54 protein-coding genes (1 of these 54 running past the window's edge) are annotated in these 57191 nt (G+C 68.7%); 29 read left to right on the top strand and 25 right to left on the bottom strand.

Translation table 11 applies throughout. The features are described from left to right. Positions 1-1641: 1641 nt before the first annotated feature. The 4 genes from V1457_RS12000 (at position 1642) to V1457_RS11985 (ending at position 4785) form a co-directional block, all read left to right on the top strand. Positions 1642-2403: a hypothetical protein gene (locus tag V1457_RS12000; RefSeq protein ID WP_338603528.1), complete on the top strand. Its 762-nt coding sequence runs from the start codon at positions 1642-1644 to the stop codon at positions 2401-2403. After that, positions 2400-2606: a hypothetical protein gene (locus tag V1457_RS11995; RefSeq protein WP_338603525.1), complete on the top strand. Its 207-nt coding sequence runs from the start codon at positions 2400-2402 to the stop codon at positions 2604-2606. Before V1457_RS12000 ends, V1457_RS11995 begins: the two co-directional genes overlap by 4 nt. Positions 2607-3486: 880 nt before the next feature. Next, a complete protein-coding gene (locus tag V1457_RS11990) occupies positions 3487-4017 on the top strand; it encodes a hypothetical protein (protein WP_338603522.1) in 531 nt (176 codons plus the stop codon). An 18-nt stretch (positions 4018-4035) separates the two neighbouring features. After that, positions 4036-4785, top strand: coding sequence for a hypothetical protein (locus tag V1457_RS11985; RefSeq protein ID WP_338603519.1), 750 nt, complete (start codon positions 4036-4038; stop codon positions 4783-4785). On the opposite strand, the gene V1457_RS11980 is transcribed toward V1457_RS11985, so the two are convergent. The 3 genes from V1457_RS11980 to V1457_RS11970 are packed head-to-tail and all read right to left on the bottom strand — an operon-like array spanning position 4756 to position 7109. Then, entirely contained in the window at positions 4756-5100 is a 345-nt protein-coding gene (locus tag V1457_RS11980) for a hypothetical protein (protein WP_243789893.1), read from the bottom strand. The two genes, V1457_RS11985 and V1457_RS11980, sit on opposite strands and share 30 nt — an antisense overlap. Continuing rightward, positions 5100-6812, bottom strand: a complete 1713-nt coding sequence (locus tag V1457_RS11975) for an alpha/beta hydrolase (protein ID WP_338603516.1) — start codon at positions 6810-6812, stop codon at positions 5100-5102. The genes V1457_RS11980 and V1457_RS11975 overlap by 1 nt, the downstream gene beginning before the upstream one ends. A 21-nt stretch (positions 6813-6833) precedes the next feature. Then, a complete protein-coding gene (locus V1457_RS11970) occupies positions 6834-7109 on the bottom strand; it encodes a hypothetical protein (protein WP_243789895.1) in 276 nt (91 codons plus the stop codon). A 456-nt stretch (positions 7110-7565) separates the two neighbouring features. Between V1457_RS11970 and V1457_RS11965 the strand changes: the two genes are divergently transcribed. Continuing rightward, on the top strand, positions 7566-7757 hold the full coding sequence (locus V1457_RS11965) for a MerR family transcriptional regulator (protein ID WP_200073257.1): 192 nt from the start codon (positions 7566-7568) through the stop codon (positions 7755-7757). Positions 7758-7969: 212 nt separating this feature from the next. On the opposite strand, the gene ychF is transcribed toward V1457_RS11965, so the two are convergent. After that, on the bottom strand, positions 7970-9049 hold the full coding sequence (gene ychF / locus V1457_RS11960; protein WP_200073256.1) for a redox-regulated ATPase YchF: 1080 nt from the start codon (positions 9047-9049) through the stop codon (positions 7970-7972). 140 nt (positions 9050-9189) lie between these two features. After that, positions 9190-9375 (bottom strand): hypothetical protein, encoded by a 186-nt coding sequence (locus tag V1457_RS11955; RefSeq protein WP_200073255.1) that lies wholly within the window; start codon positions 9373-9375, stop codon positions 9190-9192. A gap of 97 nt (positions 9376-9472) precedes the next feature. On the opposite strand from V1457_RS11955, the gene V1457_RS11950 reads away from it, so the two are divergent. After that, positions 9473-10375, top strand: a complete 903-nt coding sequence (locus V1457_RS11950) for an AlkA N-terminal domain-containing protein (RefSeq protein WP_338603507.1) — start codon at positions 9473-9475, stop codon at positions 10373-10375. Positions 10376-10387: 12 nt separating this feature from the next. On the opposite strand, the gene V1457_RS11945 is transcribed toward V1457_RS11950, so the two are convergent. Together V1457_RS11945 and V1457_RS11940 are read right to left on the bottom strand one after the other, a co-directional pair. Continuing rightward, on the bottom strand, positions 10388-13342 hold the full coding sequence (locus V1457_RS11945; protein WP_338603504.1) for an SMC family ATPase: 2955 nt from the start codon (positions 13340-13342) through the stop codon (positions 10388-10390). Beyond that, positions 13339-14520 carry an exonuclease SbcCD subunit D C-terminal domain-containing protein gene (locus V1457_RS11940; RefSeq protein WP_295149657.1) on the bottom strand — a complete coding sequence of 394 codons (1182 nt, stop codon included), beginning with the start codon at positions 14518-14520 and terminating at the stop codon, positions 13339-13341. Before V1457_RS11940 ends, V1457_RS11945 begins: the two co-directional genes overlap by 4 nt. A gap of 226 nt (positions 14521-14746) precedes the next feature. On the opposite strand from V1457_RS11940, the gene V1457_RS11935 reads away from it, so the two are divergent. From V1457_RS11935 to V1457_RS11925, 3 genes are all read left to right on the top strand, one after another. After that, on the top strand, positions 14747-15685 hold the full coding sequence (locus tag V1457_RS11935; protein WP_200073251.1) for a DNA recombination protein RmuC: 939 nt from the start codon (positions 14747-14749) through the stop codon (positions 15683-15685). Positions 15686-15827: 142 nt separating this feature from the next. Further along, positions 15828-16406 carry a TetR/AcrR family transcriptional regulator gene (locus tag V1457_RS11930; protein WP_338603499.1) on the top strand — a complete coding sequence of 193 codons (579 nt, stop codon included), beginning with the start codon at positions 15828-15830 and terminating at the stop codon, positions 16404-16406. After that, positions 16406-17437 (top strand): SDR family oxidoreductase, encoded by a 1032-nt coding sequence (locus tag V1457_RS11925; protein ID WP_338603496.1) that lies wholly within the window; start codon positions 16406-16408, stop codon positions 17435-17437. Before V1457_RS11930 ends, V1457_RS11925 begins: the two co-directional genes overlap by 1 nt. A 137-nt stretch (positions 17438-17574) precedes the next feature. Here the strand turns inward: V1457_RS11925 and V1457_RS11920 are convergent, their stop codons facing one another. Together V1457_RS11920 and V1457_RS11915 are read right to left on the bottom strand one after the other, a co-directional pair. Further along, entirely contained in the window at positions 17575-19065 is a 1491-nt protein-coding gene (locus V1457_RS11920) for an FGGY-family carbohydrate kinase (RefSeq protein WP_200073335.1), read from the bottom strand. A gap of 139 nt (positions 19066-19204) precedes the next feature. Next, positions 19205-20620: an L-fucose/L-arabinose isomerase family protein gene (locus V1457_RS11915; protein ID WP_200073592.1), complete on the bottom strand. Its 1416-nt coding sequence runs from the start codon at positions 20618-20620 to the stop codon at positions 19205-19207. A 188-nt stretch (positions 20621-20808) separates the two neighbouring features. Between V1457_RS11915 and V1457_RS11910 the strand changes: the two genes are divergently transcribed. Continuing rightward, positions 20809-21807: a LacI family DNA-binding transcriptional regulator gene (locus V1457_RS11910; protein WP_200073591.1), complete on the top strand. Its 999-nt coding sequence runs from the start codon at positions 20809-20811 to the stop codon at positions 21805-21807. Between the two features lie 120 nt (positions 21808-21927). On the opposite strand, the gene V1457_RS11905 is transcribed toward V1457_RS11910, so the two are convergent. From V1457_RS11905 to V1457_RS11875, 8 genes are all read right to left on the bottom strand, one after another. Beyond that, a complete protein-coding gene (locus tag V1457_RS11905; protein WP_233628748.1) occupies positions 21928-22734 on the bottom strand; it encodes an ESX secretion-associated protein EspG in 807 nt (268 codons plus the stop codon). Positions 22735-22745: 11 nt separating this feature from the next. Continuing rightward, positions 22746-23969 (bottom strand): hypothetical protein, encoded by a 1224-nt coding sequence (locus V1457_RS11900; RefSeq protein WP_338603489.1) that lies wholly within the window; start codon positions 23967-23969, stop codon positions 22746-22748. Between the two features lie 84 nt (positions 23970-24053). Then, positions 24054-24686: a DUF3558 domain-containing protein gene (locus V1457_RS30600; RefSeq protein WP_407074762.1), complete on the bottom strand. Its 633-nt coding sequence runs from the start codon at positions 24684-24686 to the stop codon at positions 24054-24056. Continuing rightward, the gene (locus V1457_RS11895; RefSeq protein ID WP_295140881.1) at positions 24646-24972 is read right to left on the bottom strand and encodes a hypothetical protein; all 327 of its coding nucleotides are present in this window, start codon (positions 24970-24972) and stop codon (positions 24646-24648) included. The genes V1457_RS30600 and V1457_RS11895 overlap by 41 nt, the downstream gene beginning before the upstream one ends. A gap of 182 nt (positions 24973-25154) precedes the next feature. Beyond that, complete coding sequence (locus tag V1457_RS11890) at positions 25155-25349, bottom strand: DUF397 domain-containing protein (protein ID WP_338603484.1); 195 nt, start codon at positions 25347-25349, stop codon at positions 25155-25157. Then, positions 25349-26191 (bottom strand): helix-turn-helix transcriptional regulator, encoded by an 843-nt coding sequence (locus V1457_RS11885; protein WP_338603481.1) that lies wholly within the window; start codon positions 26189-26191, stop codon positions 25349-25351. Before V1457_RS11885 ends, V1457_RS11890 begins: the two co-directional genes overlap by 1 nt. Before the next feature lie 476 nt (positions 26192-26667). After that, on the bottom strand, positions 26668-29223 hold the full coding sequence (locus tag V1457_RS11880; RefSeq protein WP_338603478.1) for a DUF2961 domain-containing protein: 2556 nt from the start codon (positions 29221-29223) through the stop codon (positions 26668-26670). A gap of 391 nt (positions 29224-29614) precedes the next feature. Next, complete coding sequence (locus tag V1457_RS11875; protein ID WP_338603475.1) at positions 29615-29875, bottom strand: hypothetical protein; 261 nt, start codon at positions 29873-29875, stop codon at positions 29615-29617. Between the two features lie 237 nt (positions 29876-30112). Between V1457_RS11875 and V1457_RS11870 the strand changes: the two genes are divergently transcribed. Continuing rightward, the gene (locus tag V1457_RS11870; protein WP_338603472.1) at positions 30113-31141 is read left to right on the top strand and encodes a DUF6542 domain-containing protein; all 1029 of its coding nucleotides are present in this window, start codon (positions 30113-30115) and stop codon (positions 31139-31141) included. Positions 31142-31339: 198 nt separating this feature from the next. Here V1457_RS11870 and V1457_RS11865 read toward each other — a convergent pair whose 3' ends face one another. Then, positions 31340-32410, bottom strand: a complete 1071-nt coding sequence (locus tag V1457_RS11865; protein ID WP_200069325.1) for a 4-hydroxy-3-methylbut-2-enyl diphosphate reductase — start codon at positions 32408-32410, stop codon at positions 31340-31342. A gap of 253 nt (positions 32411-32663) precedes the next feature. Here V1457_RS11865 and V1457_RS11860 point away from each other — a divergent pair, with 253 nt between their 5' ends. The 6 genes from V1457_RS11860 (at position 32664) to V1457_RS11835 (ending at position 37687) form a co-directional block, all read left to right on the top strand. After that, a complete protein-coding gene (locus V1457_RS11860) occupies positions 32664-33182 on the top strand; it encodes a lipid droplet-associated protein (protein WP_338603468.1) in 519 nt (172 codons plus the stop codon). 243 nt (positions 33183-33425) lie between these two features. Beyond that, a complete protein-coding gene (gene xseA / locus V1457_RS11855) occupies positions 33426-34691 on the top strand; it encodes an exodeoxyribonuclease VII large subunit (RefSeq protein ID WP_295147494.1) in 1266 nt (421 codons plus the stop codon). Between the two features lie 40 nt (positions 34692-34731). Next, positions 34732-35139: a hypothetical protein gene (locus tag V1457_RS11850; RefSeq protein WP_200069322.1), complete on the top strand. Its 408-nt coding sequence runs from the start codon at positions 34732-34734 to the stop codon at positions 35137-35139. Further along, positions 35136-35399 (top strand): exodeoxyribonuclease VII small subunit, encoded by a 264-nt coding sequence (locus V1457_RS11845; protein ID WP_200069321.1) that lies wholly within the window; start codon positions 35136-35138, stop codon positions 35397-35399. Before V1457_RS11850 ends, V1457_RS11845 begins: the two co-directional genes overlap by 4 nt. A gap of 144 nt (positions 35400-35543) precedes the next feature. Beyond that, positions 35544-36581 (top strand): class II fructose-bisphosphatase, encoded by a 1038-nt coding sequence (gene glpX, locus V1457_RS11840; protein WP_200069320.1) that lies wholly within the window; start codon positions 35544-35546, stop codon positions 36579-36581. A gap of 362 nt (positions 36582-36943) precedes the next feature. Further along, positions 36944-37687 carry a trypsin-like serine protease gene (locus V1457_RS11835; protein WP_200069319.1) on the top strand — a complete coding sequence of 248 codons (744 nt, stop codon included), beginning with the start codon at positions 36944-36946 and terminating at the stop codon, positions 37685-37687. An 83-nt stretch (positions 37688-37770) separates the two neighbouring features. Here V1457_RS11835 and V1457_RS11830 read toward each other — a convergent pair whose 3' ends face one another. Further along, entirely contained in the window at positions 37771-38745 is a 975-nt protein-coding gene (locus V1457_RS11830; RefSeq protein ID WP_338603461.1) for an NAD(P)/FAD-dependent oxidoreductase, read from the bottom strand. A 194-nt stretch (positions 38746-38939) separates the two neighbouring features. Here V1457_RS11830 and V1457_RS11825 point away from each other — a divergent pair, with 194 nt between their 5' ends. The 6 genes from V1457_RS11825 (at position 38940) to V1457_RS11800 (ending at position 45698) form a co-directional block, all read left to right on the top strand. Continuing rightward, on the top strand, positions 38940-40334 hold the full coding sequence (locus tag V1457_RS11825) for a class II fumarate hydratase (protein ID WP_338603458.1): 1395 nt from the start codon (positions 38940-38942) through the stop codon (positions 40332-40334). Between the two features lie 170 nt (positions 40335-40504). Continuing rightward, positions 40505-42049, top strand: coding sequence for an ATP-dependent DNA ligase (locus V1457_RS11820; RefSeq protein WP_338603455.1), 1545 nt, complete (start codon positions 40505-40507; stop codon positions 42047-42049). Further along, a complete protein-coding gene (locus tag V1457_RS11815; protein WP_200069315.1) occupies positions 42046-42507 on the top strand; it encodes a DUF4288 domain-containing protein in 462 nt (153 codons plus the stop codon). The genes V1457_RS11820 and V1457_RS11815 overlap by 4 nt, the downstream gene beginning before the upstream one ends. 141 nt (positions 42508-42648) lie before the next feature. Further along, on the top strand, positions 42649-43158 hold the full coding sequence (locus V1457_RS11810) for a hypothetical protein (protein WP_338603451.1): 510 nt from the start codon (positions 42649-42651) through the stop codon (positions 43156-43158). 328 nt (positions 43159-43486) lie between these two features. Then, positions 43487-44044 carry a hypothetical protein gene (locus V1457_RS11805; protein ID WP_338603448.1) on the top strand — a complete coding sequence of 186 codons (558 nt, stop codon included), beginning with the start codon at positions 43487-43489 and terminating at the stop codon, positions 44042-44044. 214 nt (positions 44045-44258) lie between these two features. Then, on the top strand, positions 44259-45698 hold the full coding sequence (locus V1457_RS11800) for a GuaB1 family IMP dehydrogenase-related protein (RefSeq protein ID WP_200069313.1): 1440 nt from the start codon (positions 44259-44261) through the stop codon (positions 45696-45698). Positions 45699-45828: 130 nt separating this feature from the next. Here V1457_RS11800 and V1457_RS11795 read toward each other — a convergent pair whose 3' ends face one another. Next, complete coding sequence (locus V1457_RS11795) at positions 45829-47199, bottom strand: PhoH family protein (RefSeq protein ID WP_200069312.1); 1371 nt, start codon at positions 47197-47199, stop codon at positions 45829-45831. 502 nt (positions 47200-47701) lie between these two features. Further along, positions 47702-48928, bottom strand: a complete 1227-nt coding sequence (locus V1457_RS11790) for a DUF885 domain-containing protein (protein ID WP_200069311.1) — start codon at positions 48926-48928, stop codon at positions 47702-47704. A gap of 271 nt (positions 48929-49199) precedes the next feature. Between V1457_RS11790 and V1457_RS11785 the strand changes: the two genes are divergently transcribed. Next, positions 49200-49448 carry a hypothetical protein gene (locus tag V1457_RS11785; RefSeq protein WP_295148958.1) on the top strand — a complete coding sequence of 83 codons (249 nt, stop codon included), beginning with the start codon at positions 49200-49202 and terminating at the stop codon, positions 49446-49448. A gap of 315 nt (positions 49449-49763) precedes the next feature. Further along, positions 49764-50012 carry a hypothetical protein gene (locus V1457_RS11780; protein ID WP_200069310.1) on the top strand — a complete coding sequence of 83 codons (249 nt, stop codon included), beginning with the start codon at positions 49764-49766 and terminating at the stop codon, positions 50010-50012. A 110-nt stretch (positions 50013-50122) separates the two neighbouring features. Here the strand turns inward: V1457_RS11780 and V1457_RS11775 are convergent, their stop codons facing one another. After that, positions 50123-50899, bottom strand: a complete 777-nt coding sequence (locus tag V1457_RS11775; protein ID WP_295148961.1) for an isoprenyl transferase — start codon at positions 50897-50899, stop codon at positions 50123-50125. Between the two features lie 164 nt (positions 50900-51063). Between V1457_RS11775 and V1457_RS11770 the strand changes: the two genes are divergently transcribed. Next, entirely contained in the window at positions 51064-51729 is a 666-nt protein-coding gene (locus V1457_RS11770) for a hemolysin III family protein (RefSeq protein ID WP_374220926.1), read from the top strand. Between the two features lie 19 nt (positions 51730-51748). Here V1457_RS11770 and V1457_RS11765 read toward each other — a convergent pair whose 3' ends face one another. Then, the gene (locus tag V1457_RS11765) at positions 51749-53767 is read right to left on the bottom strand and encodes a thioredoxin domain-containing protein (RefSeq protein WP_338603439.1); all 2019 of its coding nucleotides are present in this window, start codon (positions 53765-53767) and stop codon (positions 51749-51751) included. 112 nt (positions 53768-53879) lie between these two features. Between V1457_RS11765 and V1457_RS11760 the strand changes: the two genes are divergently transcribed. Then, positions 53880-54914: an NAD(P)-dependent alcohol dehydrogenase gene (locus V1457_RS11760; RefSeq protein WP_338603436.1), complete on the top strand. Its 1035-nt coding sequence runs from the start codon at positions 53880-53882 to the stop codon at positions 54912-54914. Between the two features lie 20 nt (positions 54915-54934). Here the strand turns inward: V1457_RS11760 and V1457_RS11755 are convergent, their stop codons facing one another. Together V1457_RS11755 and mca are read right to left on the bottom strand one after the other, a co-directional pair. Continuing rightward, positions 54935-55327, bottom strand: coding sequence for a hypothetical protein (locus V1457_RS11755; RefSeq protein WP_200069307.1), 393 nt, complete (start codon positions 55325-55327; stop codon positions 54935-54937). Then, a complete protein-coding gene (gene mca / locus V1457_RS11750) occupies positions 55324-56208 on the bottom strand; it encodes a mycothiol conjugate amidase Mca (protein WP_295147783.1) in 885 nt (294 codons plus the stop codon). Before mca ends, V1457_RS11755 begins: the two co-directional genes overlap by 4 nt. A 187-nt stretch (positions 56209-56395) precedes the next feature. Between mca and V1457_RS11745 the strand changes: the two genes are divergently transcribed. Both V1457_RS11745 and greA read left to right on the top strand, forming a co-directional pair. Next, the gene (locus V1457_RS11745; RefSeq protein WP_200069305.1) at positions 56396-56833 is read left to right on the top strand and encodes a DUF4307 domain-containing protein; all 438 of its coding nucleotides are present in this window, start codon (positions 56396-56398) and stop codon (positions 56831-56833) included. A 187-nt stretch (positions 56834-57020) separates the two neighbouring features. Then, positions 57021-57191: the 5' portion of a transcription elongation factor GreA gene (gene greA, locus V1457_RS11740; protein WP_200069304.1), read on the top strand. 318 nt of this gene lie beyond the right edge of the window; only the first 171 of its 489 coding nucleotides appear in the window; it begins with the start codon at positions 57021-57023; its stop codon lies beyond the right edge, outside the window.

Raw genomic sequence — 57191 nt, 5'->3', positions numbered from 1 at the left:
ACACAAAAAGAAGTTGGACAACCTCAATCGCGCTAAGAGTCGTGCAAGAAATCACCAGCAGAGGGAGGGATTCAAGAAAGCAGAAACTCAAGGGCAAGCCTGGCATAACCCACCAGGTGAGGAGTATCCCTGTCGCGTTCGCAGACCGAATGTATCTCGACCGCCACAAACCAAGGAGGGGTATATTGCCCCGAGCGCATACCAACCGATGCCGCTGAAGGAGCAAGTAGAACGAACGAAGGCCACGCAGAGGTGGTCACACGAGTATCGCCATACTCAACGTGGCGACCACCTGCGCGAAGGAGCTAGCTGGATACCGTCAGGGTCAGTCTGGACACTCCCTAATGAGCTAGGAATTGAAGGGCTCCCGCCGTATGATGATCACCGAGATTCAGGCGCCCAACATCGTTTTCCGTTTGCTCGTGATAGGAGTAGGGTTGAAGAATGGTACCGGGAACGTGATGACCATAATCTCCTTGCTCCTCCGCTCGACGTTGGCAGAACAGCCCGTGGCGAACTTCCAGCAGTACAGGGAAGCTTCAGGACGATCTGGGATGACAACCGCAAACGTCGTTACTTCACCTGTACGCGAGATCCTCTGACAGCTCTTGAACCCTTCTGGTGGGACACAACCGCTCCTGAGACTTCTCCAGCTATTCAGCGATGCCTTCCGGAGCCAGGAAGGGAATCCAAGTATGAGACCGATTGGTCCGAGCTACCAGCCTACCTGGATCAGCCTGAGTGGGAAGAGTTGCTGTGCATGAAGGTAGATGCTCAGCGAGCCATGAAGGCTACAGGAGCTGATGATCCTGACGTTCTGAGAACATGGCTGGCGGCACAGATAATTCCAGGTCAGAACCCAAAGTGTCCGAATAATCTATACCTATGGAGGGTGAATACCTCTGGGGACAAGCTCACTGGGCGGTGAGCCTCTGTCACAGCCGTAAGGCTGGGCCTGTTCGAAGTCCAGAGCTAGGAGCTAGCTCGAATGCGGCCACCGGATACCTGCCTGTCATGGTGACACCCTGACACGGATCGGAAGGTGGATTCTCCTACCCCAGCTCTATCTGAGATTTTTTGGGGGTAGGGGGACCTGTCTTCCAATCCGTTGTCCTGTTGTCATACTCAATCTAAGTACTAACTCCTAGTAATGTAGCATCTCCGGCCGTAGGCCGGTTGAAATACTCTGAATCAAATAATCTTGGGTTATGTGAAATATCCGGCCGATGAGAACACGGCCGGATAGAGCGCGAGCAGCCCATGCTGTTGCGCTGCTCCGCAGGAGGCAAAGCCGCGTTTCCTCCTTTAGCGGCCTTGCCCCTGTGTATTCCGGACTTCTGTGCCTGTCCTGACTCCGTAAGGATATCTCACCTTCCTACGGCAGCCCCTTCCGGATCATCGGGCCGGAAGGGGTTTCTCTATTTGTCCAGTGCTGACCATCTACAGGAGCGTGAACATGGATACCTTCCGGTGCGGGTGCTCCCGCACCCCTACAAATACGTATTGGATATATGGAACGGCTCGCTGCCGCCACTGCAAGAACAAGCGGGCGAGGGAGTCACAGGCGCGTAAGCGTGCCCAATGGCTTGCTGAGTACGGCTCAGCTACCGCAGTACCGAACGACCAGGAAAGGAACTCATCATGACCGATATCCAGCAAGCAGCACAGATCCAGACCCTCCAGAAGATCCCGGACATTCTCCGGGAAGCCGATATCGAACCCTCAGCGCGCCTCCTTGAGGCTGTCACCTACGCCAAGGCAGCCGCTGACCGTAGTGCGGTGCCCAGGGCTCAGAAGCGTCTCAGGGAGGCAGCAGCGGAGGAGTTTTCCGAAGCAGCCAATGAGCTTGCCCGTGCCTACGCGGTGGAAGTTCTTGCATGGGACAACTTGAACTTCCAGCAGGACATGCAGACTGCTAAGTTCCGAAATCTCTTTGATGCGCTCTTTGCTGATGAGGGCCGAATCTTTGAGGCGCTTTGCATTAACTTCAATGCTCTGGTGCCGAAGTTCAGTGAGGCCGTAGGCAAGCTGCCCAACATGGAGATCACGTCCACCTGGCAACTGGGTTCGGAGGACTTCGAGAACCTCAACCAGGCAACTACCTCCGCCGCTGAAATGCGGCGCTACTGGAGAGCTTATAACAGCGTCTCTCGATCGTTGGGGTACTTGACTGCCAACAAGCAAGACGGATTTGGGATCGCTGTCTTTCAGCTTGGAGAGCCTGCGTCGCAGCAAGCGTACTTGGACGCAGCTAGGCAGCTCTCCGCGAGTCACCAGGTGGGCATTAACCCCTATAGCCCGCTCGATCCGTTCGTCACGTTGGTTCACAACCACATTCCAGTGAACCTGATTCACCCGGCGGATGCCGCCGAACGTAATCCGGTTGGTAAGGAAGCAGCATGAGTGAGGACCCCAAGGATTTCTTCGCCCGTTTTCTCCGTGACGGCAAGTCGGAGACGACGGCTCCAGAGGAAGAAGAATCTTCCCAAGAAAGTCAGCCCGCACATGATCCAACTCAGGGGTTCGTTGATGATCGGCAGAGGAAGGCATCGGCAGGGCATCTTCTTCGAGTCGAAATAGAGCGCGGACGAGGTGGACGCTGGTAATCACCTCGTCTCTTCGGGGGCCGCTCTAGGTGGGCGGTCCCCTTGCTCTATCAAGCTCTGAGAAGCCCTGAGAGATTCTCTAAACCCCGAAAAACCCACCCAGGCCCACCGCTCCAGTTTAGATCTCGAAGGGATTTAGGGATTCTCTGACCAGGAAGGGAGAACCAGCATTGTGCTAGCTCCACCACTTACCAAGCTTTGCCTCTGCGGACGGGAGATATATACCCACGGAAACCGCCGGTCTCAGTGTGATGATTGCCGAGCGATCCGGAAGTGCCTCCGATGCGGAAAGGAGTACCGCAAACGGAAGCGAGAGCGACTGTGCTCTATGTGTCGGTTCCAACAAGACCCGAAGACATCGCAGTGCCCCTACTGCGCGGAGGTCTACGTCTCTCACTCCGATAAAAAGTCCGACCAAGAAGAACGGCTATGGCACTTCCAAGCCAAATGCTTACGCTAAGAAAGACTCAGTATGCCACTTATCCAGGACCCAACTCAGCGCGTCAATGAGCGTGTGCATCGCTGTCGCATGTGTGCCGTTCGATGGACTGGCGATGACATCAAGCACTGTTCCCGATGTCATGTCTCGTGGTCTAGCTGGGAGCTTTTCAGGGCACATCAACGTAAGTATGGCGGCTGTCTCAAGCCCTCTTGGATGGAGGCTCCTCCAGTGGAGCAGGTTGAAGGAGTGTTTCGAGAGAAGTCGGAGCGTTAAGGGCAGGGGAGGGAGTCCTCCCCGCGTGCTCAGAGATCGGCCTGTATAGCGCCCCCGATCCTGTGTACAGGTCAGAAGGCGATCTGTTGCATATTACGGAACAAGGGTATGCGCCATTTGCAGACTGATCATTCGCTAGAGTTGCCTCTCAACCTGGGAGGCAACTTGGTCGAAGTGGACTATTGCGAAGCCTGGACCTTGTGGGGGTCCGGGGCAAAGCTTGAAGACTTCGCTATGTGGGGACTTCCGTTCCTGTGGTGGGCGCGAATCGGAAAGATTCTCCAATTCGCGGGCGGTGTGGCAGCAGTGCTCGACCTCATCGGCCCGGAACGGATGCTCCGAATCGCGGATAATCTAGAGAGAACCGCTAAGGGGTACAAGAGTTGGGCGCAGAGACTCAAGGGGAAAAACAAGTCAGCCTTAGTTGAGTTTCTTGTAGTTTATGCGATCATGCTTCCTCTTGCGCTCCTTTTTTACTATGAAGTTTCCTCAAGGTCTTCGTTGTTGCTTCTTCTTGCGATTCCTTTAGTTGGGTTCGTCGCAGTTGGCCTCTTAATTGCAATTCCCTACGTCACTAGGCAGTCATTGCGGATACTATCCAAGCTGCTTACAGTCGGACGACATGCAAATACGACTCGATGGCTCGCGTTCTTTGCCGTGGCAATCGGGTTCCACTTCGACCTACTCGGTTCCTAGCGCTGCTACGATCATCACGTGACTGATTGGCTGGGAAACCTACCGTCTTGGGTATCGGCTATCGTCGCGTCCTGCGCTCTGATCTTTACTAGCTGGACGGCATACAACTCGCACTGGAGTGCGAGAGCGGCTAGAACTCAAGCACAGATTGCGCTCGATGCGCAGGAAGAACGTAACGAGAAAGATAAGAGCGAGCAGGCTTCGAAAGTAGCTGCTTGGATCGAGCATCGCGGAGATTCTGTCGCGAGCGAATTATATGTAAATTACTTGAATGCTAGCAATCTTCCAGTGTTCGGCCTATCCTGTCGGTTAACTACTCGAACCAGGCCGGACACCTTGGAAGCTGTTGTGGTGCCCTCCAACGAGGCCAAGGAGGTCAGGTACCGCAGTGCGACCGAGTGGGCAAGAGCCTACTCTTACGATCTTTTCGCTGAAGTTCTGTCATCGCTCGGAATGGACCACCTTGAACACGAAGAAGAATTCGGGCACGAGATCGAACGACTGAAAGGTGCGTGCTTTGAAAGTTTCTGTAGCTTGATTGCCCATCGTGGTATTGAGATTCAGTTCACTGACCTTGCTGGCGTGCAGTGGTGCCGCAATAGTGACGGCGACCTGTGTAACCATGGATTCTTGGTGGAATTACCGTACCCTGATCGCTGGGAGTGGATGGTCGATATGATGAAGAAGCATATAAGGGATGGCTTGCAACCGATAAGGGATGAGTCGCAGCACTCGAATCTAGGCGGTCCCGACCAGATAAGTGACTAGCGAAACAGAGAGCATGACACCTGTCAATCCGAGCAATGCCCAGAGCGTGCGGCGCAGCCATCCAGTGATGGCGACCAGAACAAGCACCAACCCGACCAGCCACGGCACAATCCATAGCGCGAAAAACATGCCGATGAGCTGTTGGTTTGTCACGCCGGGGCCGGAGTCACCAGGATCGAATCCGGTCAGCGACGCACCGAGGTAGGGGAACCAGCCGACCAAGCTGAGCGCCATGATTAGCCCACCGACTACGATGCCCGTGATCCGTAGCGGTTTGTATTTGATGCCTTGATCGGCTTGGTTCTCTGTCGGCATCACGGTGCTGCTGCTCCTCCGCCGTTCGTGCCCGTCATGATCCGCGCCATGCTCTCACGCGAAGGCGCCTTGTCCCAGTAGTCGCCATGCCCGCCGTTCGGATCTGTCGGCATCACCTGTCCACCGAAAGTCGGGTCGGTGGGGTCGACGCCGTAACGTGCATGGTCGGTACCACCGAAAACAGTTGGTCCCCAGTCGAGAGGGTTCGTGGACGGAGTCCAGTCGATGACGTCGCTTTCCGACTTCGCTGCCCATACGTGGTCGCTGGGTACTCCTAGCTCGCTGGCGTCGTCGACACCGACACCGGGACTACCGAGGAACACGACGTCATCTGCGTGCGACCCGCCGTTCGCCGCGGCCTCCCCGGCCACCGTTGAACCGTAGCTGTGGCCAACCAACGTGTTGTGTGAAGGTGTCTCGCCTTCGTGGGTGACTCGAAGGCCCTCTTGGAAATTCGAGAGATCGCCATGCGCATTCTCCGCGTAGCCGCTGAACGCTGCATTGGGCAACAAGTGGTTGGGAGACTCGTAGTCTGCCCAGGTGATCGCAGCGTTCTTGCCACCCGACAGCTCGTTGGCTCGGTCCAACACCTTGTCGTTCTGTTCGACGTAGTCGGTGGCGTCGCCGAGATCGCTGAATGTACCTGGAACAAGGGTCATCGTATTGTCAGCGTGGTCCGGGTTACCGTTGGCGATGATGGCTTGTCCGCGATGTTCGGCTGTCGAGTCGATACCGAGCAAGTAGTAATTGCTTGCATCGGCCGATGTGCCCAGCTTGCCCTGCAAGGAATCGATACCGCTGAGTGCGTCACTCAGCTCGTTGATCTGCTTACCCTTTGCCGTGTCACTGTGCCCATGACGTTCAAAATCTTCACGCATCTCGTTCCGAAGCGCGCTGATCTTTCCAGAGATCGCTTGGCGCTGTGATGCGAGGATGGAGCGGTTGGCAACATCGCGCGTGGCTGAGGGAATGCCGTTGGTGTTGCCGACCATGTGCGGGTATCGGTCCATCAGGTCGGCGCGTTGGGCACTGGTCATCGAACCCCACAAGCCACCAACAGCGGCAGGACCCGTCGCAGCCGCCTTCTCGAACATCCCTTTAGTCGCATTGACCGCGCGATCGTCCATCACTGTTGCCGCCTTGGCTAGAGCCATAGCGGCAGGGCTAGTTGCCGCTGCGGCAGCCTGTGCCCAAGTCCCGGCACTGCTGATGTGTCCGAGTCCGTTAGCATTGGCTTTCAGCGCCGCATTCAGACGTTCGTGGGCTGTCTTCTCCATGCGCCGCGCTTGCTCGATGGTTTCGCGAGCTTCTTTATACGCGGCTTGCTGGCGCTTGTTCTCGTCTGGAGGCAACGGCATCGGACCAGGTTCGAGGATGAGCGTGCTTCCCATCATCTTCAGACCGCCGCCGGTTCCAACCTGTCGCGCTTGGTCCATACGCGCCTTGACGGTCGTCAAATCGTCCGCAAACGCGGTCAGCGCCCGATTGATGCCAAGGAACAACTGATCGAGAGCGTCAGCGTCTCGGGCTGTGGTGCCTGCTTTCGCTCGGAAGCCATCGCCCGCTTGCCCTTCCCAATCGGCTTCTGAGCGACTGCGGGTCTGGTGCCAACCGGTCGCGTTGTCTTCAACCCCGGTTGCGAGCTGACGGACTGCTTCGGCTGTTGCCCGGACCGACCCAGGGTCACCGGACACGAAGATATTCAGCGGCATGTGTACTGCGCTCCCCGGTGCTCAGCGCGGACGGATCTGGTTGATCTGATCTGCGTTGGCCGCGTCAGTGTCGAGGTAGACCGCCTTGCCGGAGTGCAGCGCATCGGCGGTCTTGGCGGTTTCCTCGGCAAGACCTGCGGCGGCGCGCATGAGTTCAGCCAGGGTCTCGTTCACGGCCGGACCGGACGGACCTGCATCGGCTTCTGGCGCGGGCTGTGCGTGGGCAAGCTTGCTGCTGGACTGTTCGAGTTCACCGGCCAGGGCAGCTAGCGTCTCCGGATCGACACGGACGTTCACGCGCTTCCTCCCCTGATCACTGCGCGTTGATCAGGGGAGACTGTATCGAACCTGGTATGTGGCAGGGAGCGTAGAACTACGCATCACCCGGTCAGCCGAGTGATGTGTATCGGTGCGCTATGCGGCTTTAGCTTGCTCGTTCGCTGTTGTGCGCCTCCACGGAATGGGCACTGTCTCGAAGCTGGTTACGGGGACGGGCAGCCACAGAGGCACGCTGCTGTGCCCACCACCATTCGGGGTGCTCTCGCTGCACATGGAGTTCGAGGGCATCCAGGCCCCATGACCCGAAGTCCACGAGGGACCGTCCGCAGTCCGCGCCCTTGGCGGGACACGCCCACCATTCCCGGCCGTCGATCACGACCATGGGAAACTGGGACAACTGAGCCATATGGGCCACCATAGCGCATCTGAGTCAGCAACTGAGACAAGTTGCGCCATTCGTGCCACTTTCGGGCCGTGCCCAGGCCAAAGCTGCTCACGTCCAGCCAACTCGCGGATGAGCTAGGTATCTCGCGCCGCTCCGTGGCGCGGTACGTGCAGGCCGGAATCTTGGAGCCAGAGTTCTACACGCCAGGCGGGCAAGGCCGCTTCGACCTTGAGGACTCGAAGCGGCAGCTACGGGAGCACTCCAAGCGCCAAAGGCCGTAGTCGCCCCGGCCGCCACAGCGTTGGATGCCGGGCTACTGGAACGTCCTTTGAGGACTTGATCTAGCTTGCGAACTCATCACCAAGTCAGCACCATCCCGAGCAAAAACAGGAACCCGCCATGACATACCGGGTACGTCAGAGCGGGCTCCCATTTACTGAACAGCGAGTTTGACTTTGTTCACCAGGAGCGGTATAAGCTCGCCGATATTTCGCTACACGTTGAAGCGGAACTCCACCACGTCGCCGTCGGACATGATGTACTCCTTGCCTTCCATCCGGACCTTGCCCGCCGAGCGGGCCGCCTGCATGGAACCGGCCTCGATCAGGTCCGGGTAGGACACGATCTCGGCCTTGATGAAACCGCGTTCGAAATCGGTGTGGATCACCCCGGCCGCCTGCGGAGCGGTGGCGCCCTGCGGAATCGTCCAGGCGCGGGCCTCCTTCGGCCCGGCGGTCAGATAAGTCTGCAGGCCCAAGGTGTGGAACCCGGCGTGGGCCAGCGCATTCAGGCCCGGCTCCGGCTGCCCGACGGACTCCAGCAGCTCGCGGGCGGATTCCTCGTCCAGTTCGATCAGTTCGGATTCGACCTTGGCGTCCAGGAACACCGCGTCGGCGGGCGCCACCAGGTCGCGCAACTGCTGCTTGCGCTGCTCGTCGGCCAGCACGCCCTCATCGGCGTTGAACACGTACAGGAAGGGCTTGGTGGTGAGCAGGTTCAGCTCGCGCAGCTCGGGCACCTCGGTGCCCTTGTTCGCGGCGAACAGGGTGGTGCCACCGTCGAGGATCTCCTTGGCCTCGTACACCGCATCCAGCGCGGGGCGCTTGTCCTTGCGGGTGCGGGCTTCCTTCTCCAGCCGGGGCAGCGCCTTCTCCAGCGTCTGGATATCGGCGAGGATCAGCTCGGTGTTGATCGTTTCGATGTCATCGGCCGGGTTCACGTCGCCGTCCACGTGCACCACGTCGCTGTCGTCGAAGACGCGGATGACCTGGCAGATCGCGTCCGCCTCGCGGATGTTCGCGAGGAACTTGTTGCCCAGCCCCTGGCCTTCGGACGCGCCCTTGACGATGCCCGCGATGTCCACGAACGAGACGGTGGCGGGCACCACCTTCTCGGAGGAGAACATCCCGGCGAGTTCGCCGAGGCGGCCGTCGGGCAACGGCACCACGCCCACGTTCGGCTCGATGGTCGCGAACGGGTAGTTCGCGGCGAGCGCGTCGTTGCTGGTCAGCGCGTTGAACAGGGTGGACTTGCCGACGTTGGGCAGCCCGACGATTCCGAGGGTGAGACTCACGGGCCGTGAGTCTAGGTGGTACGGGCACGATCTCCGCCCACCCCTCCTGACGTGCGCAGCGATCGGAGTGAACGGACTCTTCGCCCGATTCGTTCGGACCAGCGGTCCGTTCACTCCGTCGCATCGGCTCGCGGGGGGAGTCAGTCGTCCTGCTCCTGCTCGTCACCGTCCTGCTGGTCGTCTTGCTGGTCGCCGTCCTGCTGCTCTTGCTGCTGTTGTGGCGGCGGGGCGGGGTCGTTGCAGCCCGCGGTGACGGTCAGCGCCAGCATCGCCGCCGCCACCCCACCGGCGATCTTGAAACCGCGTGCGGTCGTGGAATTTGCCATGAAGCCGACATTAGGGATCAATCGAGCCGGTGTCACCTACTCCGCGCCGAGCGTTCGCGTGCCACGGCATGTCGGTGGCCTTGCCAGAATCGACGCCGTGCCGACCGAGCCCTGCCCGACCTCGACCGACGACGAGCTGAACGTTCGCCTGCCGTTCCGCCCTCCGCTCGACGCAGCGGCCCTGTTCGGGTTCCTGCGCGCCCGCGCGGTCGGCGGCGTGGAGGACGCCGGGGCCGAGCACTACTCCCGTGCGCTGCGACTTGCGCACGGTGCGGGGACGGTGACGCTGCGGCCTCGGCGAGACCACGTCGCCGCGACACTGCGGCTCGCCGACCAGCGCGACCGGGACAGCGCGATCGCGCACTCGCGCAGGCTGCTCGATCTCGACGCCGATCCGGCCGCGGTGGCCGAAGTCCTCGACGGCGACCCGGCACTCGCTCCGATGCTGCGCAAGCACCCCGGCGTCCGGGTCCCCGGAAGCGTGGACGGCGCGGAGATCGTGGTGCGGGCCGTCCTCGGGCAGCAGGTGTCCGTGGCCGCCGCGCGTACCGCGGCGCAACGGCTCACCGAAGCCCTCGGGGAGCCGTTGACCTGCGCGGACGGCACGATCACGAGGCTGTTCCCCACACCCGCAGCGATCGCGTCCGGAGTCACCGGAGTGCTCACCGGGCCGAAGCGGCGTACCGAGGCGTTGCGGCTCGTGTGCGAGGCGTTGGCGGACGGCTCGCTGCTGGTCGAACCGGGCCGGGACGCCGACGAGCTCAGCGCGCAGCTGCGAACTTTCCCGGGCATCGGCCCGTGGACGGCGAACTACGTGGCGCTGCGCGTGCTCGGGGTCGCGGACGTGCTGCTCGACGGTGATCTCGCGATGCGCCGCGGCGCCGCCGAACTCGGACTGCCCGACCGGCCCGGCGCGCTGCGAGCTCACGCGCAGCGTTGGCGCCCGTGGCGTTCCTACGCCGGGATGCTGTTGTGGCTGGCGAACCAGCGACCCATCTGAGGGCTCCGCGGGTCAAGTGTCGAGTTCGATCGTCGATCCCGCCCGCGACTTGCGGATGCGCAGCCGCATCCCGATCCGTTGCCGCATCTCGTCCACGTGCGAGACCAGGCCGATCACCCGCCCGCCCGCGCGCAGCTCGTCCAGCGTGTCCATCACGAGATCAAGGGTGTTCGCGTCGAGCGTGCCGAAACCTTCGTCGATGAACAGGGTGTCCAGCAGCGCCCCGCCCGACTCACCGGCGACGACGTCGGCCAGGCCCAGCGCCAGCGAAAGCGAAGCCATGAACGACTCACCGCCGGAGAGCGTCTTCGCCGACCGCGTCCGCCCGGAGTAGTCGTCGAGCACGTCGAGCCCGAGCCCGCCGCGCGTGCCGCGCGCTCCGGCCGCGTCGGAGTGCACGAACGAGTAGCGCCCACCGCTCATCCGCTGCAGCCGGCGGGTGCCCGCGATCGCGACCTCCTCCAGCCGCGCGGCCAGCACGTACGAGCGCAGCGACATCTTCCGCGCGTTCTGCCCGCGGCCGTTGACCACGTCGGTGAGCGCGTCCAGCTCGTCGTACTCGGCTTTCGCGGGACCGAGTTCGTCCCATTCCTTCCGCAGCCGTTTCGCCAGGTCGGTGAGGTCGCGGTGGCGCTGGTCCAGGCGTTGCTCGGTCGCCATGGCGCGTTCAGCGGCCTCGCGGGCGGCGGTGGCGGCTTCGGCCGCGGCTTCCAGGCCGACCTCGGTGCCCGCGTCCACGCCGAAGAGCTCTTCGCTGCCCAGCGCCGATTGGGCGGCGGCGCGGCGCCGCTCGGCTTCGGCCAGTCCCTCGGCCAGCTCGGCGCGCCGCGCTTCGTCGCGCCCGGCCGCGAGGGCTTCGTCGACGCCGTCGAAACCAGCCTCGGTGGCGGCTTCGGCCAGCGCTGCGCGTTGCCGCTCGAGGCGGATTTCGGCTTCGTCGCGGGCGATGCGGGCCGTGACCAGCCGCTCGAGACGTCCGGCCTGGTCGAGCAGGTGCTCGCGGTGCTCGGCGATGCCCGCGTGCTCGCCGCGTGCCTCGTCCAGCCTGGCCGCACGTCTGTCCACTGTGTCCTGGAGAGCGGCGAGTTCGGAGCGCGCCGCGGCGATCTTCGCGTCGAGTTCGGAGCGCCGCGCGGTGAGCCGTTCCGCCGAGCCCTCCAGCTCGGCGAGGTCGTCGGCGCGTGCCGCTGCTTGATCGGCGAGTTTGCGCACCGCATCACGGTCTTCGGCCGCTGCGGCGGACTCCGCGGCCAGTTCCGCTTCGGTGCGCTCACCTACCCGTTCCCGCAGCCGGTCGAAGTACTGGCGCGCGTCGGCCTCGGCTTTCGCCGCGGTTTCCCGGCGGGACTGGGCCTGCTGCTCGGCGTGCTGGGCCCGTTCCTCGTCATCGGCGCCGACCGGGTCGGCGACGGCTTCGCGCGGCGCCGGATGTTGCGCTGAACCGCACACCGGGCACGGCTGCCCGGTTTCCAAGCCGTCCGCGAGCTCCGCGGCCATCCCTGCCAGCCGCCGTTCCCGCAGGTCCAGCAGCAGGTCCCGCGCCTGCTGGTGCTCGTCCAAGGCGCGCCGCGCGGATTGCGCCGACTGCTCCTGATTCCGCTGCGCAGCGGGCAATTCGCGGGCCGTGCTCAGAAGTTCGGCCAGTTCCTCGACCTTCGCCTCCGCGGACTCGCGGCGGGCTTCGGCCTGCTTGGCCTCGTCGAGCCGCTGCCGTGCCGCGGTGATCCGTTCCGGCAACGCAGCGCGCTGGTCGGCGAGCTCCTGGGCCGCCTGCTCGTCGGACTCGATGCCGCGGCCGAACTCGCCGATCTTCGCCTGGTCGGTTTCCTGTTGCTGCGCCTCGGGAAGGAGCTCTGCCAGCGCACCGGCCCGTTCCCGCTGCGCGGCCGCCGAAGAGCGCAGTTGGTCCAGCTCCGCGGCGGTGTCCACGCCGCTGCAGCGGTCCGCGGCCGCCTGCACTTCTTCGGCGGACTGCCGCAACTCGGTCTCCGCGCCGGCGACGGCGCGGCGCGCGGTGAGCACCGACAACGCCCGCTCAGCGGCGTCCTTCTCGCGGCGCCACTGATCGTGCTCAGCGCGCTGCTGCTCCAGCGCGTCCAGTTCCGCGCGCGCGTTGCGCACTCGGCGCACTTTGTCGGCCAGTTCCCGACGCGCGGTCAGCGTCTGCTCGGCGGAGTCGCGCTGCCGAGCCAGCTCGGTGCGGTTGCGGCGGGCCTCGTCGAGTTCGGCGGTCAGCTGCTTCTCCCAGCCCTCCAACCAGATCCGCTGGTCGTCGCCGTCCTCCGGGTCCTGTCCTACGACCTGGGCGACCCGCGCCAGCACCTCCCGCGCCTGCTGGTTGTGCGCCTCCAGCACACGGCCCCGTTCGCGCCTGCGTTGCACGAACCACTGCTCCACCGCGGCGAAGCGCTCGGTGCCGAACAGCTTCTCCAGCAGCTGTTCCCGCTCGGCGTTCTCGGCGCGCAGGAAGTTCGCGAACTCGCCCTGCGGCAGCATCACCACCTTCGTGAACTGGTGCACGGTCATCCCGAGCAGGCGCTGCACGGTCTGGTTGACGTCCGGGATGCGGGTGAGCCCTTCGGCCGGCTGCCCGCCGGGAACGTCGCCGAGCCAGGTCAGCGAAGCTTTGGCCTGCCGGGTGGTGTAGCCCTCGCCGCGTTGTTTGCGCTGCTCGTACTGGGGGCTGCGCTGGATCCGCAGCCGATGGCCCTGCACGGTCAGCTCCAGCTCGATCGAGGTCGCCAGGTTGTCCGGGGCGGTGTCGCAGCGCAGCCGCTTGGCTTCGTCGCGCACGCCGGGCACCGAGCCGTAGAGCGCGAACGCGACCGCGTCCAGCAGGCTCGTCTTGCCCGCGCCGGTGTCGCCGTGCAGCAGGAACAGCCCGTCCGCGCCGAGCGCGTCGAAGTCGACCCGTTCGGTGCCGCGGTACGGGCCGAACGCGGAGACCTCCAGCCGGTGCAGCCTCATTCCCGCACCTCCGCGACGTCCACCGCGCGCAGCGCTTCGGCCAGCAGCGAGCGTTCCCCCGTGGAGGGTTCGGCTCCGCGGCAGTCGGCGACGAAGCCGTCCGCCAGTGCCACGTCGTCCCGTCCGCGCACCGCCTCGGAGTAGTGCAGTTCGGCGGTCGCGCGCCCGCCCGCGGGTTTCCATTCCAGGTGAACCGCGTGCGGGAAGCGTTCCTGCAGCCTGCGCATCGCGTCCACCGGCCGGACCTCGTCGGTCAGCGTCACGGACAGGAAGCGATCCGCCAGCTCGGCGTGTTCCGGGTCGGTGAGCAGCTGTTCCAACGTGCCTTCGACGGTGCCCAGCTCGCGCGGCACCGGCAGCTCCCTGCGCTCCACATTGGACAGGCCAGGTGCGTCCAGGTCCACCAGCCACACCGATTTCCGTTGCCGCGCCTCGGAGAACGAGTAGGCCAGCGGGCTGCCGGAATACCGCAGGTGCTCGGCCAGTCGCTGCGGCCCGTGCAGGTGGCCCAGCGCGACGTAGTCGACGCCGTCGAAGACCGAGCCCGGCACCTGTTCGACACCCCCGACGGCGATGGTGCGTTCGGAGTCGCTGGCGTCGCCGCCGGTGACGAAGCCGTGCGCGAGCACCACCGAACGCGTTCCGCCCGCTCTGGTGGCCAGGTCGGCGCGGATGCGGTTCATCGCCTCGGTGAGCACGGCGGTGTGCCCGCGCGCGGCGACCTCGGAGGCGCCCGCGACTCCGGCCGTGGCGTTCAGGGCCTGCTTGGCCGGATCCGGTTCCAGGTAAGGGATTCCGTAGCAGGCGACCGGACCGTGCTCGTCGTCGATCAGCACCGGCTGGTGCAGTTCGGAGATGCGGGTGCGCAGGTGCAGCCCCCCGGCCGCCGCGAACTCGGCGAACGCCCCGACGCGGGCGGCGGAGTCGTGGTTGCCCGGGGTGACCACCAGCTGCGCGCCCGCCGCCCGCAACCGGCCGAGGACCCGCACGCAGGTCTCCACGGCTTCACCGGAGGGCACCGCGCGGTCGTAGAGGTCGCCGGCCACGACCACGACGTCGACGTGCTCGTCCGCGACCAGGTCGGCCAGCCCGGACAGCACCGTTTCCTGCTCGGCGAGCAGGTCGCGGCCGTGGAACGTGCGTCCCACGTGCCAGTCGGAGGTGTGCAGCAGCCGCATGGAGGTCAAGTTAGCGGCGTCCACCGACAGCCGCGTCGACCCCCCAGGGCGCTTCGGCGTGTCGGCCGCAGCGGCGCCCGACACTCCCCGGCGTGTCGGATTCCGTTGCGCCGCAGGTGAAACCGGGTGCGACCGGCCGATCACGGAATGCCGCGGACGATCTCGCCCGGATCGTCGGTGCGGTGCGGAATGATCGGTGGCACCTGCAAGCCGAGAGGAGTTCGAGATGGGCACCGGCGTGCTGATCGCCGTCGTCATCGTGCTGATGCTGCTGTGCGCGGCGGCTCTGCTGCTGATCTGGCGGCTCTACACCGATTCCGCGCGCCGCGCGGACGAGGCGATGCGCATGGTGGAGGCGGAACGCGCCCGCGCGGTCGAGCAGCAGGCGGCGCTGCGGCGCTACGAGGTGGCGTTCGCGTCCATCTCCGGCCGCGGCGAGCTGGGCGAGCAGGTCCTGGTCGAGACGGCGAAGTCGCTGGGACTGCGGGAAGGGATCCACTTCAGCGTGCAGACCGACCTCGCCGGCGGCGGTTCCGCGCGGCCGGACATGGTGCTCACCGTCGGCGGCGGGCGGCAGGTCCCGGTGGACGCGAAGGCCAGCCTCGCGGTGTGGGCCGAGGCGATGGACACCGACGATCCGCAGGAGCGCAGCGATGCGCTGCGGGTGCACGTGCGCAACATCCGGTCCCGCGCCACCGAGTTGTCCGGGAAGGGCTACCAGCGCTGGGCGGACGCGATCTACGGCACGATCATGTTCGTACCGTCGGACGCGGCGGTGGTCACCGCGCTGGACAACGATCCGAGCCTGCTGTCGTGGCTGCTGGACAAGCGGGTCTTCCTGTGCGGGCCGACCGGTTTCGCCGTGCTGGCCTCGGCGGCGCTGTTCGCGGCGACCGAACGCACCATCGCCGAGGACATCGATCAGGTCCGCGCGCAGGCGGTCCGCGCGCAGCGCGCGGCCTCCGGCGCGGTCGAGGCGGTGAACCTCTCCAGCACCCACCTGCAGCGGTTCGTCTCCGCCCGCCGCCGCGAACTCGACGCGCTCGAGTCGTTCCGCGGCGCCGTGCAGCCGCTCGCGGAGAACGCGGGCAACGGCAGCAGCGAGCTCAACACGATCCGCAGGGAGGAGGACGGCCTGGTACCCACCGAACAAACCGACAACTGAACACGGCGAGCCTGGTCCGACACCGAGCTGGACGACCGCTTCACCGGCGCGGCACGATGCCGCGTCCCCGCGGAGCCCGTCGCGATTGGGTCCGTCGCGATCACCATTGGCAATTACTAGACCAGTCTCTATAGTTTTGCCCATGGCGACGCGCGGCGAGACTCGAGCCCGGGTGCTGGTGACGGCACGCGAACTGTTCGGCAGGCAGGGCTTCCACGCGACCGGGGTCAACCAGGTCCTGGCCGAGGCGGGAGCTCCGAAGGGATCGCTCTACTTCCACTTCCCCGGCGGCAAGAACCAGTTGGCGGCCGAGGCGGTCGGGCAGGGCGCGGACGAACTGTGCCGGGTCATCGACGAGATCCTGGCGCGCACGCCGGATCCGGCGCAGGCCGTGCGGGAGTTCGCAGCTCTGCTCGCGGCGCGATTGGCCGATTCGGACTTCCTCGACGGCTGTCCGATCGCAACCGTCGCGCTCGATGCCGACGCGGACAGCGAGTCGGTTCGCACGGCGTGCGGGGCGGGCTACGACCGGTGGCTCGCGTCGATCCGCGATCACCTCGTGCAATCCGGCGAGGACACCGCGGCGGCCGAGGAGCTGGCGGTGCTCGTACTGTCCTCTTTGGAGGGTGCACTGCTGCTGGCGCGGACTCGCCGGGACGTGGCGCCGCTACGGCAGGTCGCGGACCGCATCGCAGCTCTGCTCGCGGCGGAGGGTCGGTGATGAAGCGAATCGACGCCTTCGTCACCGGCGGCACCGGGTTCATCGGCCGCTGGCTGTTGCCCGAGCTGACCGGCGGCGGCCGACGGGTGGCGGTGTTGCTGCGCGACAACCCGGACGGGCGCCACAGGTTGGCGGAACTGCGGGAATGGGTGGAAGCGCGGGGCGGCCGGAGCGACCTGCTGCACGGGCTGGCCGGAGATCTGACCCGTGATGATCTCGGGATGGACCCCGCTGACCTCGCGCTCGCCCGCACTGCGAGCCAGGTTTTCCACCTGGGCGCAGCGATGTCTTTCGGGCTGCCTGCCGAGCAGGCTCGGCAGGTCAACGTGCGCGGCTCCGAACGCGTCGCCGAACTGGCCGCCTCCGGCTCGAGCCTCGATCGGCTGGTGCTGATCAGCGGGTTTCAGCACCGGCGCTCGAGCAAGCTCGCCACCAGCCGGTACCACGACTCCAAACTCACGGCCGATGCGCGCGTCCGCGACATCGCCGAAGCGACGGGCGTCCCGTTGACCAGGGTGCATCCGGCTTCGGTGACCGGGGATTCGCGCACCGGGCAGACCTCCCAGTTCTGGGGCTGGCCGGACCTCGTCCAGGCGCTGCACCGCGGACGGCTCCCGATCGTGCCGGGCGTGCGTGATCACCGGTTGCCGCTGGTCGCGGTGGACCACCTCGCGAAGTTCCTGGCCGGTGCGCCGGAACTCGCGGAGACGGCCGGCGGGCAGTACTGGCTGCTGCACGACACTCCGCCGCTGGCCGATCTGCTGCGGATCGTCGCGGACGAGCTGGGTGTCGCCACGCCGCGGCTGCGCGTGCCGATCCCGCTGGCCGCGATGAGCCTGCAGGCCGGTCTCGACCGCTGGACCGGGATCAGCGCCGAAGCGCTGACCTTCCTCACCGCGCAGGACTTGCCGGTCGCCGAAGCTCGCCGCGTCGAGTCGACGCTCGGATTGACCCAGCCGGACGTGGCGGAGCTGGCACGGGTCACGGCACGCTTCCTCGCCGATCACGGCTTCCGGCCGACCGCGAGCTGAACGATCAGCGGGGAGGCCGCTCGCGCGAACGTGGCCTCGGCGTGCACCCGGGGCGCGGTTCCGCGTGCACGCCGAGTTTCACCGGGCCGGCGGCGAACTCGACGCCGGAGCGAGTCGCCGGTCCGGGCCGGGCGCGCTCAGTCGGCGGCGCGCTGCTGGTCGGCCAGGAAGTGCTGGGTGTCCACAGTGGACTTGTAGAGGTCCAGGTAGTGGCGGTAGAAGGCGTCGTAGCGCTCGGTTGCGGAGGGGTCGGGAAGGACGGTGCGCGCCACTGGGTTCCACTCCCGCTCGTTGACCGCCGTGCCCGTGCCGACCCCGGCCATCAGCGCATCGCCGAACGCCGCGCCCACGGTCTCGCTCGGAATCTGCTGCTCCTGCCCGGAGATGTCGGAGACGATCTGCGTCCACAGCCCGCCCTGCGTACCGCCGCCGACCGCGACCAGTCGCCCGGCGCGGCCACCGGCATCGGCCATCGCCTCGAGGTTGTGCCGCACGCCGTACCCGATTCCTTCCAGCGCCGCCCGGTACACCTCGGCACGCCCGTGGCTGGTGGTGAGCCCCATCAGCACGCCCCGCGCGTCCGGGTCGAAGATCGGCGTCCGCTCACCGGCGAAGTACGGCAACAGCAGCAGCCCCCGGCTCCCCGCGGGCGCGCCGGACGCCTGTTGCACCAGCTCCCCGAAGTCCCCGTCCACGAACCGCCGCAACCAATCGGTCACCGCACCGGAGGTCGCCATGCCCGCCGCCAGCGTGTAGGTGCCCGGGAAAACTCCGCAGGTGCCCCACAACGCCGGGTGCGGCCGCGGGTCGGTGAGCACCTGCACGAAGAACATCGTGGTCCCGTACATCAGCATCACGTCACCGGGCTCGCGCACGCCCGCGCTGGTGGCCTCCGCCCACGCGTCGATGGTTCCGGCGGTGACCGGCAGCCCTTCCGGTAGCCCCGTCTCGGCGGCGGCCGCCGCGCCGACGCGCCCGACGACCTCGGTGGGCCAGGCCAGCTCCGGCAGCGGCAGGTCCGGCGCGACGCGCTGCGCCCACTCCTTCGACCAGGCGCGTTCGCCCAAGTCGTAGAGCGGGTCGCACTGGCTGGCCGAGTGGTGGTCGAGCACGTACCGCCCGGTGAGCCGGTGCACCAGGTAGGAGCTGCACATCAGCAGCTTCTCGGTGCGCGCGTAGACCTCCGGCTCGTTCTTGGCCAGCCACCGGATCTTCGGCCCCACGGCCTGGCTGGTCAGCGCGGACCCGCCCCGGCGCAGGATCTCGTCGGCCCCGAACTCCTCGGTGAGTTCGGCGATCTCGGCGGTCGCCCGGGTGTCCACGCCGTAGAGGATCGCTTGGCGCAGCGGATTCCCGTCCCCGTCGGCGGGCAGCAGCACCGGCCCGATCCCGCTGACGCCGAGTCCTTCGATGCTGCGGCCTTCCGCGGCGGGCACCAGCTCGCCGACGATCGCCCGGAAATCGGCCCACCACACCGATTCCGCGTCGTGCTCGACCCAGCCGGGATGCGGGTAGGAGGTCTCGTGCGGCCTGGTCGCCCGGGCCAGGATCCGCCCGTCGGTGCTGACCAGCACCCCTTTGGAACTCGAGGTCCCGATGTCGATGCCGATCAGCACGCCCTCAGCCATGGCCAGTTCCTCCCGCTCGTCCCGGTCGTCCACGCAAATCGTAGGGATCGCCGCGCGCCGAATTCCTCAGAGCCTGGCGAGAAGGCCGCTGAGGTTCCGCTACCCGAACGCCTACGCAAAACAAGCGCAAAAACAGGCCCTAGCCGCGGGTCCACTCGTCGAGGCGCACCCCGAGCTGCTCGGCCACGGCCCGCATCTCGGCGCGGTAGTCGCCGGGCACCGCGTGGATGTGGTTGGCGCCGAAGTTGGACAGGAACACTTCGCCCGGGGTGTCCAGCCGCGCGAAGGCGTGCGGCCATTCCGGCGTGGACTGGTCGACGAGCTGCTGGTTGGTCGCCGCGTCGTAGTTCTCGAACTCGCCGAGCATCAGCTGCAGCCGGTACTCACCGGATTCGCGGGTGAGCCTGCCCAGCGTCATCTGCCCGGGCGCGGCGATGTGCTGCACGGACGCCCCACCGGCGGGGAAGAAGAACACCTCCGGGTAGAAGTTGACCTTCGAGAGGTTCTCCGCCGGGTCGTCGCTGCGCCCGGCGAACCAGGTGGCGTGCTGCCCGGAGTTGCACAGGTCCCAGATGTCCCGGTCGCCGTGGTAGTGCCGCACGTCGGCGAACAGCACCGGAGTCCGCGCGACCTGCTTGAACAGCTGCATCGTCAGCGCGCCGTCCATGTCGGCCTCGGTCGCGCACACGTGCGTGTCCTTCGGCCCGTTCCAGTCGTACGGGTCGTTGAGGAACGCTTCGGTGACGTCCATCGTCGCGAAGTTCTCGGTCAGCTCGGGCTGCGCCTTGATCCCGGAGAAGTCGAGGTTGCGCTCGGCGATGATGTCCCGCACCGCCTGGTAGGACCGGATCTGGCGCTCCAGCAGCTCGGGGGTGAGCTTCTTGCCGTCGTAGTGCACCCCCGCCGCGTACTGCTCGATCCACTCGCGGCCCTTGCGGGCTTCGTTGGCGTCGGCCTTGTCCGCGCGCAGCACGAGTTCGTACTGGTCGATCTCCTCGACGTCGATGCCGAACTGCCGCGCCCACTGGTCGGTGTTGGCGACAGCGGTGTTCATGCCCATCGGCCGCCCGCCGAACCGGCCGAACGTGGACCCGTGCAGCGATTTCACCGCGGCGGCCGCGGTGGCTTGGACCCCGATGGTCTCGGCGAGCGATGCGTCGTCCGGCGCGCCCCACGCGCGTGTGTGCTTGCGCCCGATCTGGTCCAGCGCGCCGCCTGCGGCCAGCATCCCCACCAGGCCGGGCTCGGTCGGGTCGGTGCTGGCGACCAGCACCAGCGGGCTCCGCGTCGCGTCCGCTGCCAGCATCGTGAAGTGCGGGAACGCCCAGACGGTGTAGTAGAAGACGGTGACGTCGACGTCGGCGGCGGCGACTTCCCGGGCCACCGAGCTCGCCTGCACGTTGGTGGCGACCAGCGAGCGCCCGGCGACGACCTCGTGCCCGGCGGACTGCAGGGAACGCACCAGTGCGTCCTGCTTGGTCTGGATGAACTCCGCGTTGCGCGCGTGCACGTGATCACGGCCGTCGGAAATGCCGACAACACCGATGCGGGCCACGGTCCCTCCCGAGATGTTCCGGCCAGGGCGGGCTGGGCATCGATCCGGACGCGACTACCCGGAGTTTCGTGCACCGTTGACCGACCGGGCTATGAGCAATCGTTTTCTCGGAAGTTATTCTGAGGTCAGCAGGGCTGTCAAGGAATCCACGCCGCGACCGCGCGGCCAGGTTGAAAGCAGGAGGTCCGGTGGCGACGATCAGCGACGTGGCGGCGAGGGCCGGTGTCTCCACGGCCACGGTCTCCCGCGCGCTCAACGGCAAGAGCACGGTCGACCCGGAGCTCGCGGCGCGGGTGAGCGCGGCGGCCGACGAACTCGGATACCGCCCGAACGGCCCGGCCCGCAACCTGCGCAAGCAAGAGACCGCGGTGCTGGCACTGATCATCTCCGACGTGGAGAACCCGTTCTTCACCGCGATCTCGCGCGGCGTGGAGGACATCGCGCACGCGGCGGGCTACTCGGTGGTGCTGTGCAACTCCGACGACGATCCGGCCAAGGAGCGCGAATACATCAACGTGGCGTTGCAGGAGCGGGTCGCTGGCGTGCTGCTGTCCCCGACGGGGCGCGGCGACAGCGCGTCGCTGCTCAACAGCCATCAGACTCCGTCGGTGGCGCTGGACCGGCCACTGCCCGACGGGGGCGGCGACACGGTGCTCGTCGACTCCCGCAAAGCCGCGGAGAGCGCGACGCTGCACCTGGCCGGGCAGGGCTACAAGCGCCTCGGCTGCCTCACCGGGCCGTACGGGGTGCCCACTGCGGACGACCGGCTGTCGGGTTTCGAGGACGGCTTGCGGACGGCGCGGCTGACCGGTGGACCGGAGTGGGTGCGCCGCTCGGAGTTCCGCGCGCAGGGCGCCGCGCGCGCCGCCCGCGAGCTGCTGGTGCAGGACGAGCGCCCGGACGGGCTGCTGGTGGCGAACAACGCGATGGCGGTCGGGGTGCTGCGGACCCTCGCCGAGCTGGAGCTGCGGCCCGGCAAGGACGTCGGGGTGATCGCGTTCGACGACGCGCCGTGGACGACGCTGCTGGATCCGCCGCTGACGGTGGTCGCGCAGCCCGCTTACGACATGGGCGCCATCGGGGCGCAGCTGCTGCTCAGCCGCATCGGCGGCGACCACATCGAGGCGACGACCAAGACCCTGTCGGCTCGTCTGGTCACGCGCGGCAGCACGCAGCAGGAGCCATGAGGACCTGATCTCGCAGAACCCGGACCGCCCACGTCGAAAAGGCGCCGCAGGAGCACTACTGCACCGCCGGACGTGCGGCGCCGGGGCGACCGGCCCGATCACCCCCGCTACCGTGCCGCCTCAGCGCGGCGCCGCGGTGACGGTCTTGCTCAGCCCGTCGATGCTCGCCGAGAGTTTGCGCTGGTCGGCGGGTGCGACGGTGAACCATTCCTGACCGTCGCCGGACTCCTTCTTCTGCGTCAGGTAGCAGCCGTCGGCGGAAGTGAAGAACGACAGCGAATTCGGCGCGCGATGCGTGCGGCCCACGCGGTGGTCGTGCGCGCGGACCGTGAACACGCCGTCGAGCTCCCGCTCCGCGGTGAGCACTGTGGACAGCACGCGCGCGTCCGCGCTGCGGACGCCGGATGCGTTCAGCGCGGATAGCAAGCTCGCCGACGGGTTCGCGCGCATCCGCTTCGAGACATTGTCCAGCAGGCGCGTCGGCACGCTGGCACTGCCGCTCTTGCCCGCGCTGGGCTTGCCGATCAGCTCGACCGCGTTGCCGGTCGGGCCGCCGAATTCGTGCAGGCTCAGCACGATGTCCCGCAGGTCGTCGTTGTCTTCCCCGTCTTCCTGGTAGGCGCGCACGGTCGCGCGGCCGTGTTCGACGTGCACGGCGTTGAACGATGTTCCCCGCGCGGCGCGCACCGCGAGTCCGACCGCGAACGGCGGCCGGGCCAGCAGGTTCCACGCCTGTTCCAGGAACGGGTGCAGCTCGTCGCGATCCAGGTAGCCGCGCTCGACGAGGTCTTGTCTGCCGAGTTCGGAAGCCCGGGAGCGATCCGCATCGCTGGGTTCGCCGGCCAGCCGCCCGACGCGCAGCAGCGGGTGCAGGTGGCTGTCGAACCGCTCGCACAAGTAGGCGGCGGCGAGCGGTCCGATCGACATCCGGCCGGTGCTCAATCCTGGTTCCCCCAGTCACCGAACACCGGCGGGGCGACTGCGCGCATGTCGTTGGTGAACACGTCTTCGTCCTCGACGAGCCAGGTGGGGCGGTCGTGCTGCTGCTCGTCGTCCTGCTGGCCGCGCTGAGCACCACCCATGCCGCCGGGCGCGCCCGCGCCACCGCGAGCACCGGCCGCTGCGCCCTGCGCACCCGCGCCGCCAGCGGCGGGCGAACCGCCGACGCCTCCGACACCGGAGCGTCCACCAGCGCCGACGCCACCACCGGCACCGCCGCCCGCACGAGCGCCCGCGCCGCCACCGGCACCACCACGAGCACCACCGGCACCTTGACCGCCGGGCCCACCGCCCGGAGCGGGAGCCCACCGGCCGTTGTAGGGGTTCTGCCGCTCCCACGCGCCGGTCTGCGGGTTCTGCCGATAAAGCGTCCCGTCCGGACCCCGCATCACTCCCGGCGGCAGCGCGCCCGGAGCCCACGCCGAACCACTACCGGCGGGCGGAGCAGCAGCACCCGGCGCCGCACCACCCGGAAGCACGCCACCACCGGACGGCCCCGACGCCCACGACGACGAGTTCCCGGCCGGTTCCCCGCCGCCCATGGACGGACCGCTGCTCATCGAAGTCCCGGCCATCGCGTCGTTCGCACTCGGCATCCCGGAACCGGGCGCGGACTGCGGCGGCGGAGCGGGCTGCTCCATCGGCTTGAACTCGGGGGTTCCGGCGAGGTTGGACTGGGTGTCGTTCTGGTACTGGCGCTGGGCATCCGCGGCGCGATCATTGGTCGCCTGGAAATCTTCCTGGCGCTCCTCGTAGTCGCTGGCCCAGCCGAGGTACCAGGTCTTGTCCCAGCCGCCGTTCTCGACCCAGCCCTTCTCCGGCGGGTCGAGCTGGACCTCGCGGCCGTTGGGGAGCGTGTCGCCCTCGCCGGGAATCTGGTGGAACGTCTTGTTCTGGATCTCCGCCTGATGGGTCAGCGCTTTCTGCACGCCCTTCGCGGTTTCGGCCGCGGCGTCGAGGTGCGGCGTGATCTCGCCGATGGACGCTTTCGCCGCGTCAGCCGCTTTACCTTCGTGAGCGCCCTCGGCCTTGTTGATGGCCGACTCGATCTGCGCGCGGAGTTCGTGGAACTCCTTCTCGACACCGGCCCACTCCTTGGCACCGTCGTCCAACGCCTTCGGCAGGCTGGTCGCGTTACCGTCACCGGCCATGTTGGCCCGCAACTGACGCGCACCTCCCGAGTAGCACATCGACGCGCTCAGGTCACTCGAAACCGATCCGGACAACTCCGAAACCCCCTCAGTTACTTACTTAGCCGCAGGCCAGGACGGAACAGCCGACTCCAACGTCTTCTTGGCCAGGTCGCACGGGTCGGCCGTGCGCGGGTCGGGCACGTCGCTCGCGGCCTGAACAACTTGATCCGGTTTGGAAGCAACGAAGATCGAGCACATCCCGTCCGACATCGGGTCTTTCTCATTCGCCCGAACTGCGGGATGGCCAGCGATAGTTAGCTTCTGAAAGTCAACGTATTGACCGGAATTTCCATAATAGTCTTGCAGCGTGCGATCAGCGAAAACAGCAAGCGAAGCCCCCGCTGCTCCATCAGGACTGCTCCATAGGCAACGATTGTCATCGTCGTCACCAAAGGAGCTCGAGGATTTCCGCCCCTGATGCGCCAACCCAACAGACTCAGCCCCCTGAGCGGGAAGCAGCGAGCACGAGTCCACAGTGGCGGGATCCTTCGGATCGCTGACGCTAATGCCACCAGGATTCGACGCCTGCGGCTGCGGGGGCTGGCCAGCTTCCTGCCCGGGAGAACAAGCCGACAAGAGCGAGCCGAGGAGCACGGAGCCGACTAGGGCCCATGCGCGAAGTTTGTTGCCCGCGTTTACCACAGTATCAAGCCTGCCTGTTGATTCGATCAGAATCGACCGTTGCATTGTCTTCAGCGCGGCGGTACTCCTCGAGCGTCGCCCGATAAGCTTCGATCTTTTCGGTCAATCTGTCTTTAACCGCGTCAGCGGACGCGCGCAACGAAGCCGAGTCGCCACTGGCGCGTTCGATGAACTTCTGCCGAGCCGTCTCCGTCGTCGAATCCTTAGCTGTCAACTCGCCAGGCTTGACCGACATCGCCTTATGCGCGGCTGCGCGAGCCCGGTCGCGGGCGTCCTCCAGCTCCTTGATGGCGCCCTCTAACGCCTCCGGGTCGATCCGGAAACCGGTCATGCTTCCTCCCCTGGCATGTCCACGTCGGCAGAGCATAATGCCCGAGTCGAGCCGCGCGCGTGCGCGCACTTACTCACTCGTTGCCATGATCCACGTCACATTTCAGCCGTGCTCCGACCTTCGTGCTCACTCGGATAGAGCAACGATTCGAGTCACGGGCCCGCGACAGCACGCGGCGAGGATCAGCGATCGTGCCGACCGGCCTTCACGGCGTCCAGGAACGAGGCGAACGCGGCCGCGTCCAACCGCAGAACCGGCCCCGACTCCCCCAGCTTCGAGTCACGGACAGCAGGGCCATCAACACCGACAGCGATCTCGACGCACTCGTTGAGGTTTCCGCTGTAGGTGCTCTTCCGCCAGGTGGGTTGCTGATCCATCAATCCTCCATCGCGCGCAACCAGTCCGCCGACTCCTTCGGAGTGAGCGCTGCCGCGGCGACATCCTCGAAAGTCAGCGTGAACGCATGAACGTCATTTGCATTCTCCACCCACGTACCGCCTCCCGGGTACTCCAGGTAGACGGCGTCCGGGTCGTCCTCGTCGCGGAAACCGAGGATGGTGACCGGTCCGGATGAGGTGCCGTAAGCACCCGCTTCCAGCGGGACCACTTGGATGGTGACGTTGTCCTGTTCGGACATCGTGCGCAGGTGCCGCAGCTGTTCGCGCATCACGGACTGCCCGCCGACCTGCCTGCGAAGCACACCCTCGTCGATGAGCGCGTGCAGTTGCACCGGGTCAGGCGCGTCCAAGCGCCTCTGCCTGGCCCGTCGTGATCGGACAGCGCGCCGCGAGTCCGTGTCAGTGCCGAAGTGCCGCGCCGCTGCATGGATCGCGGTGGCGTAGTCGACCGTCTGCAACAGTCCGGGAACCGCCAGGGGCGCCAGCGAACGCACGCTCACCGCCTCCGCTTCAGCCCGTACGAAAGCGCGGTACTTGGTCGGGTGCGCAGTGGACACCTGAATCCGGGTGCCATCAGCCCGCGCGTCGTCCCACATCGCTTGCGCTTCTCGACGTTGCTCGTCGGAAGCTCCGTAGAACGCCAACAGCGCGCCGAGTTCGGAGAAGTTGCAGAGGAAGTAGCCGTTCTCGATCTTCGAGATGCTGGTCTGCGATTTGCGCAGCAGCTCCGCGACTTGATCATGCGTGAGGTCCGCAGTTTCCCGTAGTGCCAGCAAGAACTGACCGAGCCTGCGCTTGCGGCGGGTCTGCGTACTGGGCATCGGCGACTCCCTTCGGTCGCCAGGAACCTTATCCGCGAACACCCGGCGAACATGATCACTCTTCCGGGTACTGTACGGGGCGCATAAAACCCCCTTAATCTTCACTGCGGCGATCCCCTCCCATCGCCGTCGCCGGGCCGGTGGCCGAATTCCTCCTCCCCGACAAGGTCACCGGCCCGGCGTCCCCTCTGGTCCTCGGGGGTTGCATGGACGCAGCAATGGATCAGGCGCGGAGCTGGCGCGGGGTGTTCACCGGCGATCGGCTGCACCACGTCACAGCGGCGAACGCGCGGCGAGTCCCGGCGGGCAACGGTGTCCGATTAGGACTGGCCGAGTGCGGATCCGTCTGCGTGCCACCCGTCCCGGAGCAGTGGCCGCTGCCGCCGTGCGCGCACTGCCATCCCGAAAGTCCTTGGCACGCATGAAAAAGTCGTGCCCGGCGGTCGGAACCACCGGGCACGACTGGAAAAGCGGGCTCAGTGCCCGAACACGGTGTACCGCGCCGCCGTCCACGCCGGAGCGCCGCCGACCGGCACCAGCTCGACCTGCACCGAATCCTTGCCCTGGGTCAGCGCGGGCGGCAAGTCGAACGAATCCTGCAACCAGCGGTGCGTGCCGTTGCCCAGCGGCTGCATCCAGGTCCCTGCGGGCTGACCGTCCACCCGGACCTCCACCTGCTGGTACGCCTGCGCCTGGTCGGCGAGCCTGGTCAGCCGCGCCCCGGAGTTGTCCGGGTTCAGCCCGACCTGGAACCGGATCGGGCCCGTCGCGGACGCGACCTGCCCGTTGTGCTGCTGGTCGTCCGCGTCGCCCTCGAAGGTCGAGGTCAGCGGGGCCGTCGTCTCACCTTCCGCGGTGTAGCCGTGCTGCTCGCGGCTGCGCGGATCGGCCAGGTCGATCTCGTCGACCTGCTGCTGCGAAGCCGGTTTTCCGCCGTACCAGTAGGCAGTGGAGCTGTAGTCGCCCGGCTCGTCGTTGTCCGGACCGTGCTCTATCCCGGCTACCAGGCCGTCGTTGAACGGCACCGCGTCCGGCACCTGCTGGCGGTACGCGCCGGTGCAGTCGTACTGGCAGCCGTCACCGTTGACCTCGTGCGACGGATTGCCCGCCAGCGGCATCGAGAACGTCGTGCCGTCCCGGAAGTACCAGCCCGACTCGTAGTAGTCCTCGCTGCCGGTGCCGTGCCAAGCCGGGCTCGGCGAGCCGTTCACGTAGAACCGCTCGTCACCCTCCAAGTAGTTGCGCTGGTTGGCGGCCTCGTCCGCCTGCGACATCGACATCGGCTGCTGCGGGTGCCGGTTGGTCTGCGGCGGAATCAGGCCGCGCATCGAGTGCGTGACGCCGTAGAACGTTCCGGAACCCTGCGCCTGGACGAAGTTCCAGTCCTGGCCGGGCGTGGTGTTGCCGCGCTTGTGCGTGGCGTGGAAGTAGCCGGTGTTCTCGGTCGCCTCCGCCGGTGCGGTGGTCACCTCGGCGGTCATCCCGTCGATCGGCACGCCGCCGCCGTTGACGATCTCGACGGTGGCGCTGCGGTTGAACGGCATCGGCCACCAGGCCGTGTACCAGCCGCCGTCGCCCGGGTCGATCGAGCTCATCATGCTGCGCACGTCGAACTCGCCGAGGCCGGAACCGAAGAACTCGCCGATCGGTGCGTCCACAGTGGTCTGGCCGTCGAAGGTGATGCGCACCCGCGCGGTCTCCAGCAGGTGCTCCGAAGCGGTGACCTGCTCCGGCGCGAAGGCGTAGCGGCCGACCAGCTTCTCCCGCGCGAACACCGAGTTGTCGATGCGGTAGCCGTGCGCCGCCTCCTCGCCGGGATGCGCGGGGCCGACGTCGAGCACGTCGGTGCGGACCCACTCGCCGTTGACCTTGCTCTGCACGTCGTAGCGGAACTCGTTGACGTCCTTCGAGGACGAGACGAAGCGGTTCGCGACCTCCACCGTGGACTGACCGGCGGTGATCTCCGGCGGAACGTCGATCGCCTGCACGCCCCACCCGCCGGGTTCGGCCGCGCCGCTGCGCCACTCACCGGCCGGAGCGCCGTTCACGCTCAGGCCCGCCACCTGGTCGGCGACCTGCGGGTCGAAGCGGCGCACGATGCGCACGCCCTCGTTGTCCGGATGCACCGCCGCGTCGAACCTGCTGCCGCCGCCGGCGCCGAACGCACGGCCGTCGTCGACGACCCGCGGGCTCGGCACCACCTGCGGAATCCGCAGCCGGAACTCGTTGACCTGCCCGGGACCTTCGAGCTGCGCGACCGGAGCGGCCGTGCCGGGCGCGACGGAGAAGTCCCGGCGCGTCGGCTGCGCACCTTCCGCGGGCCCCTTCGGGTCGGCGATGCCGAACCGGCGCAGCCGGTCGATCACGTCCTGCGCCGGATCGGCCGGGTCGAAGGTCTGCACGCCCTCCGCATCGGCGAAAGTGCGGTAATCGACGTGGTAGAAAGCCGGATTGTTCTGCACCGTGACCCGCATCGACTCGCGGTACGGCATCGGCACCTTGATCACCGCGCCGCCCGCGGAGTCCTCGGCGTTGCCCACCAGCGGCCAGACGAACGGGGCGCCGACCCGGCCGCTGACCACGTCGATCAGCGGCGCGTCCAGCACCGTCCGCCCGTCCAGCTCGATGGTGATGTTGCCGGTGCCGGTCACGTCACCCCACGGCTCGCGGGTGAACCACATCGACGAGATCTCGCCCGCACCGGCCCGCTCCGCGATCACGCAGCCGCGTTCGGAATTGCGCAGGCACGAGTAGGTCCCCTCGAAACCGTCGTCGTTGCTGCCGTCGCGGGCGAAGCTGGAGAACTGCCCGCTCTGCTCGCTACCGCGCAACTGCGTGAGCCCGCTCGGATCGCGGTAGGTGTCCCATCCGACGCTGCCCTTGTTCGCCGCCGGTGCTTGCTGGGCGTGCGCAGGGCCGGTGTCGGCCACCATCGCGGCGGCGGCCAGCGAGGCGGCGCCGAGGTAGGCGCTGAGCCGCACGGGCAGCCCGCGCTCGGTAGTGCCGGGCCTGGATCTGCTGCGAGAACTCATCAAAGCTCGCCCTCCCCACATCGCTGCCCGCATTGGACAACGGTGTCCTGTCGTTCGACGCGCGGTTGGGATAGGTATCTCCCCCGGAACAAGGGGCGCGAAGATCGCGCCCCGGTTCATCCGGCAGGGTAGGAAGGTGTTCCGTTCGTTCCAAGGCACATCGCGGACCCCCTGGAATCCGGGGGTTGAAATTCACTCAATGAGATGGTGCCGAGCGTAGCGGCTGGAAACTACCACCATCCAGGTGGATTTGCTTTCATTCGGGTCTCGGCCGAGAAACATTCCACGGAAAGTCGCACGTCAACGCGACGCGTGGCTCGCGCGGTAAACACGGTGCGCACTCAGCACCGATTCGGCCGGGAGCAGACCCGCTCCGCGTTCTCCTTCGTGATCAATTCCGTTCGTTGCGATGGGGTGTGCAATCGACCGGCGGCTTCTCGGCGACCTCGGCCGCTTCCGCGCCATCGGTCGGGTGCGGGTCGGTGGCCTGGAACCTGCCGGATCGCCGGACGCGGATGCCGCCGGATTCCGTCGGCAGGCCGTCGATGCCGGCGAACGGCTGCCGCTCAGCGGCGGGCAGCTGATCAACCGGGTGGTCGCGCGCCGACGCAGCGGTGATCGCGATGAGCTCCACGAGTGGCGCTGTGCTCATGAAATCACCTCGCCCGACCACGGCACCCGAGGCAACCGGCCACGAGAAAACGATTGCTCGAAGTTAGGTTTTCCGGCCCGCCGTGTCAAGGTCCACAGCCCGCTCGGCCGAGGCCCGGCCGCCGTTCGGCCGCGCCATGATCACGATCCGGTCACCTCGGGGTAAAACCCGCAGCCATGCGGCCGACTAGCGGAGAGGCCGTTCCGCGGTCGCTCCGGGCAGTTACGGTTGGCACCTGTGACCGCCACACGCGAGCGCCAGAGCGCCCCCTCCCCCGACGACGGCGCCCCCCGATGGTCCGAACGGTCCGCGTTCGGCAACCGCAGAGGCGTCCCGCTATGGGGCGCGCTGCTGCTCGCACTCGGCCTGGCGGTGCTGGGCACGGCAGCCGACCTGCTGATCAACGCCAAGACCGCGACGCTGACCAACTCGGGGTTGGTGATCGGCTGCGTGCTGGCGGTCCTGCTGGTGCGGCGCGCGAGCGTGTTCGGGCCGATGGTGCAGCCGCCGCTGGTCACGCTGGTGGTGCCGGTGCTGGCGATGGCGTTCGGCGCCGGATCGGGCAGCAAGGGCATCTCGGGCCTCGCGCTGGAACTGGTCAACCCGTTGATCAACAGCTTCCCGATGATGGCGACCACCACCGGTGTGTGCGTGGCGATCGGGCTGGTGCGGATGTTCCTGCTGCAACGCGCGCGGGACGCCGAAAGCGGTGATCCGGAGGCGACCGCGCAGAAGAAGCCGGTCCGCGACCGGCAGCCGCGGAAGGACTCCGCGAAGCAGGAAGCTCGCAGCAAGGAAGGCGCGAAGCGGGACGAGCGCGGCCGTCCGCAGCGCCGCCCCGCCGAAGGGCAGGGCAACCGGCCGCGGCCGGACTCCGGGGGTGCCGCGCGCGGCCGTCCCGCTCCCGAGCAGGGCGGCAGACCGCGACCGGCGCCCGGCGGTGCCCGCGGCGAAGGCAAACCGGATCGCGGTGAGCGCGCGCCGGGGCGCGGCTCCGGCGGGCGCGGCGGCGAGCGGGGCACGCCGCCCGGACGCGGACAGCCTCCGCGCGGGGGCGGGCGCGGCGAGGGCGGCGGCCGGCCGGCGCCCGGCCGCGGCAGGGCCGAGCCGCCGCGCCAGGGCCAACCTCGCCAGGGCCAACCGCGGCAGGGCGGGCCCGGCCAGGGCGGCCCCAGGCAGGGCGGCCCGAATCCGGGTGGGCAGAAACCCGGCGGCGAACCGCCGCGGCGCCCGCGGCGTTCCCGGGGCGACGACTTCTTCGACTGAGCGGACTTCGCCACCGTCGGTCCGACCGGAACGGGCGGCGGATCCGGTCGCTCCCCAACATCGAAGTGGCGAGGAGAATGCCGCACGCGGACTCCGGAGCGAACGCACCAGTCGAATTCGAGCCGCCCGACACGTTCTTCCGGTGAAAGCAAAACGGCCCGCCCCCGAGAATCGGGAACGGGCCGCCAGAAGGCTCGATCAGCGCACGCCCTTGGGCGAGTCCGGGTTGTCCTTGAGGTCCTTGCGCAATTCCCGCGGCAGCGCGAAGGACACCTTCTCGTTCGCGGTGGTGACCTCCTCGACATCACCCCAGCCGCGCTCGGCGAGATGGTCGAGAACCTGCATGACCAGCACGTCCGGCACCGAAGCACCGCTGGTGACGCCGACGGTGGAGACGTCGTCGAACCAGGATTCCTCGATCTGCTCAGCGTAGTCGACCAGGTGCGCGTCGGTGGCGCCCGCCTGCATCGCGACCTCGACCAGCCGCTTGGAATTGGACGAATTCTGCGAGCCGACCACCAGGACCAGATCGCATTCCGCGGCCATCGCCTTCACCGCCACCTGCCGGTTGGAGGTGGCGTAGCAGATGTCGTCGCTCGGCGGCGCCTGCAGATCCGGGAACCGGTCCTTGATCTGGTCGACCCGCTCCATCGTCTCGTCCACGCTGAGCGTGGTCTGCGACAGCCACACGACCTTGTTCGGGTCGCGCACGTCGACCTTGTCGACGTCCTCGGGCTTGTCGACCAGCTGCACCCGGTCCGGGGCCTCGCCCGAGGTGCCCTCGACCTCCTCGTGGCCCTCGTGACCGATCAGCAGGATGTCGTAGTCGTCGCGGGCGAACCGGTTGACCTCCTTGTGCACCTTCGTCACCAGCGGGCAGGTGGCGTCGATGGTGCGCAGGTTGCGGTTCTTGGCCTCCTCGTGCACCGCGGGCGAAACGCCGTGCGCGGAGAACACGACCAGCGCGCCCTCGGGGACCTCGGAGGCCTCCTCCACGAAGATCACGCCGCGCTCTTCGAGGGTCTGCACGACGTGCTTGTTGTGCACGATCTCCTTGCGCACGTACACCGGCGGACCGTAGGTCTCCAGCGCCTTCTCGACGGTGTCGACGGCGCGGTCCACGCCGGCGCAGTAGCCGCGGGGCTTGGCCAGCAGCACCCGCTTCTGCGCAGCGGCCGAGTTCGTCGCGTCCGGCGCTGCGCCGGGTCCTGCCTGGTCAGCGTGGTCTGCCGAGTTGGCGGGCTCGGTGGCCTGCGGCGAGGTCGTCATGGTTTCAAGGGTACGGATCGTCCCGGTGAGGGTCAGCCCGGCCACCGGCTCATGGCTCCGTTGCGTGACCCACTCTCACCGGTTCCGTGAGCACGTTCAGTGATCACGAGTGGACCCAACGGCTCGATTGGGCCGTCCGGATGCGCTGCCTAGTTCGATCAGACTAATCGCGGTTCGGGGAACAGGTACTGCGAGTGCAAGATTCCGCACGGGTTCGATGGCTTCTGCCGGGCGCGTGCGGCAGGCTGTGGCCATGTCGTCGTTTCCGTTGCCGATCCGGGTCGCGGCCGGGCTCGCGGCCGTCACCGTCGAAGAGGCCAAGCGCCTGCCGGGTCAGCTGCTCGGCCTGCCGGTCACCGTCGTCAGCCAGGCGTTGCAAGTGTCGATGCGGGTGCAGCAGCAGGTCACCGAACTGGCCATCAAAGGCGACGAGGCGCTGTCCGCGCTGCGCGGCACCGAGCAGCAGCCGGAGTGGGCGACCTTCGACGAGGACGAACAGCCCGGTCCCGCCGGTGGCGACGCCGCAGGCGGCACGGGCACGGCCGAGCCGGCACCGGGACCGGTCACCGACCTGGGAGAACCGTCCGCGCTCGGCGACGACCTCGCGGTGCTACCGGAGTACGACCAGATGAGCCTGCCGCAACTGCGCGGCAAGCTGCGCGGGTTCTCCGAGTCCGAGCTGGTGGTGCTGCTGGAGCACGAGCAGCAGCACGCACGGCGCCAGGATTTCGAGCGGATGCTCTCGAACCGCCTGGAACGCCTGCGGCAGTGAGCTCCGCCGCGGCAGGAAACCCCTGCACGGCAACGAGTCCCGCGGCAAGCAGCGAGCACCGGTGAGCTCCGCTGCAAGGCAGTGCGCTCCGCCGCGCAGCGAGCAGTCCCGCCGCACAGGGCGAGTCCGCACCGCACCGAGGTTCCGCTGCGCGGCCGAAGCAACACCGCTGCCCGGCAGGAATCGCGCACGCGCGCCGTATGATCGCGCCGGTCGATGCCCGGACGCGGAGAGGAGCGCGCGGTGCCCCCGAACAATCCGACGCCGAACAATCCGGGCGCATCGAGCAGCCCCACTCCGACCAGCCCGGAGCAGCCGTGGCCGGTGCGGACCGTGGCGCGCAAGGTCGCCGACTGGATCCACCGGCTCGGCGACGTGTGGGTGGAAGGTCAGCTCACCCAGATCAAGATCCGGCAGGGCAACGCGACGGCGTTCATGGTGCTGCGCGACCCGTCCGCCGAGGTATCGCTGAGCCTGACCTGCTCGTCGGCGCTGCTGCGCCAGCAGGATCCGCCGCTGACCGACGGCAGCCGCGTGGTGGTGCACGGCAAGTTCTCGTTCTTCCTCGGCCGCGGGACGCTGAGCCTGCGGGTCGACGAGATCCGCGCGGTCGGCGTCGGCGAGCTGCTGGCCCGCATCGAACGGCTCCGGGCGCTGCTGCGCGCCGAGGGGCTGTTCGATCCGGCGCGCAAGCGCGCACTGCCGTTCCTGCCGAACAAGATCGGCCTGGTCACCGGGCGTGCCTCTGCCGCGGAGCACGACGTGCTCAGCAACGCCGAACTGCGCTGGCCCGCGGTGCGCTTCGAGATCCGCAACGTCGCCGTGCAGGGTTCGACCGCGGTGCCGCAGATCCTCGATGCGCTGGGCGAGCTGGACCGCGACCCCGAGGTGGACGTGATCGTGCTCGCCCGCGGCGGCGGCAGCGTGGAGGACCTGCTGCCGTTCTCCGACGAGGCGCTGTGCCGGGCGGTGTCGACCTGCCGCACCCCGGTGGTCAGCGCGATCGGGCACGAACCGGACTCACCGCTGCTGGACCACGTCGCCGATGTGCGCTGCTCCACCCCCACCGGGGCGGGCAAACGCGTCGTACCGGACATGGCCGAAGAGACCCAGCGGGTGGCGCAGCTGCGCGACCGCGCCCGGCGGGCGCTACACGGATGGGTGGATCGCGAGCGCAGGCTGCTGGACTCGTTGCGCAGCCGCCCGGTGCTCGCCGACCCGCACGGACCGCTGCAGCGCAGATCAGAGCAGGTGCAGGTGGCGCGGGACCGGGCACGGCGGGCGATCACGACGGTGCTCACCGCCGAGGGGCACGCGATGGCCGCGACTCGATCACGCTTGACGACCCTCGGTCCGGCGGCCACTCTTGCTCGCGGGTACGCGGTTGTGCAGCGCGTCGATCCCGAGGGCGCGGACGGTGTCCTGCGCTCGGTCGAGGACGCGCCACCGGGAACCGAACTGCGGGTCCGAGTCGTTGACGGTGCGGTGCGCGCCGTCGTACCCGAATGACGGTGCGGCGCGCATCGTCCGGTGTGAAGGGGAGGTCGTGGTGCAGTCAGCGCAGGAACCCACGTTCCTCCCGTTGACCGTCGCGGTGACCAGCTCACCGGACCTCGGCGGCGCGGAACGGGTGCGGCGGTGCGCCCAGGAGGCCGATGCGGCCGCGGCCCACTGCTGGACTGCGCTGCTCGGCGGCTGCGACGCCGGCGAGCGCAGGACGCTGCCGGTCAAATTGCGCGCGCTGGCCGAGGCGACCTCCAGCTACGGCGGAACCAGGTGGTGGGTCGGCCGCGGCGCCGCGCACCGACGTAGGGTCACCGAAGCGCAATTGCGCATCAACGACGCGGTCCGCGAAGGCGACGGCGCCGAGTTCGCCGAGGCGTTCGTCGGCTACGACCAGGCCATCGCGACCGCCGTGGTGTCCGTGCCCGCGAAGCTGGAGAGCCCCGCCCCGTGACCAACGAGCAGCAGGACGAGCAGTTCGACCCGGTCGCCGATCACCCCGAAGTCGCCGAACTCGGCTACGAGCAGGCGCGGGACGAGCTGGCCGAGGTGGTCAAGCAGCTCGAGGCAGGTGGGCTGTCGCTCGAGGACTCGCTGGCGCTGTGGGAACGCGGCGAAGCGCTGGCCACGGTGTGCGAACGGCACCTCGCGGGCGCCCGGGAACGCGTGGAGCGCGCGCTGGCATCGGTGGAGGAGCCCGCCGAGTCCGAGTGAGCCCGGGACCATCCGGCCCGAGGCGGAGCGTGGCCTCGCCCACGTGACCCGGCCTCGGGGTGTGCGATCTGGGAAGATCCGTGAACACGAGCGCGCCTCGCCCGCGCGCCGATGCACAGCCCAGTTCGCCGACCGGGAGGCGCGATGAGCACGTCCACCACGCAGAGCCGCCACGAAGCGCCTGACCGCAACCTCGCGATGGAACTCGTGCGGGTCACCGAGGCCGCCGCGATGGCCGGCGGCCGTTGGACCGGGCGCGGCGACAAGAACTCCGGCGACGGCGCCGCCGTGGACGCGATGCGCAAGCTGATCGGCACCGTGTCGATGCGCGGCGTCGTGGTCATCGGCGAAGGCGAGAAGGACGAAGCGCCGATGCTGTTCAACGGCGAAGAGGTCGGCAACGGCAACGGCCCCGAGTGCGACGTCGCGGTGGACCCGATCGACGGCACCACGCTGCTGAGCAAGGGGATGCCGAACGCGCTCGCGGTGCTCGCGGTGGCCGAGCGCGGCGCGATGTTCGACCCCTCGGCGGTGTTCTACATGGAGAAGCTGGCGGTGGGACCGGAAGCGGCGGACGTGGTGGACATCTCCGCGCCGGTCGCCGAGAACGTCCGCCGGGTCGCCAAGGCCAAGCACATCGACGTCTCGGACGTGACGGTGTGCATCCTGGACCGGCCGCGGCACGACAAGCTGGTTTCCGAGGTGCGCGAGGCGGGCGCCCGGATCCAGTTCATCTCGGACGGCGACGTCGCGGGCGCGATCGCGGCGGCCCGCCCGGACAGCGGCGTGGACATGCTGATGGGGATCGGCGGTACGCCGGAGGGCATCATCACCGCCTCCGCGCTCAAGTGCATGGACGGCGAGATCCAGACGCGGCTGTGGCCGAAGGACGACACCGAGCGGCAGCAGGTGATCGACGCCGGGCACGACGTGGAGCGAGTGCTGACGACCTCGGACCTGGTGCGCGGGGACAACGTGTTCTTCTGCGCCACCGGGATCACCGACGGGGCGCTGCTGAAGGGCGTGCACTACCGCGCGAACCGGTGCAGCACGCAGTCGATCGTGATGCGGTCGAAGTCCGGCACGGTGCGGGTGATCGAGGGTTCGCACCGGCTGGCGAAGCTGCGCGAGTACTCCAACGTCGACCTGGACGGCCAGGACACCGGCCGGCACGGCGCCTGACCGCGATCCTCCCCGGAGCGAACGGACCGCTCCCGATCCATTCGGACCGAAGTTCCGTTCGCTCCGGCGAGATCGCCGAGTGAACGGCCTGTTGGACCAATCTAATGGGACGAACGGTCCGTTCGCTCGGGCCGGGTTCGGGCGCGGGTTTTTACCGGTATTTTCCGAATTCGGTGCGTTTGAAGCCGTGAGCTGCGACGTTGCCGCGGGTACGCGGCACACCTGCGTTGGGGTCAGCGCAGCCCCACCGAAAGTCGGTGCCTCGAACGAGTGGAGATCCTTACCGTCGGTGATCATTCCGGCTGTTCCGGGCCGGGACGGCACTCCCGGCCGCGGCCGGGCCGACGGAAGGACCTCACCTCATGCGCATCCGCCCCCTGCTGACCGGAGCGCTCGCCGTGGGCGCCGCTGCGGCGATGGCCTCGCCCGCCGCAGCAGCCGACGACCCGGCGCCGCTGATCGTCGGCGGGCACGACGCCGCCGAGCCCTACTCGTTCATGATCTCCCTGCAGAACGGCGGCTCGCACAGCTGCGGCGCCTCGCTGATCAAGCCGGACTGGGCGGTCACCGCCGCGCACTGCGTCGAGGGCGGCCAGCCCGACCAGTTCCAGGTGCGGGTGGGCAGCCTGCAGCACGCCAGCGGCGGCGAAGAGGCGGGCGTCAGCGAGATCAACGTCCACCCGTCCGCGGACATCGCGGTGTTCAAGCTGGACAAGGCGGTTTCGGCGGCGCCGATCCCGATCGCGGCCGAGTCCGGCGCGACCGGCACCGAGACCCGCATCATCGGCTGGGGCCAGACTAGCCCGGCGCCCGGCGGTGAAGCACCGGCCAACCTGCAGGAACTGGACACCTCGATCGTCGACGACGGCGAGTGCAGCGGCATCACCGGCGAGTCCGAGATCTGCACGTCGAACCCCGGCGGCGACTCCGGCGCCTGCTACGGCGACTCCGGCGGGCCGCAGATCAAGGGCACCCCCGGCAACTGGGAGCTGATCGGCGCGACCAGCCGCGCGGGCAACAACGACTCGAACTGCGCCACCGGACCGTCGATCTACACCGACGTCTCGGCGCTGTCCGACTGGGTCGAGCAGAACACCGGCGCCTGACACCTGGAAAAGGGTTCGGCGAACGAACCCCACCGACGCGGCCGCCCTCCTCCGGGGGAGGGCGGCCGTTTCCATTCCCGGGGTCAGCCCTTGTTCGAGGAGTGCCCGGGGAAGAGGTGCGCGGCGGGGTCGAGCTCCACGGCGATGTTGTTGACCGCGGTGGCGGCCTCGCCGAACCCGGTCGCGATGAGCTTGACCTTGCCCGGGTAGCTCGCCACGTCCCCGGCGGCGTAGATCTTCTCCCGGTTGGTGCGCATGGTGGTGTCCACCTTGATGCTGCGCTTGTCCAGGTCGAGCCCCCACTGCTCGATCGGCCCCAGATCGGCGGTGAACCCGAGCGCGGCGACGACCGTCTGCGCGGGCAGCACCCGCCGCTGCTCCCCCACCTCGATCTCGACCTCGTGCACCCCGTTCTCGTCGCCGCGCACCTCGGCGACCTGCGCCTCGGTGATCAGCGGAACGCCGAGGTCTTCGACCTTGCGCACCAGCCCGGCCTGCGCGCGGAACCGCGCGCGGCGGTGCACGAGCGTGACGCTGCGGGCGATCGGCTGCAGCGCCAGCACCCAGTCGAACGCGGAGTCCCCGCCGCCGACGACCAGCACGTCCTGCCCGGCGTGCACGGCCAGCTCCGGGACGAAGTGCACCACGCCGCGGCCCAGCCAATCGCCACCCGCGGGAAGCGGGCGCGGGGTGAACTCCCCGATCCCAGCGGTGATCAGCACCGCGCGGGCGCGCACCTGCTCCGCACCTGCCGACACGACGACGGAACCGTCCTCATCGGACAGTTCGGTCGCGTCCCGCCCCAGCAGGTAGCGCGGCTGGTACTGAGCGGCCTGCTCGACCAGCGCGGTGACCAGGTCGCGGCCGCGCACCGCGGGGAAACCGGCCACATCGAAGATCATCTTTTCCGGGTACATCGCGGTGACCTGCCCGCCGGGTTCCGGCAGCGAATCGACCAGCGCCACCGACAGATCCCGGAAACCCGCGTAGTAGGCCGCGTACAGACCGGTCGGCCCGGCCCCCACGACGAGCAGATCGACTTCATGCGGCTCGGCCATGCCCACTCCCCGGCAGTGCAACGTGGATCACAGCCGAGCCTAGACCCGTTCCGCTGCGCGCGGGCCGTTCCACGCCCGCGGCGACGACCTTGGTCACCTATATCGGTCCAGCTCGGCGCGTCCGGCCAGGTGACCGGCTCGGCGTGGGGCGACCCATACTGACCACCGCGGCCCCGGCGGTGGACACTTCCTGCATGGCTGAACAGGACTACCGGATCGAACACGACACGATGGGTGAGGTCAAAGTGCCCGCCGCGGCCCTCTACCGCGCGCAAACGCAGCGCGCGGTGGAGAACTTCCCGATCTCCGGGAGCGGGCTGGAGCGGTCCCAGGTCCGCGCGCTCGGGCTGCTCAAGGCCGCGGCCGCCCGGGTCAACGGCAAGCTCGGCATCCTCGAGGCCGACATGGCCGAGGCGATCGCCGCGGCGGCCGACGAGGTCGCCGAAGGCCGCCACGACGAGCACTTCCCGATCGACGTGTTCCAGACCGGCTCCGGCACGTCGTCGAACATGAACGCCAACGAGGTCATCGCGACCCTGGCCACCCGCTCGCTGGGCCGCGACGTGCACCCGAACGACCACGTCAACGCCTCGCAGTCGTCCAACGACACGTTCCCGACCACGATCCACGTCGCGGCCACCGAGGCCGTGCTCGCCGAGGTCGTCCCGGCGCTGGAGCACCTGGCCGCGGGCATCGAGCAGCGCGCCGCCGACTGGGCCGAGGTCGTGAAGTCCGGGCGCACGCACCTGATGGACGCGGTGCCGATCACGCTCGGCCAGGAAGCGGGCGCATGGGCATCGCAGGTGCGCTTCGGCGTGGAACGGCTCAAGGCCGGGCTGGACCGGCTGGGCGAGCTGCCCATCGGCGGGACCGCCGTCGGTTCCGGGCTCAACGCGCCGGAGGGCTTCGGCAAGGCGGTCTCCGAGGAGCTCGCGCGGGTGACCGGCCTGCCGCTGACCGAGGCCCGCGACCACTTCGAGGCGCAGGCCAGCCAGGACGGCGTGGTGGAGACCTCGGGCAACCTGCGCACCGTCGCGGTCAGCCTGAACAAGATCGCCAACGATCTGCGCTGGCTGGGATCCGGCCCGCGCACCGGTCTGGCCGAGCTGGCGCTGCCGGACCTGCAGCCCGGCTCCTCGATCATGCCGGGCAAGGTGAACCCGGTGATCCCGGAGGCCACGCTGCAGGTCGTCGCGCAGGTCATCGGCAACGACGCGGCGGTCTCCTTCGCAGGTGCGCAGGGCAACTTCCAGCTGAACGTGAACCTGCCGGTGATCGCGCGCAACGTGCTGGAGTCGGCGCGGCTGCTGGCGGCGGTTTCCCGGCTGCTGGCGGACAAGGTCTTCGCCGGGGTGGAGGCGAACGCCGACCGCGCCCGCGAGTACGCCGAGGGTTCGCCGTCGATCGTGACGCCGCTGAACCGCTACGTCGGCTACGAGGAGGCGGCTTCGGTCGCGAAGCAGGCGCTCAAGGAGCGCAAGACGATCCGCGAGGTCGTGCTGGAACGCGGGCACGTCGACTCCGGCAAGCTGACGCTGGAGCAGTTGGACACCGCGCTGGACGTGCTCGGGATGGCCCAGGCCAAGTGAGGCCGGCCGGGTGAGGTCGTGGCCGTGCGCCTCGCGGTGAGGCGCACGGCCGGCCCGGAACACCCCCATTCGTTCCGGATGAGCACTGGGACGTGCCGCAACGCCGCCGCGGTTCCACAGTGGCCGGCCGGTGGCAGCGCGCTGGCGGGGTTCGCGCGCACCATGGGCGCATGGTTTCGCTCGCCGCGGTCGTGGCCGCGTCCGCCGAAGTCGCGGCCACCCGGTCCCGGAAGTCGAAGGTGGCCGCGATCGCCGGTCTGCTCACCGAGCTGACGGCCGCCGAGATCCGGCCGGCCACCGCGCTGCTCGCGGGCGAGCTGCCCGGCGGACGCGCGGGCGTGGGCTGGTCGACGCTGTCCGAACTGGACGTGGCGCCCGCGGCGGAGTCCTCGCTGAGCGTCCTGGAGGTGGATGCGGCGATCGGCGAGCTGCGCGGGATCACCGGCTCCGGTTCGGGTCGTCGGCGGGTGGCCGCGCTGACCGAGCTGCTCGGCCGCGCCACCGCCGCCGAACAGGGGTTCCTGATCCGGCTGCTCGGCGGCGAACTGCGCCAGGGCGCGCTGGAAGGCGTCATGGTGGAGGCCGTCGCCGAAGCGGCCGAGGTGCCCGGGGAGGCGGTGCGCCGCGCGTTCATGCTCTCCGGGCGGCTGCCCGCCACCGCGGAAGCGGCGCTGACCGGCGGCGCGGCTGCGCTCGCGGAGTTCCGGCTGGAGGTGGGCAGGCCGTTGCGGCCGATGCTCGCCTCCCCCGCCGAAACCTTGGCGGAAACGCTGGGCGAACTCGGCGAGTGCAGCGTCGAGTACAAAATGGACGGTGCGCGGATCCAGGTGCACCGCGCTGCCGACGAGGTGCACGTCTACACCCGCACGCTGCGGGAGATCACCGGTCAGGTGCCCGAACTGGTGGCCTTGGTGCGCGGGCTGGACTGCGAATCGGTGGTGCTGGACGGGGAAACGCTCGCGCTCACCGACTCCGGCAGGCCCCGCCCGTTCCAGGAGACGATGGCCCGGTTCGGCGCGCAGAGCCCGCGCGACGAGGTGCTGCGGCCCTACTTCTTCGACTGCCTGCACTTGGACGGCACCGACCTGGTGGACGAGCCGCTGCGCCGGCGGCTGGACGCGCTGCACCACGTCGCGGCCGGGCACCGCATCCCGGGAGTGCGGGCCGGCGCGGATTCCGAGCAGGCCGCGACGCTGCTCGACGAATCGCTCGACGCCGGGCACGAGGGCGTGGTCGTCAAAGCCCTGGATTCGGTGTACGCGGCGGGGCGGCGCGGCCGGACCTGGCGCAAGATCAAGCCGTCGCACACGCTGGATCTCGTGGTGCTGGCCGCGGAATGGGGCCACGGCCGCCGCAGCGGCCACCTGTCGAACCTGCACCTGGGCGCCCGCGACCCGGACGGCGGGCCGCCGATCATGGTGGGCAAGACGTTCAAAGGACTCACCGACGAGCTGCTCGCCTGGCAGACCAGTGAATTCCCCAGGCACGAGACGCACCGCGACGACTGGACGGTGCACCTGGCGCCGGAACTGGTCGTGGAGATCGAGCTGGACGGCGTGCAGCTCAGCACCCGCTACCCGGGCGGAGTGGCGCTGCGGTTCGCGCGGGTGCTGCGCTACCGCCCGGACAAGGACGCCGGCTCCGCCGACTCCGTCGAAGCCGTGCGGGCCATGCTCCCGGGCGGAGCCGAGCCGGATGCGAAACTGGAGGTATGAGCACACCCAGCGACGACGACATCCCCGCCGAGGCTGCCGAGGAACTCGCCGACGAGCAGGTCGGCTCGATCGACATCGGCTCCGGCAGCATCGACCCGCGGGACTTCCAGGTCCGCGCCTCCGCCGCCGATGCCGAGTTCTACGTCGCGCTGCTGCTCATCGAGATCAGCGCGGAAAGCGCCGCCGAGCCGCAGCTGTACGAGGAATCCTTCGTGCTGGTCAAGGCCGAGTCCGCCGCGGAGGCGAAGGAGAAGGCCACCGACTACGGCAAGCAGCAGGCGACCAGCTACCACAACGAGGACGGCGAGCTGATCACCTGGAAGTTCAAGGAGATCGTCGAGGTCAAGCAGGTCGAGGACGCCACCTTCGACGACGGCTCCGAGCTCTACAGCCGGTTCTTCCGCAACTACGCGGCCTACCGGTCGTTCGAGCCGATGCTCAGCGGCGAAGAGCTCTGACCCGAGCCGCCGCTGCCCGGAACCGGTGATCTCCGAACACGTCCGAGTGCAGCGGCTTGCTCTCGAACTCGCGTTCTCGATCTTATTCCGGTCGTGTTCCTCGCCGCCTACGCCGACGAGTCCTACGACCTCCCGCTCGGCGTGTACATCCTCACCGCCAGCCTCGTCGACCTGACCGAAGCCGAAACCATCCGCGATGCCCTGCACGCTTTGCAAGCGGGCGCCGCCAAGCTGCACTGGAGCAAAGAGCCACCGAGTCGGCGAAGCGAGTTCGTCAAGGTGATCAGTTCGCTCGCTTGCGTCAGCACCGTTGTCGTCGGCACCGGGATTCCGCTGCACACGGAACGGGCTCGGCGAAAGTGCCTGGAAGCGCTATTACCAGAGGTGGAAGCATCGGGAATCACGATGCTGACCGCCGAAGCACGGCAACTGCGCAACAACAAGCTCGACCAGCAGACCGTCGCGGTATGCCGCCGGAAGCGGATCATCTCCGATGCGCTGCACCTCGACTTCGTACCCGGCGGCGCCGAACCTCTGCTGTGGCTGCCGGACATCGTGTGCGGTGCGGTGCTGGCCGCGCATCGCGGCGACGGGAGCTACTTGGAACAGCTCGCGGACAGCGCGCTGCAGCTCCACATCGATGCCAGATGAGAAGGAACAGCCCCAGAAACGCAGAGGCCGGGGTCCCGCCTCCGGCGGGGGGTCCCGGCTTACTTCCACGCACCTCGGTGCGCAGCTACGGCCAACTCTAGTCCCGATGAAGAAAACGGCGCAACGAGATCACGCCACACCTTCGGAGGACTGTGCCGGCTAGTGCAACGGCGATGATCCGCCTCCGCAAAACCGCTTGGCGAATCCGCCACTCCGGAGCGGCGAAGAGCTCTGACCCGAGCCGCCGCTGCCCGGAACCGGTGATCTCCGAACACGTCCGGGTGCAGCGGCTTGCTCTCGAACTCGCGTTCTCGATCTTATTCCGGTCGTGTTCCTCGCCGCCTACGCCGACGAGTCCTACGACCTCCCGCTCGGCGTGTACATCCTCACCGCCAGCCTCGTCTACCTGACCGAAGCCGAAGCCATCCGCGACGCGCTCTACGCGTTGCAGTCCGGGCCGCACAAGGTCCACTGGTATAAGTCGGCTGAACGACGTCGCGCAGACCTGGCGAAAGTCGTGCAGAAGGCCTCGTTCATGCACAACGTCGTGATCGGAAGAGGCCGCGCGCTCAAGCCCGAACGAGCCCGCCGGAAATGTCTGGAAGCGCTGCTGGTCGAGCTGGACGCGATGAAGATCGACTCGATTCTGCTGGAGTCCCGCCAGGAGCGGAACAACCTGCTGGACCGCCAGATCGTCAGTGCGTGCCGCCGGAAGGGCCTGGTATCGCAGCACCTGCACGTAAGCTTCGCGCCTGGAACGGCAACGCCCCTGCTGTGGATACCCGACGTGGTGTGCGGGGCCGTGCTCGCCGCTGAGCGAGGAAATCCGGCGTACTTGGAAATAATCGGGGATGCCGTCCACAGCATCGAGATCGAAGTTCGATGACCCCAGAAATGCAGAGGCCGGGGTCCCACCACACTGGCGGGGGGTCCCGGCGTACTTCCACGCACCTCGGTGCGCAGCCATCAGCGACTGTAGTCCCGGCAAAGAGCACGGCGCAATGAGATCGCGTCACACCTTCGGTGGGCGCCGGGGTGAGCCAGTCGTTTTCCCTCTAACCCGGCCTGCGCACGACCTCCGGCACGTATCGTGGAGCCTTGTGCAGTTCTTGAACGGGCAGCAGCCCACCACCGACCTGACCTACGACGACGTGTTCCTCGCGCCCGGCCGCTCCGGCGTGGAGTCGCGGTTCGACGTGGACCTCGCCACCGGTGACGGCTCGGGCACGACGCTGCCGATCGTGGTCGCCAACATGACCGCCGTCGCGGGCCGCCGGATGGCCGAGACCGTCGCTCGCCGCGGCGGTCTCGTGGTGCTCCCGCAAGACGTCGCGCCGAGCGCGGTCGGTGAGATCGTTTCCTGGGTGAAGGAGCGGCATCCCGTCTGGGACACGCCGCTGGTGCTGCGCCCCGACGACGCGGTGACCGACGTCCTCAACTTGCTGCCGAAGCGCGCGCACGGCGCGGTGGTCGTCGTCGACGAGGACGGCCGCCCGGTCGGGGTGGCCGACGAGGCCGCCTGCACCGGGGTCGACCGGTTCGCCCGCGTCGGCGAAGTCGCCGATCGCAACCCCGTGGTGCTGCCGCTGGAGACCAAACCCCGCGAGGTTTTCGAGCAGCTGCACCGGCAGGGCAGGCAGCTCGCGATCGCGGTGGACGCCGAGGGCAAGCTGGCGGGCGTGCTCACCCAGCGCGGTTCGCTGCGCGCGGAGGTCTACGCCCCGGCGCTGGACGGGGCGGGCAAGCTCCGGGTCGCGGCCGCGGTCGGCGTGAACGGGGACGTGCCAGCCAAGGCCGCCGCGCTGCTGGCCGCGGGCGTGGACGCGCTGGTCGTGGACACCGCGCACGGCCACCAGGAGAAGATGATCAGCGCGCTGCGGTCGGTGCGCGAGCTGGACCCGTCGGTCCCGGTGGTCGCGGGCAACGTGGTGACCGCCGAAGGCGTCCGCGACCTGGCGGAAGCGGGCGCCGACGTGATCAAGGTCGGCGTAGGGCCGGGCGCGATGTGCACGACGCGGATGATGACCGGCGTCGGCCGCCCGCAGTTCTCCGCGGTCGCCGAATGCGCCGCGGCGGCGCGCGAGCTGGGCAAGCACGTGTGGGCCGACGGCGGCGTGCGCCACCCGCGGGACGTCGCGCTCGCGCTGGCGGCCGGTGCCGCCTCGGTGATGGTGGGCTCGTGGTTCGCCGGCACCTACGAGTCGCCCGGCGACCTGCTGCGCGACGAGCACGGGCGGGCTTACAAGGAGTCCTTCGGGATGGCTTCCAAGCGGGCCGTCAGCGCCCGGACCCGCACCGACAGCGCGTTCGACCAAGCGCGCAAGGCGCTGTTCGAGGAGGGCATCTCCAGCTCCCGGATGCGGATCGATCCGCAGCGGCCCGGGGTGGAGGACCTGCTGGACGAGATCAGTTCCGGTCTGCGCTCGTCGTGCACCTACGCCGGTGCGCGAAATCTGGCGGAGTTCCACGAAAGCGCACAGGTCGGCATCCAGTCCGCAGCCGGTTTCGCCGAGGGCCGACCGCTGCCGACCGGCTGGTGAGCCGGACGTTCCGAGTGAACGGACCGCTCGTCCCAACAGGTTGGTCGAACAGTCCGTTCACTCCGAACCACTCACGACGATCAGGTGATCCGCGGGCGTGTCGCCCGAGGCGTGGCGGTCGTCGTCCGGATCAGGGGGTGAACTCGCCCTCCAGCATCTCCGTGACCAGCGCCGCCACCGGCGAACGCTCCGAGCGGGTCAGCGTGATGTGCGCGAACAGCGGGTGACCCTTCAACTTCTCGATCACCGCGGCCACCCCGTCGTGCCTGCCGACACGCAGGTTGTCCCGCTGCGCCACGTCGTGCGTGAGCACCACCCGGGAGTTCGCCCCGAGCCGGGAAAGCACCGTGAGCAGCACGTTGCGTTCCAGCGACTGCGCCTCATCCACGATCACGAACGAGTCGTGCAGCGACCGGCCGCGGATGTGGGTCAGCGGCAGCACTTCCAGCATGCCCCGGTCGGTGACCTCGTCGAGCACGTTCTCGCTGGCCAGCGCACCGAGCGTGTCGAAGACCGCCTGCGCCCACGGCTGCATCTTGTCGTTCTCGCTGCCGGGCAGGTAGCCGAGTTCCTGACCGCCCACCGCGTACACCGGCCGGAACACCACGACCTTGCGGTGCTGCTGGCGCTCCATGACGGCTTCCAAGCCGGCGCACAACGCCAGCGCCGACTTGCCCGTCCCGGCGCGGCCGCCGAGCGAGAGGATCCCGACCTCCGGGTCGAGCAGCAGGTCCAGCGCGATCCGCTGCTCCGCGGAGCGCCCGTGCAGCCCGAACGCCTCCCGGTCGCCGCGGACCAGCTTCACCTGCTTGTCCGCGGTGACCCGGCCCAGCGCGCTCTGCGACCCGGCCAGCATCCGAAGACCGGTGTTCGCGGGCAGGTCGCGGGCGTCGTCGAGGTCGGCCACGCCTTCCTTGAACAGGGTGTCCACCGCGTTCGGCGGCACGTCCAGGTCGGCCATGCCGTTCCAGCCCGTGGAAACGACGTCCTGCGCCCGGTACTCCTCGGCTTCCAAGGCGACCGACGCGGCCTTCACCCGCAGCGGCATGTCCTTGGTGACCAGCGTGACCCGGTACCCGTCGGCGGCCAGGTTCAGCGAACAGGCCAGGATCCGGGCGTCGTTGGAGTCGGTGCGGAACCCCGGCGGCAGCACCTCCGGGTCGGAGTGGTTGAGCTCGACGTGCAACGTGCCGCCGTGCTCTCCGACCTGCACCGGAGCGTCCAGGCGCCCATTGCGGATCCGCAGTTCGTCGAGGCCGCGCAGGGCTTCGCGAGCGAACCACCCGAGTTCGGGGTGGTGCCGCTTGCCCTCCAGCTCGCTGATCACGACCAGCGGCAGCACCACGCTGTGCTCGGCGAAGCGGGTCATCGCCCACGGATCGGACAGCAGGACCGAGGTGTCCAGCACGTAAGTGCGGAGCTCGACCGGATTCGGGACGCCTGCGGGAACACCGGTCTCGGCCGGGTGCTCCGCTGTGGGCTGGGAACGTCGTGTGGTCACGGCTACTCCCTCGCGGGCGTGGCGCGCACACCCGCTTGTCGGCGGGCCGGGCCTGCCCCTGCCCTGGCCTGGCCGGACCGGCGGGCGGTCCGGCGCAGCCGCGGGGGCCGCGCACCGGCCCCGAGCGACCACGGTGGACGGTGATACCGTCCGATCCAGCCAACAGCCACGGTCAGGGCCTCCCCGGACGGGTCATTCACACGTCGACCCGTCACTTGCGGACGCTACCTGCGTGGTTCGGTTCTGGGCAGGCGACCACACAGGTGATTCGCCGGATGGTCGACCGGACTTCACATCCGCGCCCGTTATGTCGGTTTTCCGCTCACCCCGGAATCCCGGGACACCGAACGAATGCCCTGGTGAGCAAGGGTTCTCCGGAATTCACCCGCCGTTCAACGCCGACGCCCGGAACGACGCGGGAGCACGCACGTGCGGTGATCAACACGGTGTCCACATTGGTCTGATCGAGTGAGCGACCGGCTGTACCGGTCATCGCGGCCGGCTACCGCCGAACGGAGCACCCGGCCTCGGCCTGCGGCAGGCACCCGAGCTCCCGCGCCAGCGCGCGCGGAGTCCACGCCTCGTCCAGCAATCGCCGCACCCGGTCACCACGCGCCGGGCAGGCGCCGAGCCAAGAGCCCACCAGCCGGCCGCCTTCGACGTAGGCGGCGGTGCGGACGGCTCGGCGCCGATCCGCGAGGAACTCCACCAGCGCACGGGCCCGCCGTTCGGACATCAGCCCCCATCGGCGCAGATGCCGGACAGCGGTGCCCGCATCAGCGCCGCGATCGTGCAGCAGCAGCGCCGCATCCCAGCGGACCCGGCTCAGCTGCCGCAGCAGCCCCTGCACCCGCTCCGCCAGCTCACCGTCCATGGCCACACCGGCGCCTGCCAGCACCTCGGCGGCCCACCGGCCCCAGCCCGGCCCTACCGCGATCCGGAGGCCGAGATCGGCGAGTCCTTCGGAGATCACGCTCTGCGGCGTGTCCCGCAACGCCAGTGCTAGTTCCGGCCGCTGCGCGGACGCGCTCTCCTTGCGGCACTGATCGGTGTGATGCCCGGGGTAGGACTCGTGCGCCACCAGCCACGGGAGCTGACCCGCCCAATGCTCGTGATCGGCGTTCACCGCGACCAGCGAGCGGAAGTCGCCGAGGTAGCGGTGCAAGCCGGTCCAGGGACGATCGCGGACGAGCCGGAAGCGCACGGACTCCTGGGCGGGCAGCCCGATCTCCGCGCGCGCCTGCGCGCGCAACGCGCGGGAAAGCGCCGACACCGCCGCGGAAAGCGAGTCAGCGGGCACCGCCTCGGCCGCGCGCAGGCGAGCGAGCCGGATCGCGGGATCTCCGCGGCCCGGCAGCACCGCGGCGAGTTCCGCGTGCACCCGCCGGTAGTCGTCCGGGTCGCCGGGCCGCGGGTGCACCTGGAAGCAGCGCTCGGCGGTGTCCGCGAGCGGGAGCTCTCGCCCGGCGAGCCGGTGCGCGGTGCATTCCAGCGCGGGGAGCTGGGCGGTGATGAACTCCTCGCGCGGCGCGGAAAGGCCGCAGCCGGGCAGTGCCGCGCGAAGCCGCTGCACGCTCGCTACCAGCCGCGACGGTGCCGGAGGTGCCTCGCGGGCAGCCCGATGGCGCAGCAGCGGATCGCCCGCGAAGGCTTCGACGGCACCGGGTTCGAGCCGATCGAGGCGTAGCCCGAGCAGCACGTACTCGTTAACGACCTGGTGGGCGTCCACGTCCGGACAGTACGACTCGGGGACATCGGGCGGAACCCGAGTTCGCGCGGGCGATCAGCGAATGGTATTGGCTCGCATTTCCCGAAACATGTTCGGAACATGCGAAACGGTCTCACCTTTAGGGCTGAGTCGATTAGATACACGATGGTGTTAACCGGCTGGGCATCCGCCTTCGGGATTGGTTAAGTTTTCCGCCAGGTGCTCCCCCGAAAGAACTTCCGGACTTCGGGGAAACGCACTAGCCACGTCCCGAACTACAAGGAGCATCCAAGTGCTGAAGAAGGCTGTGGTCGTCGCCGGTGCGGCGGCCGGTCTGATGGCGCTGGCCCCCATGGCCAACGCCGACAGCGCCGACAACGACGGCGTCAACCTGCTCAACGGCAACAACGTGAGCGTGCTGCCGGTCCAGGCGTGCGGCACCAACGCCGCCGTGGCCGGGGCGGTTGTGCCGATCCTGTCGCCGCAGCCCAGCCAGTGCGTGAACGCGCCGCTCACCGACCACCCGTCGGCGGAAGGCTGAGCGACCCCGGCGACCTCGGTCACCGCGCGAAGCGTCCGGATGCCCACTGCCCGACCGGGAAAGCATTCCCGGTTCTCCCGGTCGGTCACCTTCGGACGATCAGCCCGTGTTGATTCGAGGTTTTCGCACCGGCGGACCCGGCAAGCGCCGGAGATGTACGCAAGCACTACCGCCGGTGTTTTTCCTCCCCCGCCCCGAACCGATGAGCTGGGATTTCCCCGTCGAAGCACATCGGGGTCCGCCACGTAAGCCGAACCGTAATTCGGCGGACCGGGGTTTTCCCGCGGCAAGTAAGCAAGTGAATGGAGTAACAGAATGCTGAAGAAGGCTGTGGTTCTCGCAGGCGCGGCGGCCGGTCTGATGGCGCTGGCCCCGATGGCGAACGCCGACACCGCCGACAACGACGGCGTGAACCTGCTCAACGACAACAACGCCAGCGTTGCGCCGATCCAGGCGTGCGGCAGCAACGCCGCGGTGCTGGGTGCGGTCGTGCCGGTGCTGTCCCCGCAGTCCAGCAACTGCGTGAACGCGCCGCTGACCGACCACCCGTCGGTCGAGGGCTGACACACGTAGGCGCTCGTGTGGATGTGCGCGGAGGGCCAGGTCCGTTGGGCCTGGCCCTCCAGCATGTTCAGGGGCCTCCAGCACGAGCCCGGCGAGTCCGGGCCGCGAAATCAGCCGCCGTAGCGCCGGTGCCGCGCCGAGTACTCGCGCAGCGCGCGCAAGAAGTCGACCCGGCGGAACGCCGGCCAGTACGCCTCGCAGAACCAGAACTCCGAGTGCGCCGACTGCCACAGCATGAACCCGGACAACCGCTGCTCACCGGACGTGCGGATCAGCAGGTCCGGGTCCGGCTGGCCGGAGGTGTAGAGGTGCTCGGAGATGTGGTCGACGTTGAGGAACTCGGCCAGTTCCTCGATCGACGTGCCGGCCTCGGCGTGCTGCAGCAGCAGCTTGCGCACCGCTTCGGTGATCTCCTGCCGCCCGCCGTAGCCGACCGCGACGTTGACCTGCATCCCGCTGCGCCCCTCGGTGCGCAGTGCCGCCGCCGAGAGCCGCGCGGCCGTCTCGGTGGGCAGCAGGTCCAGGGCGCCGACGATCCGCACCCGCCACGGGCTGTCCGGGTCGGTGAGTTCGTCCACGACCCCGCTGATGATCTCCAGCAGGGCGTCCAGCTCCGCGCTCGTCCGCCCCAGGTTGTCGGTGGACAGCAGCCACAGCGTGACGACCTCGACCTTGGCCTCCTGGCACCAGCCGAGGAGTTCGCTGATCTTGCGCGCGCCCGCGCGGTGCCCGTGCGCGATGTCCAGCCCGGCCTCGCGCGCCCAGCGACGGTTGCCGTCCAGGATCACGCCTACGTGCCGGGGTGCCCGCGCGCCGGTGAGCTGGCGGCGCAACCGCCACTCGTAAACGTCATAGATGAGTTCCCGCAGACGAACCTTGAGCGCCACGCTCCCTGAGACTACGCGGGTGCTCTCGGCCACCCGGGTGGTCCCTCCGTCTGCGAACGACCCGCCGTCGCGCCGCGAACGGATCGCGAGTGCAACGGAGGTCACCACCGAGGCGCGGCACATCGAACCTACGGTGCCGTAACCTCCGTGCTGTGAGTAGCGCTGTGTCCGCCCGCCGCCCCGCCGCGTTCGTCAAACCCAGGATGCGCGGCTGGATCCACTTCTGGTCCCTGGTGGTCGCGGTCGCCGCGGGCGCGACGCTGATCGCGTTGGCCGCCGCCACCGTCTCCGCCGCCGCGGCGCTGGGCGCCTCGGTCTACGTGGCAACAGTGCTCGGCCTGTTCGGGGTGAGCGCGCTCTACCACCGCAAGACGTGGCGCACGGTGGGCGCGCGCACCTGGATGCGCAGGCTGGACCACTCGATGATCTTCCTGTTCATCGCGGGCACGTACACGCCGTTCGCGATGCTGGCGATGCAGCCCAAGACCGGTGCCGTCGTGCTCGCCGTGGTGTGGGGCGGTGCGCTCGGCGGGGTGGTGCTCAAGCTGGCCTGGCCGAACGGTCCGCGCTGGGTAGGCGTGCCGGTGTACGTGGCGTTGGGCTGGGTGGCGCTGTTCGTGCTGCCGGAGCTGTTGTCGAACGCGGGCGTTGCGGCGTTCGTGCTGCTGATCGTCGGTGGCGTGCTCTACACCTTGGGCGCGGTCGGTTACGCGACCCGGTGGCCCGACCCGTGGCCGAAGACCTTCGGGTACCACGAGTTCTTCCACTCCGCGGTGTCCGCGGCGGCGATCTGCCACCACGTGTCGATCTGGCTCGCGCTGTACGCCTGATCTCGCCGCACAGGCGAGTTCAGCGGGCCAGCGCGGAAACCAGGTCTTCGACGGAAGTGACCGGCCGGTCGCAGACGTACCCGCGGCAGACGTAGGCGGCGGCTCGTCCGTCCACCAGCGGTCGCCCGGCCAGCAGCGGCACCTCCTCGGCCTCCGGTGGTCCGGCCACCGCGACCGCACCGCCCGGCGCGTGCCTGCGGGCGGCGACGGACAGCGCGGTCCGGTCCTCGTCGGTCTCCCCCGCCACCGCGACCTGGGTGGGGCCGTGCGCGAGCGCTTCCGCCGCGGCCATCCAGTGGCCTGCGAAGCGCGGAGCCCGCTCGGCGATCAGGCCCGCCCTGGTCAGCGCCTGCTCGGCGGCCGACCGGTAGCGGGCCGCGCGGTCCGGCCCGGCCAACGCCGCCGCGGTGATCAGCGCGGACGTCGTCGCGGACGCCCCGGACGGGCTGGCGTTGTCGGTCGGGTCCGAAGGGCGGCGCATGAGCGCTTCCGCGTCCGCGGCGGTGTCGTGGAACAGCCCTGCGTGCTCGTCGTCGGCGAACTGCTCCAGCGCGGTGTCCAGCAGCGCGCACGCGGTTTCGAGCCACCGCCGCCGCCCGGTCGCCTGGTGCAGTGCCAGCAGCCCCTCGGCAAGGCAGCCGTGGTCTTCGAGCACCCCTGCCGCGGCGCCCACCACGCCGTCGCGGGAGCTGCGGCGCAACCGGCCGTCGACCAGGTGCAGCTCGGTGAGCAGATCCGCGGCGCGTTCCGCCGCGTCGATCCACTGCGGTTCCTGCAACACCGCGGCCGCTTCGACCAGCCCGGTCAGCGCCATCCCGTTCCAGGACGTCACGATCTTGTCGTCGATGCCCGGCTGCGGGCGCCTGGACCGCGCGTCCAGCAGCGCCTCGCGGATGCGCTGCCACCGGGGCAGGTCGTCCGGGTCGCGACGCAGCTGCAACGTCGAGGCGCCGTGCTCGAAGGTCCCGGCCGAGGTCACGTGCAGCAGCTCCGCGGCCCACTGCGCGTCCTGCTCGCCGAGCACCTCCTGCAGCTCCTCGGGCGTCCAGACGTAGGTGAGCCCTTCCACGCCTTCGGTGTCGGCATCCAGCGAAGCGGCGAACGCGCCCTCCGCGGTGCGCAGGTCGCGCAGCAGGAACTCGCCGGTCTCGCGCGTGACCCGCTCCGCGAGCGCCGCCGACGACGCGCCCAGCTTGGCCAGGTGCGCGTACGCGCGCAGCAGCAGCGCGTTGTCGTAGAGCATCTTCTCGAAGTGCGGCACGACCCACTCGGCGTCGACGCTGTAGCGCGCGAAGCCCCCGGCGAGCTGGTCGTAGATGCCGCCGCGGGCCATCGCCTCGCAGGTCCCCTCGGTCATCGCCAGCGCGTCCGGCGAGCCGGTGCGCTCGTGGTGGCGCAGCAGGAACTCCAGCACCATCGACGGCGGGAACTTGGGGGCTCCGCCGAAGCCGGCGTTCGCGGCGTCGAACTCCTCGTGCAGCTGGGCCACCGCGGAGGACAGCACCTGCTCGTCCACCGCGGACTCCGGCAGCGGCGGGCGCTGCTCGGCGAGCTGCTCCACCACCCTGGTCGCGGCCGCGCGGACCTCGGCACCGCGCTCCGACCAGGCTTTGGCCACGGCGTCGAGCAGCTGCGGGAACGACGGCATCCCCTGCAGCGGGCGGGCCGGGTAGTAGGTGCCGCAGTGGAACGGTTCGCCGTCCGGAGTCAGGAAGCAGGTCATCGGCCAGCCGCCCTGGCCGGTCATGGCCTGGGTGGCCTCCATGTAGACGGAGTCGACGTCCGGGCGTTCCTCCCGGTCCACCTTGATGTTCACGAAGTTCTCGTTCATCACCGCGGCGATGTCGGCGTCCTCGAACGATTCGTGCGCCATCACGTGGCACCAGTGGCAGGCGGCGTAGCCGATCGACAGCAGCACCGGCACGTCCCGGCGCCGCGCCTCCTCGAACGCCTCCGGCGTCCACTGCCACCAGTGCACCGGGTTGTCCGCGTGCTGCAACAGGTACGGGCTGGTCGCGTCAGCAAGCCGGTTCGCCATGTCCGCCAGCGTCCCACTCGCGATGATCAGGTGCACCCGTGGCGGGTTCCCGCCCCTGCCACGGGCGCGGCATCCTTGCTGCGACGGTGGGGCGAGACGACGAGGAGGCCCGATGCCGCAGATCCCGGACACCATGCGCGCTTCCGTGCTGCGCGACATCCAAGACGTCGAGGTGCAGGAACGGCCCGTTCCGGCGCCCGGGCCGCACGAGGTGCTGGTGCGGGTGGAGGCAGTGGGCACCTGCGGCTCGGACACGCACTACTACGAGCAAGGCCGCATCGGGACGTTCGTGGTGCGCGATCCGCTCGTCCTGGGGCACGAGGCAGGCGGAGTCGTGGTCGCCACCGGCGCGGCCGCGCAGCTGCACGCGCCGGGTGATCGGGTGTCCATCGAGCCCGGACAGCCGTGCTTCGTGTGCGCGCAGTGCCGCGCGGGCCGGTACAACCTGTGCCCGGACATGAAGTTCTTCGCGACACCGCCCATCGATGGAGCGTTCTGCGAGTACGTCACCGTGCACGAGCAGTTCGCGCACCGTGCGCCGGAGTCGCTCTCCGACGACGCGACCGGCTTGATCGAACCGCTCTCGGTGGGCGTGTGGGCGTGCCGGAAAGGCCACGTCGGACCCGGTTCGCGAGTGCTGATCACCGGTTCCGGCCCGATCGGGCTGGTCGCCGCGCAGACCGCCCGCGCGTTCGGCGCGAGCGAGGTCGTGGTCACCGACGTCGCCGCGCACCGCCTGCAACTGGCCGCCGAGCTGGCCGCGACCTCGACGATCAACGTCGCGGAGACGCCGCTGGGCGACGCGGGCTACGAACCGGACGTGTTGCTGGAGTGCTCCGGCGTGCCCGCGGCGGCCTCCGAGGCGATCCGCGCGGTCGGCCGCGCCGGGCGGGTGGTGCTGGTCGGCATGGGCGGCGAGCAGCTGGCGCTGCCGCTGGCGCACGTGCAGAACTTCGAGATCGAGCTGACCGGCACGTTCCGCTACGCCAACACCTGGCCCACCGCCATCGCGCTGGCGTCGAACCGGGAAGTGGACCTGGACCGGCTGGTCACGCACCACTTCGGGCTCGCCGAGGTGCCCGCGGCGCTCACCGCGGGCGCGACCGACCCGAAGGCGGTGAAGTCCGTGGTGCTGCCGCAGCGTTGATGCCGGTGGAGCTCGGGCCGCTAGCGGGTCGCTGCGCCGCCGTCGGAGCTCGCCTCCGAGTCCTTCGGCGCCGCACCGTCCTTCGGCTCCGCAGCATCCTCCGGCGCCGCGGCATCAGGCGCCTCCGATTCCTGCGCGGCGGTTTCACCCTCGCCGGCCTTGGCGGCGGCCCGCGCTTCGGCCCGGCGGACCCGGGCAGGGGTGGCGGCCGCGGCCCGCTCCTCGCTGAAGTTCGACGGCAGCTTCTTCAAGTGCTTGCTCATCGAGCGGATCAGGAACGCCACCGCGATGCCGAACAGGATCAGCAGCAGCAGGCCGACCGGGGAGGACTTGCCGAAGTCCTCCCCTTGCCCACCCGGATCCTGCGGCGGTGGTGGAGCCTGCGCGACCACGAAGGTCAGCGCCTCGTTCATGCCGACACCTTCTCCCGCACGCCGGAGAACAGGTCGTCCTCCGGCAACGTCGTATCGACCAGCGAGCGAACCAGCTCGTAGTCCTCGGTCGGCCACAGCGCCCGCTGGATGTCCGGCGGGACGGCGAACCAGCGGCTGTCCGGATCGATCTGGGTGGCGTGCGCGCGCAGCGCGTCGTCCCGCTGCTCGAAGTATGCCCCGCACTCCACCCGGGTCGTGACCCGCTCGTCCGGGTCGGGCCGGTCCCGCTCGTCCCACCTGGCCAGCCACTCGCCGTAGGGCGATTCGACACCGCGCTCCAGCAGCGCGTCGTGGAACAGCTGCATCTTCTTCCGGGAGAAGCCGTGCGAGTAGTACAGCTTCAGCGGCTGCCACGGCTCGCCCGCCGCCGGGTGCAGGTCGGGGTCGGCCGCCTCGTCGAACGCGGTCATCGAGACCTCGTGGCAGCGGATGTGGTCCGGGTGCGGGTAGCCGCCGCTCTCGTCATAGGTGATCAGCACGTGCGGCTGGAACTCGCGGATGACGCGCACCAGGTCGGCGACCGGGCCGACCTGGTCGATCGTGGCGAAGCAGCCCTCCGGCAGCGGCGGCAGCGGGTCGCCCTCCGGGAGGCCGGAGTCGACGTAGCCGAGCCAGTGGTGCCGGACACCGAGGATCTCCGCGGCGCGGGCCATCTCGGTGCGGCGGATCTCCGGCATGTTCGCGAGCACGTCCGGGCGCTCCATGGCCGGGTTCAGGATGCTGCCCGCCTCACCCCCGGTGCACGTGACGACCATCACGTCGTGCCCCTCGGCGGCATAACGCGCGGTGGTCGCCGCCCCCTTGCTGGACTCGTCGTCCGGGTGCGCGTGCACCGTCATCAGACGCAGCTTCTCGGCCATCGCCAGGCTGTTCCTTCCTGCTCCCAGTCGCACCGGCCCCGCTGACCGCCGGCCGGACACCCCGGGGATACTCAACGAGGGTGCCGACACCCATTGTTCCCAATGCGCCGAAAACCCTGGGCGGCCGGGGAGGCATCGCCCGGACCGGGCACCCCCGTTGGGAGCACGGAACAGGAAGGCGGCGACGGTGAGCAGCCAGCAGGTCCCGGAAGGGCGGTACGGCTCGCGCGAGCGCAGGCCGGACCGGCCGCGGGTCCGATGGGCGCTCGGCGCGTTGACCGCGCTGGTGCTGATCGGCGCCTCCGTGCTCGCCTACACCAACCTCGGCAGCCCGCCCATCCAGGGCAAACAGGCCGCGTTCCAGGTGCTCGACGACAGTTCGGTGCACGTCACCGCGGAGGTGCAGCGCGACGATCCGCGCCGCCCGGCGGAGTGCGTGATCCGGGCGCTCGGCGTTTCCGGCGCGGAGACCGGCCGCAAAGAGATCTACATCCCGCCGGCGACCGACACGGTCCGGCAGGAAACGGTGGTGCGCACCTCGGAACGGCCGATGACCGGCGAGGTGTACGGCTGTACATACAACGTTCCCGAATATTTGTCCACCCTCCGGCGGCCAACCGGGTGAAGCGTCGTGCGCACCGCGGGATACTGCTTAAATGCACTCCATCGGTGGGCCGATTCGTGCTATCGTCGAGGGCAGCACGGCCCCGCGCGGGCCGTGTTTTTCCGTTCTGGCAGTAGCCGGAATGCGCTGAGGACGGGAAGTTGTCGGCCCGCGGATGGCGGGTCGCCGTCGACGAGGAGTGGTGACCGTGAGCGATACCCAGGTGACCTGGCTGACCCAGGATGCTTACGACCGGCTCAAGGGTGAGCTGGACGAGCTCGTGGCCAACCGCCCGGTGATCGCCGCGAAGATCAACGAGGCCCGGGAGGAAGGCGACCTCAAGGAGAACGGCGGGTACCACGCCGCCCGCGAGGAGCAG

The sequence above is a fragment of the Saccharopolyspora sp. SCSIO 74807 genome (assembly GCF_037023755.1).
In the GTDB taxonomy this organism is placed as follows: Bacteria; Actinomycetota; Actinomycetes; order Mycobacteriales; family Pseudonocardiaceae; genus Saccharopolyspora_C; species Saccharopolyspora_C galaxeae.
This window is presented reverse-complemented; position numbering and strand designations above follow the sequence as displayed.

Bases quoted from the DNA above. Each gene is read 5' to 3' on its own strand.
- V1457_RS11935 (WP_200073251.1), top strand. From the start codon at position 14,747: ATGGGCACCGGCGTGCTGATCGCCGTCGTCATCGTGCTGATGCTGCTG.
- V1457_RS11945 (WP_338603504.1), bottom strand. From the start codon at position 13,342: ATGAGGCTGCACCGGCTGGAGGTCTCCGCGTTCGGCCCGTACCGCGGC.
- V1457_RS11760 (WP_338603436.1), top strand. From the start codon at position 53,880: ATGCCGCAGATCCCGGACACCATGCGCGCTTCCGTGCTGCGCGACATC.
- V1457_RS11830 (WP_338603461.1), bottom strand. From the start codon at position 38,745: ATGGCCGAGCCGCATGAAGTCGATCTGCTCGTCGTGGGGGCCGGGCCG.
- V1457_RS11930 (WP_338603499.1), top strand. From the start codon at position 15,828: ATGGCGACGCGCGGCGAGACTCGAGCCCGGGTGCTGGTGACGGCACGC.
- V1457_RS11820 (WP_338603455.1), top strand. From the start codon at position 40,505: ATGGTTTCGCTCGCCGCGGTCGTGGCCGCGTCCGCCGAAGTCGCGGCC.
- V1457_RS11890 (WP_338603484.1), bottom strand. From the start codon at position 25,349: ATGGATCAGCAACCCACCTGGCGGAAGAGCACCTACAGCGGAAACCTC.
- V1457_RS11880 (WP_338603478.1), bottom strand. From the start codon at position 29,223: ATGAGTTCTCGCAGCAGATCCAGGCCCGGCACTACCGAGCGCGGGCTG.
- V1457_RS11975 (WP_338603516.1), bottom strand. From the start codon at position 6,812: ATGCCGCTGAATATCTTCGTGTCCGGTGACCCTGGGTCGGTCCGGGCA.
- V1457_RS11815 (WP_200069315.1), top strand. From the start codon at position 42,046: ATGAGCACACCCAGCGACGACGACATCCCCGCCGAGGCTGCCGAGGAA.
- V1457_RS11905 (WP_233628748.1), bottom strand. From the start codon at position 22,734: ATGTCGATCGGACCGCTCGCCGCCGCCTACTTGTGCGAGCGGTTCGAC.
- mca (WP_295147783.1), bottom strand. From the start codon at position 56,208: ATGGCCGAGAAGCTGCGTCTGATGACGGTGCACGCGCACCCGGACGAC.
- V1457_RS11895 (WP_295140881.1), bottom strand. From the start codon at position 24,972: ATGACCGGTTTCCGGATCGACCCGGAGGCGTTAGAGGGCGCCATCAAG.
- V1457_RS11860 (WP_338603468.1), top strand. From the start codon at position 32,664: ATGTCGTCGTTTCCGTTGCCGATCCGGGTCGCGGCCGGGCTCGCGGCC.
- V1457_RS11940 (WP_295149657.1), bottom strand. From the start codon at position 14,520: ATGCGGCTGCTGCACACCTCCGACTGGCACGTGGGACGCACGTTCCAC.
- V1457_RS11925 (WP_338603496.1), top strand. From the start codon at position 16,406: ATGAAGCGAATCGACGCCTTCGTCACCGGCGGCACCGGGTTCATCGGC.
- V1457_RS11980 (WP_243789893.1), bottom strand. From the start codon at position 5,100: ATGCCGACAGAGAACCAAGCCGATCAAGGCATCAAATACAAACCGCTA.
- V1457_RS11995 (WP_338603525.1), top strand. From the start codon at position 2,400: ATGAGTGAGGACCCCAAGGATTTCTTCGCCCGTTTTCTCCGTGACGGC.
- V1457_RS11885 (WP_338603481.1), bottom strand. From the start codon at position 26,191: ATGCCCAGTACGCAGACCCGCCGCAAGCGCAGGCTCGGTCAGTTCTTG.
- V1457_RS12000 (WP_338603528.1), top strand. From the start codon at position 1,642: ATGACCGATATCCAGCAAGCAGCACAGATCCAGACCCTCCAGAAGATC.
- V1457_RS11865 (WP_200069325.1), bottom strand. From the start codon at position 32,410: ATGACGACCTCGCCGCAGGCCACCGAGCCCGCCAACTCGGCAGACCAC.
- V1457_RS11920 (WP_200073335.1), bottom strand. From the start codon at position 19,065: ATGGCTGAGGGCGTGCTGATCGGCATCGACATCGGGACCTCGAGTTCC.
- V1457_RS11755 (WP_200069307.1), bottom strand. From the start codon at position 55,327: ATGAACGAGGCGCTGACCTTCGTGGTCGCGCAGGCTCCACCACCGCCG.
- V1457_RS11835 (WP_200069319.1), top strand. From the start codon at position 36,944: ATGCGCATCCGCCCCCTGCTGACCGGAGCGCTCGCCGTGGGCGCCGCT.
- V1457_RS11875 (WP_338603475.1), bottom strand. From the start codon at position 29,875: ATGAGCACAGCGCCACTCGTGGAGCTCATCGCGATCACCGCTGCGTCG.
- V1457_RS11825 (WP_338603458.1), top strand. From the start codon at position 38,940: ATGGCTGAACAGGACTACCGGATCGAACACGACACGATGGGTGAGGTC.
- V1457_RS30600 (WP_407074762.1), bottom strand. From the start codon at position 24,686: ATGCAACGGTCGATTCTGATCGAATCAACAGGCAGGCTTGATACTGTG.
- glpX (WP_200069320.1), top strand. From the start codon at position 35,544: ATGAGCACGTCCACCACGCAGAGCCGCCACGAAGCGCCTGACCGCAAC.
- V1457_RS11955 (WP_200073255.1), bottom strand. From the start codon at position 9,375: ATGGCAAATTCCACGACCGCACGCGGTTTCAAGATCGCCGGTGGGGTG.
- V1457_RS11765 (WP_338603439.1), bottom strand. From the start codon at position 53,767: ATGGCGAACCGGCTTGCTGACGCGACCAGCCCGTACCTGTTGCAGCAC.
- V1457_RS11780 (WP_200069310.1), top strand. From the start codon at position 49,764: ATGCTGAAGAAGGCTGTGGTTCTCGCAGGCGCGGCGGCCGGTCTGATG.